37 protein-coding genes are annotated in these 48,447 nt (G+C 35.3%); 13 read left to right on the forward strand and 24 right to left on the reverse strand.

The annotated features are described in order from the left end of the window. The first annotated feature begins 43 nt into the window (after positions 1 to 43). Positions 44 to 1,410 (forward strand): IS3 family transposase gene (locus ACTJIW_RS22750; RefSeq protein WP_440718436.1). Its coding sequence is split into 2 segments (ribosomal slippage): positions 44 to 512 and positions 512 to 1,410, totalling 1,368 coding nucleotides; the frame shifts between segments, so codons are not numbered across the junction. A 101-nt stretch (positions 1,411 to 1,511) separates the two neighbouring features. On the opposite strand, the gene ACTJIW_RS22755 is transcribed toward ACTJIW_RS22750, so the two are convergent. From ACTJIW_RS22755 to ACTJIW_RS22770, 4 genes are all read right to left on the reverse strand, one after another. Next, a complete protein-coding gene (locus ACTJIW_RS22755; protein WP_440715886.1) occupies positions 1,512 to 2,531 on the reverse strand; it encodes a M28 family peptidase in 1,020 nt (339 codons plus the stop codon). Between the two features lie 10 nt (positions 2,532 to 2,541). After that, positions 2,542 to 3,510, reverse strand: coding sequence for a DUF3667 domain-containing protein (locus ACTJIW_RS22760; RefSeq protein WP_012026625.1), 969 nt, complete (start codon positions 3,508 to 3,510; stop codon positions 2,542 to 2,544). A gap of 102 nt (positions 3,511 to 3,612) precedes the next feature. Further along, entirely contained in the window at positions 3,613 to 4,386 is a 774-nt protein-coding gene (locus ACTJIW_RS22765) for a dienelactone hydrolase family protein (RefSeq protein WP_440715885.1), read from the reverse strand. Between the two features lie 106 nt (positions 4,387 to 4,492). Further along, positions 4,493 to 4,945, reverse strand: coding sequence for an Lrp/AsnC family transcriptional regulator (locus tag ACTJIW_RS22770; RefSeq protein ID WP_012026623.1), 453 nt, complete (start codon positions 4,943 to 4,945; stop codon positions 4,493 to 4,495). A 194-nt stretch (positions 4,946 to 5,139) separates the two neighbouring features. On the opposite strand from ACTJIW_RS22770, the gene rocD reads away from it, so the two are divergent. Continuing rightward, on the forward strand, positions 5,140 to 6,393 hold the full coding sequence (gene rocD / locus ACTJIW_RS22775) for an ornithine--oxo-acid transaminase (RefSeq protein WP_149206626.1): 1,254 nt from the start codon (positions 5,140 to 5,142) through the stop codon (positions 6,391 to 6,393). Between the two features lie 180 nt (positions 6,394 to 6,573). Further along, positions 6,574 to 7,026 (forward strand): DUF1810 domain-containing protein, encoded by a 453-nt coding sequence (locus ACTJIW_RS22780; protein ID WP_433812821.1) that lies wholly within the window; start codon positions 6,574 to 6,576, stop codon positions 7,024 to 7,026. A 339-nt stretch (positions 7,027 to 7,365) separates the two neighbouring features. Here ACTJIW_RS22780 and ACTJIW_RS22785 read toward each other — a convergent pair whose 3' ends face one another. The 11 genes from ACTJIW_RS22785 to ACTJIW_RS22835 form a co-directional block, all read right to left on the reverse strand. Continuing rightward, positions 7,366 to 9,297 (reverse strand): family 2A encapsulin nanocompartment cargo protein cysteine desulfurase, encoded by a 1,932-nt coding sequence (locus ACTJIW_RS22785; protein ID WP_440715884.1) that lies wholly within the window; start codon positions 9,295 to 9,297, stop codon positions 7,366 to 7,368. Further along, positions 9,281 to 10,201 carry a family 2A encapsulin nanocompartment shell protein gene (locus ACTJIW_RS22790; RefSeq protein ID WP_012026619.1) on the reverse strand — a complete coding sequence of 307 codons (921 nt, stop codon included), beginning with the start codon at positions 10,199 to 10,201 and terminating at the stop codon, positions 9,281 to 9,283. The genes ACTJIW_RS22785 and ACTJIW_RS22790 overlap by 17 nt, the downstream gene beginning before the upstream one ends. Positions 10,202 to 10,306: 105 nt before the next feature. Continuing rightward, on the reverse strand, positions 10,307 to 11,227 hold the full coding sequence (gene cysK / locus ACTJIW_RS22795; protein ID WP_440715883.1) for a cysteine synthase A: 921 nt from the start codon (positions 11,225 to 11,227) through the stop codon (positions 10,307 to 10,309). A 198-nt stretch (positions 11,228 to 11,425) separates the two neighbouring features. Continuing rightward, positions 11,426 to 13,081, reverse strand: coding sequence for an arylsulfatase (locus tag ACTJIW_RS22800; RefSeq protein ID WP_440715882.1), 1,656 nt, complete (start codon positions 13,079 to 13,081; stop codon positions 11,426 to 11,428). Between the two features lie 677 nt (positions 13,082 to 13,758). Next, positions 13,759 to 15,018 (reverse strand): YeiH family protein, encoded by a 1,260-nt coding sequence (locus ACTJIW_RS22805; protein WP_440715881.1) that lies wholly within the window; start codon positions 15,016 to 15,018, stop codon positions 13,759 to 13,761. Between the two features lie 222 nt (positions 15,019 to 15,240). After that, positions 15,241 to 16,860: a sulfatase-like hydrolase/transferase gene (locus ACTJIW_RS22810; RefSeq protein ID WP_121360567.1), complete on the reverse strand. Its 1,620-nt coding sequence runs from the start codon at positions 16,858 to 16,860 to the stop codon at positions 15,241 to 15,243. A gap of 27 nt (positions 16,861 to 16,887) precedes the next feature. Next, positions 16,888 to 17,604, reverse strand: coding sequence for a thioredoxin domain-containing protein (locus ACTJIW_RS22815; RefSeq protein WP_440715880.1), 717 nt, complete (start codon positions 17,602 to 17,604; stop codon positions 16,888 to 16,890). Between the two features lie 90 nt (positions 17,605 to 17,694). Further along, positions 17,695 to 18,765: a sterol desaturase family protein gene (locus tag ACTJIW_RS22820; protein WP_440715879.1), complete on the reverse strand. Its 1,071-nt coding sequence runs from the start codon at positions 18,763 to 18,765 to the stop codon at positions 17,695 to 17,697. 323 nt (positions 18,766 to 19,088) lie between these two features. Next, positions 19,089 to 21,011, reverse strand: coding sequence for an arylsulfatase (locus ACTJIW_RS22825; RefSeq protein ID WP_440715878.1), 1,923 nt, complete (start codon positions 21,009 to 21,011; stop codon positions 19,089 to 19,091). A 31-nt stretch (positions 21,012 to 21,042) separates the two neighbouring features. Further along, entirely contained in the window at positions 21,043 to 22,515 is a 1,473-nt protein-coding gene (locus ACTJIW_RS22830) for a RagB/SusD family nutrient uptake outer membrane protein (RefSeq protein WP_440715877.1), read from the reverse strand. Positions 22,516 to 22,531: 16 nt separating this feature from the next. After that, positions 22,532 to 25,657 carry a SusC/RagA family TonB-linked outer membrane protein gene (locus tag ACTJIW_RS22835; protein WP_440715876.1) on the reverse strand — a complete coding sequence of 1,042 codons (3,126 nt, stop codon included), beginning with the start codon at positions 25,655 to 25,657 and terminating at the stop codon, positions 22,532 to 22,534. A gap of 932 nt (positions 25,658 to 26,589) precedes the next feature. On the opposite strand from ACTJIW_RS22835, the gene ACTJIW_RS22840 reads away from it, so the two are divergent. From ACTJIW_RS22840 to moaA, 9 genes are all read left to right on the forward strand, one after another. After that, entirely contained in the window at positions 26,590 to 27,762 is a 1,173-nt protein-coding gene (locus ACTJIW_RS22840; RefSeq protein ID WP_440715875.1) for a molybdopterin molybdotransferase MoeA, read from the forward strand. A gap of 131 nt (positions 27,763 to 27,893) precedes the next feature. Then, the gene (locus ACTJIW_RS22845) at positions 27,894 to 28,640 is read left to right on the forward strand and encodes a sulfite exporter TauE/SafE family protein (protein WP_440715874.1); all 747 of its coding nucleotides are present in this window, start codon (positions 27,894 to 27,896) and stop codon (positions 28,638 to 28,640) included. A 166-nt stretch (positions 28,641 to 28,806) separates the two neighbouring features. Beyond that, positions 28,807 to 29,379 carry a molybdenum cofactor guanylyltransferase gene (locus ACTJIW_RS22850; protein WP_440715873.1) on the forward strand — a complete coding sequence of 191 codons (573 nt, stop codon included), beginning with the start codon at positions 28,807 to 28,809 and terminating at the stop codon, positions 29,377 to 29,379. Between the two features lie 5 nt (positions 29,380 to 29,384). Next, on the forward strand, positions 29,385 to 30,173 hold the full coding sequence (gene cobA / locus ACTJIW_RS22855; RefSeq protein ID WP_440715872.1) for a uroporphyrinogen-III C-methyltransferase: 789 nt from the start codon (positions 29,385 to 29,387) through the stop codon (positions 30,171 to 30,173). Positions 30,174 to 30,175: 2 nt separating this feature from the next. Next, entirely contained in the window at positions 30,176 to 30,415 is a 240-nt protein-coding gene (locus ACTJIW_RS22860; RefSeq protein ID WP_073408464.1) for a MoaD/ThiS family protein, read from the forward strand. Between the two features lie 5 nt (positions 30,416 to 30,420). Beyond that, positions 30,421 to 31,488, forward strand: coding sequence for a ThiF family adenylyltransferase (locus tag ACTJIW_RS22865; protein WP_440715871.1), 1,068 nt, complete (start codon positions 30,421 to 30,423; stop codon positions 31,486 to 31,488). Positions 31,489 to 31,620: 132 nt separating this feature from the next. Beyond that, positions 31,621 to 32,052 (forward strand): molybdenum cofactor biosynthesis protein MoaE, encoded by a 432-nt coding sequence (locus ACTJIW_RS22870; protein ID WP_440715870.1) that lies wholly within the window; start codon positions 31,621 to 31,623, stop codon positions 32,050 to 32,052. Continuing rightward, positions 32,052 to 32,966 (forward strand): bifunctional molybdenum cofactor biosynthesis protein MoaC/MoaB, encoded by a 915-nt coding sequence (gene moaCB, locus ACTJIW_RS22875; protein WP_440715869.1) that lies wholly within the window; start codon positions 32,052 to 32,054, stop codon positions 32,964 to 32,966. The genes ACTJIW_RS22870 and moaCB overlap by 1 nt, the downstream gene beginning before the upstream one ends. Beyond that, the gene (gene moaA / locus ACTJIW_RS22880; protein ID WP_440715868.1) at positions 32,953 to 33,960 is read left to right on the forward strand and encodes a GTP 3',8-cyclase MoaA; all 1,008 of its coding nucleotides are present in this window, start codon (positions 32,953 to 32,955) and stop codon (positions 33,958 to 33,960) included. The genes moaCB and moaA overlap by 14 nt, the downstream gene beginning before the upstream one ends. Before the next feature lie 131 nt (positions 33,961 to 34,091). Here the strand turns inward: moaA and ACTJIW_RS22885 are convergent, their stop codons facing one another. From ACTJIW_RS22885 to ACTJIW_RS22895, 3 genes are all read right to left on the reverse strand, one after another. Beyond that, the gene (locus tag ACTJIW_RS22885; RefSeq protein ID WP_440715867.1) at positions 34,092 to 34,712 is read right to left on the reverse strand and encodes a hypothetical protein; all 621 of its coding nucleotides are present in this window, start codon (positions 34,710 to 34,712) and stop codon (positions 34,092 to 34,094) included. A gap of 357 nt (positions 34,713 to 35,069) precedes the next feature. Further along, complete coding sequence (locus tag ACTJIW_RS22890; RefSeq protein WP_440715866.1) at positions 35,070 to 36,500, reverse strand: rubredoxin; 1,431 nt, start codon at positions 36,498 to 36,500, stop codon at positions 35,070 to 35,072. A gap of 142 nt (positions 36,501 to 36,642) precedes the next feature. Continuing rightward, positions 36,643 to 40,158 (reverse strand): molybdopterin-dependent oxidoreductase, encoded by a 3,516-nt coding sequence (locus ACTJIW_RS22895; protein WP_440715865.1) that lies wholly within the window; start codon positions 40,156 to 40,158, stop codon positions 36,643 to 36,645. A gap of 180 nt (positions 40,159 to 40,338) precedes the next feature. Here ACTJIW_RS22895 and ACTJIW_RS22900 point away from each other — a divergent pair, with 180 nt between their 5' ends. Next, complete coding sequence (locus ACTJIW_RS22900) at positions 40,339 to 41,043, forward strand: Crp/Fnr family transcriptional regulator (protein ID WP_440715864.1); 705 nt, start codon at positions 40,339 to 40,341, stop codon at positions 41,041 to 41,043. A 159-nt stretch (positions 41,044 to 41,202) separates the two neighbouring features. On the opposite strand, the gene ACTJIW_RS22905 is transcribed toward ACTJIW_RS22900, so the two are convergent. From ACTJIW_RS22905 to ACTJIW_RS22930, 6 genes are all read right to left on the reverse strand, one after another. Further along, positions 41,203 to 41,826 (reverse strand): class I SAM-dependent methyltransferase, encoded by a 624-nt coding sequence (locus ACTJIW_RS22905; protein WP_440715863.1) that lies wholly within the window; start codon positions 41,824 to 41,826, stop codon positions 41,203 to 41,205. Positions 41,827 to 41,947: 121 nt separating this feature from the next. Next, positions 41,948 to 43,207: an alginate export family protein gene (locus ACTJIW_RS22910; protein ID WP_440715862.1), complete on the reverse strand. Its 1,260-nt coding sequence runs from the start codon at positions 43,205 to 43,207 to the stop codon at positions 41,948 to 41,950. A 95-nt stretch (positions 43,208 to 43,302) separates the two neighbouring features. Further along, complete coding sequence (locus ACTJIW_RS22915) at positions 43,303 to 44,787, reverse strand: MFS transporter (protein WP_440715861.1); 1,485 nt, start codon at positions 44,785 to 44,787, stop codon at positions 43,303 to 43,305. Positions 44,788 to 44,884: 97 nt separating this feature from the next. Further along, on the reverse strand, positions 44,885 to 45,544 hold the full coding sequence (locus ACTJIW_RS22920; RefSeq protein ID WP_440715860.1) for a response regulator: 660 nt from the start codon (positions 45,542 to 45,544) through the stop codon (positions 44,885 to 44,887). A 403-nt stretch (positions 45,545 to 45,947) separates the two neighbouring features. Beyond that, entirely contained in the window at positions 45,948 to 47,759 is a 1,812-nt protein-coding gene (locus ACTJIW_RS22925) for an ATP-binding protein (protein ID WP_440715859.1), read from the reverse strand. Between the two features lie 7 nt (positions 47,760 to 47,766). After that, positions 47,767 to 48,351 (reverse strand): DUF4202 domain-containing protein, encoded by a 585-nt coding sequence (locus ACTJIW_RS22930; protein ID WP_440715858.1) that lies wholly within the window; start codon positions 48,349 to 48,351, stop codon positions 47,767 to 47,769. Positions 48,352 to 48,447: the final 96 nt, after the last annotated feature.

The following is a 48,447-nucleotide window of genomic DNA, read 5'->3' on the forward strand; positions in this document are numbered from 1 at the left end:
TGAACTGCCCCCAAAAAGTTAGACACTATTTGGGGGCATTTTTATGGAAAGAAAAGTCAAGTACAATTGTGAATTTAAACTTCGTTGTGTAGAAGAAGTTATGAAAAGGCATAACTCGGTTAAAGGCACAGCTAGAGCAAACAAGATAGCTGAAAGCAACCTTACATGCTGGATTAGCCGCTATAATGAATTTGGAATTGAAGGTCTTTTACCAAGGCAGAAAAATAAAGTTTATACTGCAGACTTTAAATTAAAAGTAATACAAACCATTGAAAATAAGTCTTTATCTTTGGATGAAGCCTGCTTGATTTTCAAAATTCCAGCGCAGTCAACCATAATTAGCTGGCAAAGAAAATATGCAAAAGATGATTTGGCAGGCTTAGAACTTAAATCACGTGGCAGACCAGCAGTTATGAATTTTAAGAGAAAGCAACGAAAAACAGACAAACCTTTAACCAGGGAAGAGGAACTCTTAAAGGAGTTAGAGTACCTGCGCGCTGAGAACGAAATTCTAAAAAAGTTCAACGCCTTAGTTCAAGCCGAGCAAGCCAATCAAAACAAAAAGCTCAAACCATAATGGAATTAAGGCATAAGTATGATTTAGATCTTTTGCTAAATTGTATGAACATGGTTAGAAGTACGTATTATTACTATGAAAAGAAAGGTCAGGTAATCGATAAATATCAAGAGATAAAAGATTTAATTAAACAGATTTACAATTATCATAAGGGCAGGTTAGGATATAGACGTATTACTCTATTACTCAAAAAAGAGGGGATTTTAATTAATCACAAAACAGTGCTTCGATTAATGAAATTTTTAGGATTAAAAAGTCTAATCAGAATCAAGAAGTACAGATCGTATAAAGGAGAGCAGGGAAAAATAGCCCCTAATCTACTGCAGCGCAATTTTAAGGCTGATATACCTAATCAAAAATGGGCAACCGATGTGACTGAATTTAATGTTTCTGGCAATAAATTGTACTTATCGCCGATAATCGATCTGTTTAATGGAGAGATAATTAGCTATGAATTATCGCAAAGACCAGTGTTTAATCAAGTTTTAAATATGCTTGAAAAAGCATTTAAAAAAATACCCGATAATACTAATCTGACTCTGCATTCTGACCAAGGATGGCAGTATCAAATGATACAATATCAGCATTTATTAAAGAAAAAAGGAATTATGCAAAGCATGTCCAGAAAAGGCAATTGTCTTGATAATGCGATAATTGAAAACTTCTTTGGAATATTAAAATCAGAGTTGTTTTATCTAAAAAAATACACTTCCATTAATCAATTGAAACAAGAGATTATCGAGTATATAAATTATTATAATAATGACAGGATTAAACTTAATCTAAAAGGAATGAGCCCGATACAATATCGAGCTCATTATTATAAAACTTAATTATTAATTTGTCTAAACTTTTGGGTGCAGTCTATTTACTCATCCCTTTTTTTATATAGTTAAGAAAACCTTTGCCTCTTTGAAGCTTTGTCACTTTGTAACTATTTCTTATCAACTACCGGTCTATTCTCTCTATTAGCTAAATCCCACGCAAGTACAAAAGCAAGTTTTGTTCTTTTGGTTAAAGCATCGTATTCGATTTTTTGAGGTTCATCGCCTTTTCCGTGGTAATCTTCGTGAACTCCGTTAAAGAAGAAAATTGCCGGAATACCGTGTTTTGCGAAGTTATAATGGTCAGAACGCTCATAAAAATGATTTGGGTCTTTAGGATCATTAAATTTAAAATCTAAGTCCATTTTGATGTATTTCTCGTTTTGAGCCACAACCGCATTATGAAGATCAGATGATAACCTGTCGGCACCAATAACATACACATAATTATTAGTGTTTGCATGCTCAACATCACGACGTCCGATCATGTCGATATTGATATCAGCAATTGTGTTTGCAATTGGGAAAAGAGGGTTTTCTGAGTAAAAACGAGATCCGTGCAGTCCATGCTCTTCGCCAGTTACGTGCAAAAACAAAATAGAACGTTTTGGTCCGTGTCCTTGTTTTTTAGCCTTAGCAAAAGCTTTAGCCATTTCAATAACCGCTACAGTTCCAGAACCATCATCATCAGCTCCGTTGTAGACTTCGCCGTCTTTAATCCCTACGTGATCGTAGTGAGCAGAAATAACCAAAACTTCATCTGGTTTTTCAGAACCTTCGATGTAAGCCCAGATATTTTCTGAATCTGGTAAATTTTGATTACGTTTTGCATTTAAATAAGATGCCGGAATGTGCTGGTAAAAATCTGAAGCACCTTTTGGGAAAGAGATACCGCTTTTTTTGTATTGGTCAATCATATAAAGACCTGCTTTTTTTTGTCCCGCAGATCCGGTTTCACGACCTTCCATTTCATCTGAAGCCACAACATAAAGCATTGTTTTAAGGTCTTTTTCAGAGATAAGCTTGACATATTTAGAGGGATCTGAATTGACTTTGTTTGCTGCCGACTGCGTGTTTTTACATGAAAAAGCTGTTGCACCAATTAAAAATAAAATGAGTAATTTTTTCATTTCTTACTTGTTAGTGTAAATTAATAAATGTGTAAAGAATGTATAAAGTGAGTAAAAATAGAATAAAAAGAGAATTTATTATAAACAGTAAGAAACTTTTTATAAATGATACTATTCTGGACTCGCCATAAAAACGATGATGCGCCGGATAAAAGTAATAACACATCCAGACTGTTCCTGCAAAAGTCGTTAATCCGGAAACGTATGATAACGGACTGTCTTCTCCAAATAAACCTACAATCCTGTCAACTACAAACATAATGAGAAAGATAAGAAGGAGGAAGGAAAAATAATGAAGCGTAAAGATCCCGTGATCAAAATAATACCATCTTTTTTTGTTGTGAAAAAGCCACAGAAAAAAAGCAAAAAACGGCATAATGATAAATAAGATTTTCGGCAGATTATGAAAGAACGATTCAACGAACTTTTCATAAATCTCTTTTTTTGTATATTTTTCAGTTACGTGTATTGCTTTTTCAGAAAACCAATACGATGAGGCGTTCAGTTTCTCATTTTCTTTTCCATATTTTTGAATCGAATCAAGTTCTTTTATCGTCTTAAAATGAAAATACCTTTTGTCTTTCTTTTTATCTATACTTTCATTAGTTTTAGAAATTTCTTTGTTCAGCGCAGTTTCACTTTTATCAATTTTTTCGTTTATGTTGGCAGGGAACAGCGAAATCATTAAAAAAGTAATAAAACTTATAAAAATATAAAGACGAACCGGAGCAAGATATGACAAACGTTTTCCGGAAAGATATTCTTTAGTAAGCGTAGAAGGCTTAAAAAGAAGATTTTTTATTGTTTTCCAGAATGCATTTTCATAATGCGTTAAATCTTCAAAAAAGTGAATAAACAAATGATGAAAAGTTTTTCTGGAATCGCTGTTTTCCTGCCCGCAGTTTGGACAAAACTTTTGTTCAACAACATGCCTGCAGTTTAAACAGGTTTTGTCTTCTCTAATTTTGTTGTGTGACATTGGTTATTTTAGTTGGTTTTGGTTTGGTTATTTTTTGCCCTCCGATTATACGGGTTAAACAAATTTGTATAATCAGCGTCATCTGCGTGCTATAAAAAAGTATTATTTCTTAAGCACTTCATTTAAAAAAAGCTGTAAATGCTCAAAAGATCTTTTAGCAGCAACCGGGTTATAAGCAGCGCCTTTAGAATTGTCATTTCCAGCCTCCGGATTTGTGAATGAGTGCACTGAATTGGCATAATAAATCATCTGCCAGTCAGCTTTAGAATCATGCATTTCCTGCTGAAATGATGTAATTTCTTCTTTTGGCACAAACGGATCATCGGCTCCGTGACAAATTAAAACTTTGGCTGTAATAGGTTCCGTTTTTCTCCCAGCATCTTTTCCTAAACCTCCGTGAAAAGAAGCAATTCCTTTTACATTTAAATGACCGCGTGCTGCTTCAAGAACTCCAGTTCCCCCAAAACAGTAACCAATAGCCACGATATTATCTGCATTTGCTCCAGATTTAACTAATTCCTGCAAGGCAGCATTAATTCGTTTTTGATACGCTTCGTAATTTGTTTTATAGAAACCAGCTTGTTTTCCAGCCTCACCAGTATTTTTTGGATAATTTCCTTCTCCGTAAATATCAGCGATAAAAACATGGTAACCCAGTTTCGATAAATCTTCGGCAATTCCTTTAGAGGCATTGTCAATTCCAAGCCATGCCGGTAACAGCAAAATTCCTGGATTATTATTGCTTTTTTTAGCCGATTTAATAAATAAACCATTCAAAGTCTGGCTTCCTTCAGAATATTTTACGGGTTTTAGTTGTGCATTCATAGTAGTTGAAAACAATATTGCAGCGAAAATAAGTGTGATCGAATTTTTCATTTTTTACAATTTTTAACAAATATCTGAAATAAAATGTTACAAAAAAACCTCTCAAGCCATTTATTGAGAGGTTTATATTCTTAAAATTGAATGAAATTGAGATTCTTTATAAAGAGACATTTCTTTTAAAAGCGCATCCCAATTCGACCATAGAATCGGTTTTGGCAATTCCTGGAATATTGTCGATTTTATCGTATAATATTTTACGCATATGTTCGTGGTTTCGAGCAGTAATTTTAAGGTAAAGCGTAAACGAACCCGTTACAAAATAGCATTCTGTAATTTCGGGAATTTCTTTTAAAGCTTCAATAATTCTTTCAGAATCAGAATCCTTATTTAATGTAATTCCGGTAAAAGAAGCCCAGTCGTACCCAATTTGTTTTTCGTTTAAAATAGGTTTGATTCCTGTAATTATGCCCTGCTCAAATAAACGGTTTATACGCTGATGCACCATTGTATTCGAAATTTTCAAATTAGAAGCAATTGTCGAATAAGCAATTCGACCGTCTTTTTCTAACTCTTTGATGATTTTTACGTCAAATTCATCTAACATATCCATGCCGTTATTTTTAATTTCTGTAAAGATAAAAAAACTCTCAATTGAATTTGAAGCCAAATTTTTTAAAATGACTTAAAAATGCTTTGAAATAAGTTATATTTATTTTTTAAAACTAAAATAAGGTTAAAAATGTTTAATTTTTGCTATTAAATAAATAATTTTTATATTTTTGTTTCAGAAAAAATAAAATTATCATGGCAAATACTCAAGAAATACTTTCGTCAAAATCAGAAGTTTTGATTGAAAAAGAGAATAAATACGGAGCACATAACTATCATCCGCTTCCTGTAGTGTTAGAAAAAGGAGAAGGTGTTTATGTATGGGATGTTGACGGGAAAAGATATTATGACTTCTTATCTGCTTATTCTGCTGTAAATCAAGGACACTGCCATCCAAAAATTGTGAAAGCAATGATAGATCAGGCACAGACCTTAACGCTTACATCTCGTGCTTTTTACAATGATAAACTAGGAAACTACGAAGAATACGTTACAAAATATTTCGGTTTTGATAAAGTACTGCCAATGAATACAGGTGCAGAAGCTGTTGAAACTGCACTAAAAGTATCCAGAAAATGGGCTTATGAAGTAAAAGGAATTCCTGAAAATCAGGCGCAGATTATTGTATGTGAGAATAATTTTCACGGAAGAACAACGACAATCATTTCATTTTCTAACGACGAAACAGCCCGTAAAAACTTTGGTCCGTTTACAGATGGATTTATAAAAATTGAATACGATAATCTCGAAGCTCTTGAAAAAGCTTTAGAATCATCAAAAAATATTGCCGGATTTTTAGTTGAACCTATTCAGGGAGAAGCCGGAGTTTATGTGCCAAGTGAAGGATATTTAGCAAAAGCAAAAGCATTATGCGAAAAGCACAATGTTTTGTTTATTGCTGATGAGGTTCAAACCGGAATTGCACGTACCGGAAAATTATTAGCTGTTCACCACGAAAATGTACAGCCGGATATCCTGATTTTAGGAAAAGCTATTTCTGGCGGCGTTTATCCGGTTTCGGCAGTTTTATGTAATAATGAAATCATGAATGTTATCAAGCCGGGTCAGCATGGATCTACTTTTGGAGGAAATCCGGTTGCGGCAGCGGTTGCGATTGCAGCTCTTGAAGTGGTAAAAGACGAAAAATTAGCTGAAAATGCAGAACGCTTAGGAATTATTCTAAGAGAAGGATTAAATAAGATTGCCGAAAAGAATGACTTAATTACACTGGTTCGCGGTAAAGGACTTTTGAATGCGATTGTAATTAACAGCGGCGAAGATTCTGATTTGGCCTGGGAAATCTGCTTGAAATTTAGAGACAACGGATTACTGGCAAAACCAACACACGGAAACAAAATTAGATTTGCACCGCCATTGGTAATGACAGAAGAACAAATTAATGAATGTCTTGAAATTATCGAGAAATCTTTGAACGAGTTTAAAAACTAAATTGAGTTACAATTATAAAAGGTACAGCTGCAAAGAAATTTGCAGCTGTTTTTTTTTGCAAATTGGAATTATATAATGAAGTGTATTAATTATATAAATTTTAAATCAGGAACGTGAGTAGTTTTGAATGTCTTTAAAAAAGACCTGAAAATTTGTTTAACCTTATAAAAATTATTTCAGATGGCTTACGCAAATAATGATTTAACACGCTTTTTAGACGCACAGAACAAACTTTATCTTACGGCTTACTCCGAATTACAAAAAGGAAAAAAAGAAACACATTGGATGTGGTTTATTTTTCCGCAGATAAAAGGTTTAGGAAAAAGTACGATTGCTAAATATTATGCTCTTGCAGATTTAAAAGAGGCAGAAGATTTTCTAAATCATCCTATTTTAGCCAAACATCTAATTGAAATTTGCAAGGTTTTATTAGAATATAAAACAAAATCGATTGAAGCAATTTTGGGTGAATTAAATGCACGAAAACTTCGTTCCTCAATGACGCTTTTTTCTCAAACAGAAAATGCAGATCCTATATTTCAGGAAATATTAGATGTATTTTTCTTAGGGTTTTCAGACCCGCTTACTTTAGCAAGTATTGCAGAACCAATAGAAATTGCCATGGCATCTTAATTTTACAATTTAAGAGCGCTCTGAAGGAGTAAAATATTTTCTATAAATATTTTATCCTTCTCAGCATACAGCGCCAGCGAGGCGGTATATTTTTGCAGCCAATATATTTCGCAATTTATTTCTATAAATATTCAGCTTCTCCGAAGCCATTTTTATGGATAATAAATGCCTTCTATAAATATTCAACTTCTCCGAAGCCATATTTAAAATGGCTGTTATTTTACTTTCTTACTATTTATATATTAAAAAAGCGATTGTCCTAAAACAATCGCTTTGGTTTATAATTACTTAAAATATCAAAAAAAGTAATTATTTCGAGAGAACAAAATCTCTTTATTTTTAGAATCTCACTTTTTTAAGTTCCCAAATGGTTTTAATAAAAGTATCGACATCTTCGGTTGTATTATAAAATGCTAATGACGGACGAACAGTCGTTTCAACACCCATTCTTCTTAAAATAGGCTGTGCGCAATGATGTCCGGTTCGCACCGCAACACCTTCTTTATTTAGAGCCTGTCCAAGCTGATCGTTTGAATAACCTTGTAAATTAAAAGACAATACACTGGCTTTATCTTTGGCAGTTCCAATCAATCGTACACCCGGAATTTCTTTCAATAATTTTGTGGCATATTCTAACAAATAATGCTCATATTGACCAATAGCTTCGATTCCTAATTTGGTGACATAATCTATTGCCGCGCCAAGACCAATGGCATCGGCAATATTTCCGGTTCCGGCTTCAAAACGATTGGGTGCTTTGTGGTATTTTATTTCCTCAAAAGTCACATCCTGAATCATGTTGCCGCCAGATTGATACGGCTGCATTTCGTTTAGTAAGTCTTCTTTTCCGTACAAAGCTCCAATTCCCGTTGGACCAAATAACTTGTGTCCAGAGAAAACCAGCCAGTCCGGATTTAAATGCTGAACATCGACTTTCATGTGCGAAACCGATTGTGCACCGTCAATTAAAACTTTTGCTCCGGCAGCGTGTGCCATTTCGACTATTTTTTTTGCAGGCGTTACCGTTCCTAAAGCATTTGAAACTTGAGTAAAAGCAACCAAACGTGTTTTTGAGTTGAGCAGTTTTGCATATTCATCCAGCAGAATCTGACCATCGTCATCAACAGGAATTACTCTTAGTTTTAAGCCTTTTTTATCAGCAAGACGTTTCCACGGAACAATATTCGCATGATGCTCCAGATTACTCACAATAATTTCATCGCCGGAATTTAAATTCTGTTCGCCCCAGGTCGAAGCCACCAGATTTATTCCTTCTGTTGCGCCTCTCACAAAAACAATTTCGTTTACAGAACCAGCATTTAAAAAAGTTTTCACTTTTTCACGTGCTGCTTCATACGCATCAGAGGCACGCGCCGCTAGTTCATGTGCTGCACGATGAATATTTGAATTTTCATGTTCATAGAAATACGCAATTCTATCAATAACTGATTGCGGTTTCTGTGTTGTTGCTGCATTATCAAACCAAACTAAAGGCTTTCCGTTTACTGTTTCTCTCAAAATCGGGAAATCCTTTTTTACCAGTGAAGCATCAAAATGATGTCCTTTAAAAAGCTTGATTTCTTTATGATCGAAAGAATTTCCAACTATAAGATCTGTACTTCTTTTATCAAATGCAAAAGGATTCTGATCTAAAAAATAATACGAATTTGCTGTTTCATTTCCGTTTAAAGGAAATTCTTCACGTTTTTTAAACTGAGTATCAACAGATGCCAAAGCCGCCTGCAATTCGATCTCAAAAGAAGAATTTTCAGCTTGAAAAGGCAGATATTGATGGTTCAGTGAAAAACCCGAAAAAAGACTTTCTTCATTCAATTGAGGGGAATTCCCGTTTTTTAAATTTGAATCATAAAACCCATTATGCGGATTGTTGATATTTAAATCATGGTTTTCCTGAACTCCCGAAGACGAATTTCTGTTTTGCGGATTAAATCCTGCTCCGGCATTTGGGTATAAAGCTGATGCTCCATTTCCATAATGTATTACAGAAGGAGAAGCTCCAAAACCGCTGAATGAAGGAGGCGCCGGCGGTACACTTGACGGACTCACCACAGGAATATGACCAAACTGATCACTGTTTCCGGCATGTAAAATCGTTTCCGCAATTTTTGCCGCTCGTGGATGTTCGGCTTTATCCGGACTTAATGAAATTTCTTTTGGAAACTCATTCGGTAAAGCTTTAAACAACTCGTTTGCTAAATTTTGCAGATCGTCGATGTTTGGTAAACCGTTGTTGTTAATATTTGTACTCATGATACTTTCCTATTTCTACATCTTCTAAAACAGCAATAGCATCATCTACCAAAATAGCCAAAGAACAATACAGCGATACTAAATACGAAGCAATGGCTTTTTCATTAATTCCCATAAAACGAACCGATAATCCAGGAGATTGTTCGCCTTGTAATCCCGGCTGGATTAATCCGATAACGCCCTGACGGCTTTCGCCTGTTCTTAAAAGAATGATTTTTGATTTTCCTTTTACGATTGGCAATTTATCAGATGGAATAAGCGGAATTCCTCTCCAGGTTAAAAACTGGGATCCAAATAAAGAAGTTGTTGGAGGCGGAACACCACGACGTGTACATTCGCGTCCAAAAGCAGCAATTGCAAGCGGATGCAGTAAAAAGAATCCAGGTTCTTTCCAGACTTTTGTCAGCAATTCATCTAAATCATCCGGAGTTGGTGCTCCTGTTCTGGTTTTTATAATTTGAGACGGCGCAACGTTGCTCAATAATCCGTAATCTTTGTTGTTGATTAATTCGCTTTCCTGACGCTCTTTGATGGTTTCGATTGCCAGACGAAGCTGTTCAGAAATTTGGTTATACGGCTTGCTGTACAAATCAGAAACGCGGGTATGAACATCAACAATAGTTTGTACGGCTGCCAGATTGTATTCTCTTGGATTTTCGATATAATCTACGAAAGTGTTAGGTAAAACTCTTTCGTCGCGGGCAGAACAATCGACTTCAATATGGTTTGCATTTTTAACTTTATTTAAACGAAACACTCCTGATTCTACAGGAACCCAATGCAAAAGATGCGTTAACCAGCGCGGTGTAATAGTGCCAATTTGAGGAACGGTACGAGTTGCGATTGCTAATTGTCTTGCTGCAACATCGCCCAATGCGGTCTGTTGTTTTTGTAAATCTGCCATAGTTTTAAGGTTTTTTGGTTAATTTTTATTTTTTTAAACAATTCTAAGATTTAATTCTTAAAATTACGAGTTTTATTTTGTTGTAATGTTTTGGTATTTAGTTTTTTATGAGAAAAAATCGAATAGTTCTTCTACAGAAAGATAACGTTCTCCGGTATCATAATTAAAAGTCAGGATTACGGCATCTTCCGGAATATTTTTTATTTTTTTAGAAACCGCTGCTAATGCTGCTCCAGTAGAAATTCCTCCAAAAATGCCTTCCTCTTTTGCTATTTTTTTAGCAAATGAAAAAGCATCATTTTTTTCGATCGTTACAATTTCATCTACATATTCACGGTTAAAAACTTCAGGAATAAATCCTGCGCCAATTCCCTGTAATGGATGAGGAGCAGCAATACCGCCGCTTAAAACTGGCGAAAGGGCAGGCTCTACTGCAATTGTTTTTAGATTTGGAAAATGCTGTTTCAAAATTTTAGAAACTCCGGTAATATGTCCGCCTGTACCAACTCCTGTGATCAAATAATCAATACCGTCTGGAAAATCGGCCAGAATTTCCTGTGCCGTTGTTCTTTCGTGAACTTCAACATTGGCTCTATTGGTAAATTGAGAAGGCAGAAAAGAGTTTTTAATAGTCGATGCCAGTTCATTTGCTTTTTCAACCGCTCCCGAAGTTCCTTTTTCCCTCGGTGTCAATACATATTCGGCACCATAAGCTTCGATAATTTTTCGGCGTTCAACACTCATTGATTCCGGCATTACAATAATTACTTTATACCCTTTTACGGCTGCCACTAACGAAAGCCCAATTCCGGTATTGCCGGATGTTGGCTCAATAATAATAGAATCCGGATTTAAAAGTCCTTTTTTCTCTGCATCTTCAATCATAGCCAGAGCAATTCTGTCTTTGATACTCGATCCCGGATTTGATTTTTCTAATTTAATCCATACTTCATGGGTTTTAAAAAGCTTATTGAGCTTAATGTGCGGCGTATTGCCAATGGTTTCTAAAATGTTTTGATATTTCATGTGTTTGATATTTTTAAACTTCAATTATTGAGTAATTTAAACACATAGAAACATAGAATTTCGACAGTTAAAAAAAGACGTTTCACTTGCATTAACTTATCCCGATAGCTATCGAGACTATGTGTGATGACCTGTCATCTTTTTAATCTTTATCTCAAGAAAAAAGATCTATGTTTCTATGTGTTTAAATTAATAATTTTATTTTTTCAGTGCCGCACCGCCCGGCATTGTTTCTGGTTTTAGTTTGAATTTGCTGTATTCCACAACTCCCGTTTTGTCTGCCCATTCAAAATACGAAGCCGAAAGTTTGTTTACGATTCCCGGATTCTGCTGTGCTACATTTGTAGTTTCGCCTCGGTCTTTTTCAAGATCATACAATTCCCATTCGTAAGAAGGATAAATTGAAACCAACTTCCATTTTCCATCGCGAACAGCTCTGTTTCCAGCTCTTTCCCAAAATAATGGTGCGCCTCTGTCGACCTGTGAAACATTATTAAATAAAACAGGTAACAAACTTTTTCCAGCCAGGGCGTTTGTCGTCACACCATTATATTCTTTTGGGTATTCAATTCCGGCTAGTTCATAAAAAGTAGGAGCGAGGTCAATAATGTGTCCGGTTCCTTTATCAATTCTTCCCGCTTTGATTTTTGACGGATACCAGGCAATAAACGGCGAACTAAAACCGCCTTCGTGCATATTGTTTTTATATTGCTGCAACGGAGTATTGGATAAGTAAGCCCAGTTTTGTTCCTGATAATCAAATGAACCCGAAGTTCCAACTGGTCCATCATTTCGAACCAAACCTCTTCCCAGCGGATTATATGTATTGAATCCGCCTTGTGCGCCGTTGTCTGATATGAAAATAATCAGCGTATTTTTGTCTTTTTTCAAAGCTTTTAATTTGTCAAGAACTTTACCCACATTTTGGTCCATATTGTCGACCATTGCAGCGTAAACTTCCATTTTAGCTTTCCAGAATTGCTTTTCGTCATACGTTAGTTTATTCCATTCCGGAACTTCAGGATCTCTTGGCGATATAGTCTGGTCTGCCGGTAAAATGCCGTTTGCTTTTAGTTTCTGAATTCTTTTTTCTCTTAAAACATCCCAGCCTTCGTCAAATTTTCCTCTGTATTTGGCAATATCAATAGGTTTTGCCTGCAGCGGCCAGTGAGGTGCGGTAAAGGCTAAGTATAAAAAGAAAGGTTTATTTTCTTTGTTTTGCTCATCTAAAAAAGTCACTGCATTATTTCCAATTTCATCTGTAAAATAATATGAATCATCTTTTGGATGCAGTTCTTCGTTATTGCGGATTAATTTTACCGGATAAGGTGTTTTTCCAAATGGAAGCGGTTTGGTGTCAAAATAGTTTGAAGCGCCTTTTAAGATTCCGTAAAATTTATCAAAACCTCTTTGATTCGGCCATTGCGCCTGATCTTCAGAACCCACGTGCCATTTTCCGGATAAAAGTGTGCTGTAACCGCCAGATCGGAAAACTTCTCCAAGCGTTAAAGATTCTTTGTTTAAGTAGCCCTGATAAGCCGGTAGACCTAAATTTACATCAAAAAATCCAACTCCAGCTTTATGCTGATATTGTCCGGTTAGTAGAGAAGCCCTTGTTGGCGCACAAATCGAATTGTTGTAAAATTCGCGTAAACGTAAACCTTCTGAAGCCAGTTTATCGAGATTTGGAGTTTTAATTTCTGAACCATAATTTCCTAAATCTGAATATCCCATATCGTCAACCAAAATCAGGATAATATTGGGTTTCGTTTCGGTTTGAGCATTTGACTCGTGAGAAGTGAAAGCTCCGGTTAAAAGAATGGAAAACAGAAGTTTTGTAATTTTTGTATTCATTGTAATGTACTTTTTTGTGTGTTGTTTTTTGTTTTTGTAAGTGATAAATGTTCTTTAAATCAGGTCATTTCTGTTGCCGCAGAAATGACCTTTTGTAATCAAAAAGAATGTTAGTTTGTCGTCTCCATTTTCATTTTTGATTTAGTATAGCGTAATAACTTTTGAAGCACAGGCTTCAAATGAAATTTCAATAGAATTTGAGATAGATGCAGTTCGTCTTTAGGTGTCCCGATTTTAATTTTAAACCGATTGAAAGCGAACATAAATGGAAGAATTAACAACAGCTGCACATATAACAAGAAGCGTTATAAGTGTTTTTTTTACGAAGAATGTGAAACGTATTGTGTACTGCTGTTTTCAAAATGTAAGTTTTTAATTTTAAACTCTACTAATTCTATAGACAAAGTTATATTTAATATTGTAAAAACCAAATTATTCTTTACTTTTTTTGAATAAAAGATGTGATGTAATTAGGGTATAGGTATGTTTTTAGGTTGTAATTTGTTGTTTTTTAAAGTTTTAGTTGTCTGTAAGATACAAAGCATGTCATTGCGAGGAATGAAGCAATCTCATTTGTTTAATCAAGCTTTGCAGCTAATTGTTAATGTGACTGCTTCGTTCCTCGCAATGACTTAGCGTGCTTAGCGTAAAACTTAGCGCCCTTTGCGGTTCAACTACTACCCAAAAAGCAAAAATGCAATAATCAATGTAACAATCACATTGAATAACTGTGCAATTAAAAAAGCATATAATGGTATACGGCTGTTATTGCTCAATAAATCTTTAAAATTGGTTTCTAAACCTATGCTTGTAAAAGCCAGTGCAAACCAAATTCCCTGAAGGTTTTTTAAACTGTCTTTAACGCTGTCTCTGGTTTCTGGCGTAATTAAAAATGAAAAGAGGAGAGAAGCAGCAATAAATCCGATTACGAATTTTGGGAAACGCTCCCAGATTACTTTTAAAGTTGGTTTGGATTCGACAGCTTCCGATGTTGTATTATGCGAATACGTCCAATAAACCGAAATGGCAAAAGCAGCTAATCCGAGTAAAACGTTTTGAGAGAATTTTACAATTGTACTGATTTTTAAAGCCGTTTCGCCAACCAAAGTTCCAGAGGCCACAACAGCTCCAGATGTGTCGATACTGCCTCCCAGCCAGGCTCCGGTTACTTCTTCGGGAAAATTGAAGTATCTGGCAATAATAGGCATGAAAATCATCATGGGAATTGCGGTTACCAAAACAATTGAAATAACGTATGATAATTTTTTAGAATCGCCTTTTATCGCGCCCGATGTTGCAATTGCTGCAGAAACACCGCAGATAGAAACAGCACTAGAAATCATCATTGTGAGTTCATCGTCGACTTTTAATTTTCGGCAAAGCCAAAAGGCAAAATACCAGACAGATATAACAACAACCAATGCCTGTATTAAGCCTAATGATCCTGCCTTTAAAATATCTGAAAAAATAACACTGGTTCCCAATAAAACCAGTCCAATTTTTACAAAAACTTCTGTAGAAAGTGCAGAGTGAAACCATTCCGGAAGTTTGAAAAAGTTGCCAATGGCCAAACCAATTATCAAGCTAAAAATTACAGCTTCGAGATTGATCGATTTTACGACCGAATTTCCAGCCAGAATAAGAGCAGCTAATGTTAAGATATATACTACAGGAAAAGTAAATAGAAAATATCTTACAGGCCTTCCAATCAAAAAAGTACCCAGCGTACCAATGGAAATAAAATATATAAATTGAATTAAAAGAATTTCAAGGTTTTGAAGATCGAATACTTTTGCTTGTAAATCGGCAGTGTTTGACCAGTTAAAAACAGGAACTTCGGGAAGAAATATAAAAAGTGAAATACCGATGATTATAAATCCCAGAATTACAACGGTCCAGTCTTCGTGGATATTAAATTTTTTAGATTGAGTTGACATATTTTTGATTTGATTATTCTAAGAATTATTGATTCTAAGATTTTATTTCAATTGCCTCGAGCTTTATCTGGAGATAACCAATTTGCAAACAGAAAAGGCATTAGCCAGATAAAAAATTTGGCTAAAGCCTTCTTTACTTTTAATTTTTAAAACCTCCAGCTAAAGCTGGAGGCAATTTATTTTTGATATGAATGTTAAACCTGTCGGGTTTGTTATGTTTAATTACAAATCAACAAAGTATTTTTGTTTACCAAAGTCGAATTCATAATAAGTTAAATTAGGCCATAAAGGTTTAATTAATCCTTTTTCCCAGTTTTGTAAAGCAGTTTGTAATTCTTTTACTTTTTCAGGATTTTTTGAAGCCAGATCCGTAGTTTCAGATTTGTCTTTGGCTAAATTGTATAACCAGGTTTCATGGGTTTTACCGCTGATGATTAATTTCCAGTCACCGCTTCTAATGGCTTTTGCATCGCCGGAACGCCAGTATAAATTTTGATGTGCTTCTTTGTTGTTATTGACAACATCAACTAAATCGACTCCGTCGTAAACTCGGTCTTTTGGCAAGCCTGAATGCGTAACAGCTGCAATCGTGCTGAAAATATCCAGTGAACTTACAGGTGTTTTATAAATAGTATGCGGTTTGATTTTTCCTTTCCACGAAAGTGCAAACGGAACATTTACACCGCCTTCAAAATGAGAAAATTTGCCTCCTTTTAATGGTGCATTTGTTGTCGCATAAGTATAATCGGCACCGCCGTTGTCGCTGGCGAAGAAAATTAAGGTGTTTTCTTCCAGACCTTCTTTTTTAACTTTTGCCCTGATTCTTCCAATAGCATCATCAAGAGCGCTGATCATGGCAAAATAAACACGTTTGTTTTCGTCTTTTACATTCGGGAAACGATCGTAATATTTTTTACGAACCTGAAACGGCGTGTGCGGCGCATTAAATGGAACGTAAAGCAAAAACGGTTTGTTTTTGTTTTTATCGATAAAAGCTTCGGCTTCTTCTGCAAATTTTTCAGTCAGGTATTTCTTTTCGTCAATAATGGTGCTGTCACGGCGGATTTGTCCAGTTCCTACACGGCCATTACCCCAAATTGTTTTATCGGTAAAATCGGTATGGTGATGGTTGATAATATCCGGATTATTATCTTCCGGCGCAAAAAGCGAAAACGCCTGATAAAAGCCGTAATGATAATCGAAGCCTCGGTCTAAAGGAAAAAATCCTTTGTTGTGCCCTAAATGCCATTTTCCGATAATGGCGGTACTGTAACCTTGTTTTTTTGCTAAATCAGCAAAAGTAATTTCAGATTTTGGAAGTCCCTGAGTAGCGATTGAGGCATCGTTTGGATATTCAATTTTTGGATTTAAACGCCAGCTGTTTGTATTGAGAAGATACTTAAAAGCATAATATTCTAAGTTGTTTTTAGGATATCGGTCTCCGGGCTGATATTCATGTCCGAAACGTTCCTGATAACGCCCCGTTAACAATCCGGCGCGTGAAGGCGAACAAATAGAAGATGAAACATAGCCGTCTGTAAAAGTTACGCCAGATGCAGCAAGTGAATCAATTTGTGGCGTCGGCGTTGATTTTCCGCCATATAAAGAGATATCATATTTGCCTAAATCATCGGCAAGGAGAATGATAATGTTGGGCTTTTTTTCTGAAGCTGCAGAAGTATCTTTCTGGGATAGAAATGCAGCTTTTCCTTCGGCTAATTTTTGGTCGGGTTGTATTAACGTTCCATCGGTATTAATGGGCCAGAATAAAAATGCTGCCAGAATAAGAAGCACTATTAAAATGGATATTACAATTTTGGTTATTTTTTTATAGACTGCCATTATGGTTAGTTTAGTTTTGAATTAAGTTTATTTAGAAGCCAGAGCCACATCAACATCTTTTTTTAAATCGTTGAAACCGTCTTTTTTGAAAACAATTTTGCCATTTTGATATAATATCAGAGTTGGAAAAACTTTAATGGTTTTTAAATCGGCAATTACCTGCGGACTGGTTTCGAGGTCAATTTCTACGATTTTTAAATTCTCTCCGTATTGTGTTTTGATCGTTTCTAAAACGGGTTTTACTTTTGTGCACGCACTGCAGTATTTCGATCCAATGTCGACCAAAACAGTTTTGTTGTCAGCAACGATTTTATTGTATTCTGTAAGGGTTAATTTGCTTTTGGAACTGGCATAAAAAGGTTTCCCGTTTCCAATCCAGTTGGCAATACCGCCTTCCAGACTATAGGCTTCTTTAAAACCGTTTTTTAATAATTCATCGGCGAGCCAAACGCTTCTTCCTGCTCCAATGGAGTAGGTGAAAACAGGTTTTGATTTGTCTAGTTTTGCAACTTGTTCGGCATAATTTTTTGATTCTAAATTGAAGTTTACTGCGCCGTTAATATGGTTTAACGCAAATTCTTCGGGACCTCGCGCATCAATTATCTGCGGCTTTTTTTCTGCCTGAATTTTGCTGTAGAAAATATCAAGCGAAACGGTATTGGAGCTTTTATTCTGCGAAAATGCTGTGATTGCAAAAAGCAAAATCAAGGCTGTAATGCTGTTTTTGATTTTATTATTTTTCATAATGAAAAGGTTTTGATAAAAGCGGGCAGCGTATTCAAGGTTAATTTTGAATACACTGCCGTACTTTATGTTTACTTAATTTTTTGAAGATTATGCCTGCTCTAAAACCGGCGTTTGTTCGACTGGCTGCTCAACAGCATTTTCGACTGGTTTGGCTTTTAACGGAAATGACAATACACCTTCGGCAAGAGAACTTCCTTCTTTTTTAGATTTGAATATCGGCCATAAAAATTGTGCGTACCATTCTTCTTGTTTGTATGATTTTGTTCCGTAAGATTCCGGGAATTTACGAGTGATTAATCCGGTTCCGAAAATCATGTCCCAAATGAAAAACATGTTTCCGAAGTTTCCTTTAAAATGACCAACACCGTCTCCGCTTGTATCGGCGTGATGTGCGTGGTGTGTTGCCGGAGTAGAAATCAATCTTTCTAAAACCCATGCAATTGGATGTAAAACTTTGTATTTATAAAATGGTTTGTCCCAGGCAATACTTGAATGCGCACCTAATGTGATAAAACTTTTAATTACCAAAACAAATAAAGCCGGTAATCCTAAACCTAAATAGGTTAATGTTGCAGTTAAATAAATCTGCGAAAAGAAAATTGTATAAATAAAGTTTTGTCTGGATGCCATTGCCATTCCCATGTACGGAGCAGAATGGTGCGTTCTGTGAAAACGCCATAAAAACGGAACCTGATGGTGTAATCTGTGGTACCAGTACTGCGTTAAATCATCGGCAATTGCGATTAAGAAGAAGCCTCCCCAAAACGGAACCCATGATAATGCATTTGCTGCATCTGGCAATAAATAAGGTAAGGCTGTTAAGCTGAAAAAAGCAATTACTGGCGGTAAAAGCAATTTTGGGGCTAAGAAACAAACAATGTCTATTTTGCGTTCTTCGCCAGTCCACTCATCATCATATAAACCTGCTGCAAATTCTATAATTCCCAAAACTATCATGAAAACGGTTAATCCCCAGGTGCGGATATTTTCGAATGCAGGTTTTGCAAATTCTAAAAACGAAGGCAGTGTAATATGCGATTCGCTTACCGCTCCGCCCGTTAACTTAAAATAAAGGTAAATTGCCGCTACCGGCAGTGTATAAATAAAAAAACTGATCGTTAAATCTCTTGTTAATTTTTCTTTTTGAACTATTGCCATGATTTCTTATTTTAAAAATTGATTAATTAATACTAAACCCCCGGCTAAAATTACCAGTGGAACCAGAAATAAAATTGCTCCTACTACAATCTTCTTTCCTATAATTTCGTAGTCTACTCGTTTCATGATTTTGTAAATTTTATTTTGTTTTTATTGAAAATCAGTTGCTTGTAATTATAAATGTAAATAAAATATTCTATTTCTATAGAATTAGTAGTGTTTATAATGTGTCTTTTACCAATTTTGCAATTTATTTTATAATTCTGTTTAAAGTCAGAAATTTTTAACCCGCAGAACTTTTAATTCTGCAGGTTAAGAATATATTAATTACTGCTTCCTGAATCAGCTGGTTTGGTTACTTGTTTTACCAAATCCTGTAATGTTTTACCTTTGTCTGCCGCAGTATTGTGAATTCTTCTGTTATAGACATCCTGCCAGTCAATTAACGGATATACATTGTTTTCTTTTGCCTGTTCGTCAAATAATTTTTGAAGTTCAGCCAGTTTTTCCGGATACTTTTTAGCCAGATTGTTGCGTTCGTTAAAATCTTCGTTCAGGTTGTATAATTCCCAAACATCAGTATCAAAATTACTTGCAGCAGGTTTTTCATTTTTCCCTAATGATTGTTTTACGGCAAATGAATCTGGTAAATGTGCAGCTGCCGCTTTCCATCCGTCTTTATAAATAGCTCTGTTGCCAAAGATATAGTAGTACTGAACTTTGTGTAAAGATTCTGCTTTTGGATTATCCAATGAAGCTTTGAATGTAGATCCCTGAATAATATCTTGTTTAATATTTCGGATATATTCCGGAGCAGTAATTCCTGCAATATCTAAAGTTGTCGGCAGTAAATCGGTTACGTGGCTGTATTGATTTCTGATACCGCCTTTGTCTTTAATTCCGTTTGGATAAAATACAATCAGCGGATTGCGTGTTCCTCCTTCAGAATGTGCATCTTGTTTCCAGTTTTTGAAAGGAACGTTGGTTGCCTGCGCCCATCCCAAAGGATAGTTGGTATTAAGACCTTTTGCAGTTCCAATTTCGCCAATGTTGTTTAAGTTGCTTTGAAGGTTTTCTTCATCTGATTTTCCTTGTGAAAATAAACTCTGGTTGATTGTTCCCTGCAAAGTTCCTTCTTTACTGGCTCCATTATCTCCAATTGCCACAAAAATCAGAGTATTATCAAGCTGATTGGTTTCTTTTAAATAATTAACCACTCTTCCAATTTCATAATCAGTATAAGTCAGGAATCCGGCGTAAACTTCCATGAATCTTGCATATACTTTCTTTTGGTCAGGTGTTAGTTTTTTCCATTCTGTAATAAGCGGATTGCGTTCCGGCAATACAGCATTAGCCGGAACAGTTCCTAATTTCTTTTGATTCGCTAAAACTTTTTCGCGGTACACATCATAACCTTCGTCAAATTTACCTTTGTATGCGTCGCTCCATTTTTCAGCTACCTGATGAGGTGCGTGAACAGCTCCCGGTGCATAGTATAAAAAGAAAGGTTTTCCCGGCGCCGCTTTCTGCTGTGTTTTAATATAGCTGATGGCTTTGTCTGTAATCAATTCATTTAAATGACGTCCGTCAGGTTTAATATGAGTCTGATCTTCCACTAAATCAGGATTGTATTGGTCTGTCTGCGAACCCAGAAATCCGTAAAAATGATCGAAACCTTTCCCAGTCGGCCATCTGTCAAACGGTCCTGCGTCTGTAGCTTCTTCATCAGGAGTTACACCATATTTACCAACGGCAAAAGTGTTGTAACCGTTGTCGCGTAAGATTTCGGCAATTGTTCCTTTATCTGAAGGAATTCTTCCGTCCCAGCCAGGAAAACCTGCTGATAAAACAGTGTGAGAAAAACCGCTTACGTGAACTCTTCCAGAATTTCTTCCGGTTAACAAAGCTGCACGTGTTGGCGCGCAAATAGCTGTAGTGTGAAAGTTTGTATAACGTAAACCGTTATTCGCCAGATTATCAAAAGTAGGCGTACTGATTAAACCTCCAAAAGCGCTTGAAGCTCCAAATCCAACATCATCCAATAATATCCAGACAATGTTTGGAGCACCTTTTGGCGCTTTTACCGGATCTGGCCAGTATTCTTTAGAATCAGCCAGTGTTTTGCCAATTGTACCTTTAAATTCTTCTTTTTCTTGTGCAATTCCTAGTTGTGCAACCAGAATTGCAGTAATCAAAAGCCCTTTTTTAGAGCTTTTAATTACAGCGTTATTCATAATTTTTTTCATCTTTAATAGTTTTTTGGTTTATGGTTCAAGTTTAATATCCAGGGTTTTGCGGCAAACCTGCCGGATCAATATTTCTTTCACTTTGTGGAATAGGGTAAAGGTTGTTTCTTTCTGAAACCGAATTTTTAGCTGTTACTTTTTTCACCTCGGTAACCAGAGTTCCCCAGCGGACTAAGTCAAACCAGCGCTGTCCTTCCTGAACGAATTCTTTTTTGCGTTCTTCCTGAATGGCAGCTCTAAAACCTGCCTGATCTAATCCAGCTAAATCTACTGTTGGGTCTGGTGTTGTAATGGCTTTTCCGTAAGCTCTTCTTCGCACCTGATTCAGCAGTTCAAAAGCTTCAGGAGTTGGTGTGCCTTGTTCGTTTATGGCTTCTGCCAAAGACAATAAAATGTCGGCATAACGAATGATAGGGAAATTGATTGCTACGTTTCCAGGTGTTGCCAAATTGGTTAAATCCAGATATTTTTTAAAAATTGGTTTAGGAAAAGTATACAATGTTCCGGTTGTTGGGTTCAACAGCTGTTTCGCATAACTTACATCTCTGCGGGTATCTCCGGGAGCATAAATATCATAAAACAAAGCTACATCCGAAATAATATCTGCCGGTTCTGTTGCTGTAAACCCGGTAAAAGAAGTAGACTGAAACGTACTGCCGCTTGATCCGTTTCCGGCCTGATTCGGCTCAAACTGAACAGAGAAAATATGCTCTTTTCCGTTCTTTTTTGTTTTAGTAAAAATGTCCTGAAAGTTTTCGAATAATGCATATCCGTAACCTCCGTTAATTACTTCTCTCGATTTTAAAATTGCATTAGGCCAGTCTTTTCTTGTCAGATAAACTTTTGCTAAAATTGCTTTTGCCGCACCAGATGTTGCGCGTCCTGCATCTGCAGCAGTATATGTAGCAGGCAGTGCTTCTGCAGCTGTTAAGTCAGAAATAATCTGAGCATACACTTCGTCTACAGTTCTTCTTTTTGTTTTTAAACTTTCAAGTTCGATTGTAGTAGGCTCATGCAGAACAATCGGTACGCCTCCCCAAATACGAACAGCCTGAAAATAAAGAAGACCTCTAATAAATTTGGCTTCGTTGATTAATCTTGTTTTAACGACTTCAGATCCTGATACTTTTGGGATATTATCAATAGAAACATTGGCTCTGTTGATTCCTGCATAAATTTGTCTCCACGCTACCTGAACACGGTCGTTAGTGGCGTCATGAGTTAAACTGCTCATCGCTCTAACCTGCGGGTTTGTTGCCGAAACTCCGGCAGCAGCATAATCAGAACCCATATCAGTTAAAAAATATAGGTTTCTTCCAAATAAACTCTGCTCACCCGGATCAAGGCTTAATGAAGCATATACGGCAGTTACACTTGCAACGGCATCGTCTTGGGTTACGAAGTATTGATCTTCGGTAACAAATGAGGTTGGTGTTACCTCAAGGTCCGTGCACGATACTAATAAACCGGCACTAAAAAGGAATGTTATAATACTCTTTTTCATTTTATATTTTTTTTACTTAGAAAGTTACGTTCAGGCCCGAGATGAATGTTTTTGCGTTTGGATAAGAACCAAAATCAATTCCCGGATATAAGTTGTTTTGTTCGTATGAACTTACCTCAGGATCATAGCCTGTATATTTTGTCCAGGTCACTAAATTTTCTGCCGATACATAGAATTTAACACTTTTCGCTCCCAGTTTTTTAGAAGCGCTTTTTGGTAAAGTATACCCTAGTGTAATTAACTTTAAGCGTAAGAAAGAAGCATCTTCTACATAACGCTCAGAAACAATTCCAAGCGGTGAACTTGTCGCTCTCGGAATTTCGTTGCTTGGGTTTGTCGGTGTCCAGCGGTCTTCAAGAGTCACATTAGCATTAGTTCCAAGAGTTGAAATTTCTAACTGCTGATTTAAAGCGTTGAAGATTTTGCCGCCGTAAGATCCCTGAAAAGAGAAATTCAAATCAAAATCGTTATACGAAATCGTGTTGCTGAAACTGCCCACAAATTTTGGCTGAGACGAACCTAAATCTCCTTTATCAAGAGCCGTAATTACGCCGTCTCCATTTGTATCAACATATTTTCTGTCTCCAACTTTAGTATTAGCCAAACTGTTGATTTTTGGCTGCGTATTTACTTCTTCCTGCGTCTGGAAAATTCCGTTTGTTTTGTATCCCCAGAAAGTTCCCAACGGCAGACCTACTTTTACCGTTACAGGCTGCTGCTGTAATAATGAACCATTTGGTACAACAGGAAAGAACTGATCTACACCGTTACCAATAGAAGTAACTTTGTTTCTATTTGCAGAAAAAACAATGTTAGAATTCCATGAGAATTTTTCTGTTTTTAGGTTTTCTGTATTTAAACCAATCTCGATACCTTTATTTTCTACACCGCCAATATTTTGAAGTACAGTTGCATATCCAGAAGTTAAAGGCACTGGAACACTGATTAATAAATCATTTGTTTTTTTGTAATACACATCAAAAACAAAATTGATTTTTCGGTCTAATAATGATAAATCTAAACCAACATTATACTGATCTGTTTTTTCCCATTTTAAATCCGGATTAGCCAGTCGGGTAGGAGCAAGTCCTGTGTGTAAAGTGCCTCCAAAAGAATAATTTACAGATCCCATTTGAGCCAGTGCAAGGTAATTTCCAATTTCCTGGTTTCCTGTTGTTCCGGCTGTAATTCTAAGTTTAGCTTCGGTTACGCCTTTTATGTTATTAGCAAATTCTTCATCAGTAATATTCCAGGAGAAACCTGCAGATGGGAAATAACCCCAGCGGGATTCTGAACCAAATCTTGAAGAACCATCGGCACGTGCAGAAAGCGTAAAATTATATTTTCCTCTATATGAATAATTGACTCTTGCCAGCCATGATTTCAATACACTTTCAAAAGCATCGCTGTATGGTTTTACAGCCACACCATCCTGCAGAGCATTATAAGTATTGGCATCGTTTACAAACGTATTGGCTCCTGCTGTTACGACTTCACCTTTAGTATATTGTAATGTATAACCTCCTAAAGCAGAAAATTTATGATTTTCGCCAAAGTTGGTGTTGTAATTCAATGTGTTTTCATTTAATACAGAACTCACTAATCGGTCACCAATAGAAGCCAGACCTTTTGTTCCGGCACCATTTGAAGTATTTGACGGAGCATAATAATTTTGTTTTGTACTAATAACATCACCGCTTACCGCAACTTTTGCCGTCAGCTTTTTAGTGATTTTGTATTCGCCAAATAAGCTCGTTAAAATTCTGTTGATTTTGGTTTCATTTATTGTGTTTTCTAAATCATTAATCGGATTTGGAACAAAACCATTTACAGATGTCGCATACGGATTGTTGGTTACGTTGTAACTTCCGTCAGGGTTTCTGATAGGAACAACCGGAGCAGTTAGTAAAACACTTACTAACGGGTTTGGATTTCTTCCGCCGCTGCTGTTTGTTCCCACGCCATTTGATACAGAATTGCTGTAGTTAGCATTTACGCCAAATTTGAAATTCTGAGAATAATTTTTTTCATAATTGGCTCTAAGTGAAATTCTTTTAAAATCTGATGCTAAAACAATTCCTTCCTGATCAAAATATCCCGCAGAAATGGAGTATCTGGATCTTTCGTCGCCGCCAGAAAATGACAATTGATGGTTTTGTACCGGAGTTGCTTTTCTAAACGCCGCCGACTGCCAGTCGTAGCTTCCTGAATTTTTAAAAGCTTCGATCTGAGCATCAGTAAATGAAGGTGCCTGACCAATGCTTGCCTGAACATCGTTTCTTAAACTTGCCCATTGACTGGCATTCATTATATGAAGTTTTTTAGAAATATTCTGCACTCCAAAATATCCCTGATACGAAATATTGTCCTGACCTTTTGTTCCTTTTTTGGTAGTAATAATTACCACACCATTTGCACCGCGGGAACCGTAAATTGCCGTTGCCGAAGCATCTTTTAAAACTTCAATAGATTCAATGTCACCGGGATTTATTGTCGACATAACATTTAAACTCGCTCCTGCATTAGAAACTCCGGCAGAACTATTGTTGTTATCATTGTAAATTAAAATTCCGTCTACTACATATAAGGGTTCATTACCTGCTGTAATAGAGTTTCCGCCGCGAATACGCACGCTCGAAGATGCACCCGGACGACCAGAACTTTGTGTAACTACCACACCAGATACTGCACCGCGAAGTAAATTATCTGCAGATGAGGTTACTTGAGATAAGTTGGCTTTTGGCACCGAAGCTACAGAACCTGTAATATCTTTTCTTTTTTGAGTTCCGTAACCTACAACTACTAATTCATCTAACTCTTGTCTTTCTTCTTTTAGATGAATAATAACCGGATTTTTTTCAACTACAATTTCGAGTTTTTTATATCCAATATAACTAATGATTAAGGTGTAAGGAAATTTCTGACCCGTCTGAAAATAAAATTTTCCTTCAGTATCTGTCTGTACGCCGTGTGTTGTACCTTTAATATTTACTGATGCGCCTATAATAGGCTGATTTGTAATGTCATCGACTACAGTTCCGTCGAGTTTAGACTGAATAAGCGGTGTTGTATTTTGTGCCTGAAATTGCAGGGATGTTAACAAAATTGTAACCCATAAAATGAGGTTTATATTTTTTTTCATTTCTTTGTAATGGTTTAAATAATTAACAAGGCGCCCTGAGCGTTGAATTTTCAACCCTCTAACTGTTTCCTTGATTTAGTGATAAATGTTCTTTAAGCCCCGCCATTTCTGTTGCCGCAGAAATGGCTTTTCTTTTTATTTACAGCAGCAGCTTTGCATTGTTTTCATTTTAGTTTTTTTAGTTGGTTAATTTTTTTCTTTTTAAAACACAGATATATTCAAAATCTTTTGCTGCAGTTTAGGCATCAATTAGATATTTGTAATTCAGTAAAAAATAATCAGGTGGTGAAATTGAGATTTCGTTTTTTAGATTTTGTATCAATCTTTATAAAACGAATGGATAGTGTTGGTAATTAACAACAGAAGCACATATAACAAAAAGTGTTATAAGTATATTTTTTAGGAAGAATATAATACGATATGCTTTCGGTTGTTTTCACAATATAGTTTTTTTGGTTTCAAATATTTATTTACAAACTCTACTAATCCTATAGACAAAGTTAATTTTAATATAATAAAAACCAAAAAAATGTTTGCTTTTTTTTGAAAAGGGGAGTGTTTTAAAAGAAAAATTTAAAAGTATTTTTTGCTTTAGGCTTTTATTTATAAGGGTTTGTAAGCTGTTTTACAGTTTTTTAAAATGTTAAAAAAAATTACAACCCGCTCCTTAAATTGTAGTATTTTTTACTTGTTTTTACTTGTTTAATACCGTTTTAAATATCCAGAATGAAGCTCAAAAGAGAAATAAAAAGGTATTTTTAGACTTGAAATGTAATTTATGATAAAAACAAGATTCATTTTGAAAGTTGATTTTGAATAAATTAGAGTAATTTTATACAGCATAAAATAAAATTTAATTTTTTTAACCAACCTACGAATAAATACTTATATTTGTAATAAGTATTTATACTTAGTTTTTTCACTCGAATAAAATGATAGAAGTTAGTAAAGCCATAGAATTAGTTGAAGCGAATAGCACTAAAATGTCCACAAAGCAGATTTCAATACATAAAGCTTTAGGATATGTTCTGGCAGAGAAAGTAATTTCGCCAATTAATATGCCTCCATTTCGCCAGTCAGCTATGGATGGATACGCTTTTACACATAGTATTCGACACCAATACGATATAATTGGAACATCTCAGGCAGGAGATCACAATAATATAAAAATAAAAAATAACGAAGCAATCCGAATTTTTACCGGTGCTTTTGTTCCGGATGATGCAGATACAGTTGTAATGCAGGAAAACGTAATGGCAAACAAAAATTCAATTTTGATTGCTGCAATGCCGGAAAAATTTTCAAACATTCGCCCAAAAGGAGAACAAATTGCAAAAAATGATGTTGTTTTTGAAGCAGGAATACTGCTAACTCCCGCCGCAATAGGATTTTTGGCTGGATTAGGAATTACAGAAGTTGAGGTTTATAAAAAACCTAAAGTCACCATTTTGGTAACAGGAAACGAATTAGTACAACCGGGAAAAAAACTAAAAAAAGGAAAGATTTTCGAAAGTAATTCAATTATGCTCGAAGCAGCGCTTCAGACTATTGGAATTCAAAAAACGAAAGTTTATCACGTAAAGGATAATCTAAAAGCGACAAAAAAAGCTTTAAAAAGCATTTTAAAAAAATACGATATTGTTCTTATTTCCGGCGGTATTTCTGTTGGAGATTATGATTTTGTAAAAGAAGCTTTATTACAAAACGAAGTAAAAGAACTTTTTTATAAAATCAATCAAAAACCGGGAAAACCAATGTTCTTTGGTGCAAAAGATGAAACTTTGGTTTTTGCCCTTCCGGGAAATCCGGCTTCATCGCTGACTAATTTTTACATTTATGTACTGCCGGCTATAAAAAACAGAATAGGATTTTCTGAAATTCATAAAACAAAATTAGTTCGAAAGTTAAATTCAGATATTAAAAATGATACTGGTAAAACATTATTTCTAAAAGCAAAATACGACGAAACTAATGTAATTGTCTTAGGCAGTCAAAGCTCAGCTATGCTGAATACATTTGCAGCAGCCAATAGTTTATTAATAGTTCCTCAAAATATAGAAGAATACAAAAAAGGACAATTAGTGACTTTACTGCCAATTGATTAGATTTTAAGAAAATAGAGTCAGGAATAAAGAGAATAGATTTTTGAGAAAGATGATGAAAAACGGTATATAAATAAAAACATATAGCAAGAAAACGATTAAACAGTTAACCAAATAAACGATTAAACAAAAAAATGAGTCTCCTAAGTTCCGAAAATATATTTTTATTCAGTTTTGCCTTAATCATAATTGCATTTTTATATTCAAGTGTTGGGCACGGCGGAGCTTCGGGATATTTGGCTTTGATGAGCATATTTGCATTTCCGGTTTCGATCATGAAACCATCGGCTTTATTATTGAATTTGTTCGTTTCGAGTATTTCGTTCTTATTTTATTATCGTAAAAATTATTTTAAGCCCAAGCTCTTTTATCCGTTTGCGATAGCGTCAATTCCGGCGGCATTTATAGGAGGTTTTATAACACTGGATAATGCAATTTATAAAATCGTATTAGGAATTGTATTAGTCTTTGCAGCACTAAGATTATTTGGCGTATTTAATTTTAAAGAAAAAGAAGAAGTAAAAATAAACCTGCCGTTTGCTTTAGCCATAGGTTTTGCAATTGGATTATTATCAGGAATGCTGGGAATTGGCGGCGGTATTATTCTAAGTCCAATTTTATTATTTCTGGGATGGGCATCTGTCAAAGAATCGGCGGCGATTTCAAGTCTGTTCATTTTTGTGAATTCGACAGCAGGAATGCTGGGTTTCTTTTTGGGAGGAAAAACAATCCCAATAGAAAGTTTTTATCTTGTTCCAATTGCTGTTATAGGAGGAATGCTTGGCGGATTTTACGGAAGCGGCTCTTTCTCAAACAGAACATTAAAAATGGTTTTAGGAACTGTGATTTTGATGGCAAGCATCAAATTGATTTTTCCTTGAAATTAAAAAGAATTTAAACACATAGAAACATAGATTTTATATTAAAAAAAGATTGAAAAAGATAACTCGTTATCACACATAGTCTATGTTTGTTTATACAAGTGAAACGCCTTTAAACACAAAGAAAAACTATGTTTCTATGTGTTTAAAACAAAACCTGAATGATATGGAAACACTAACAACATTTATTCTTTGCGGAGGAAAAAGCTCCAGAATGCAGTCAGAAAAAGGATTGGTTTTGTTTCAGCAAAAACCATTTATTGAACATATAATTCAGGCAATTCTGCCTATTACAAAGCAGATAAAATTAATTACAGCATCAAAAGAATACGATTATCTGCCGTATGAAAAAATACCGGATCTGGTTTTAGATAAAGGACCATTAGGCGGCATTTATACCGCATTATCCCATTCTGAAACCGAATTCAATCTGATTTTAAGCTGCGATATTCCGTTAATTTCAACCGAATTATTACAGGAATTAATATCAAAACATACCGAAGAAGCCGGTATTACTGTTTTTGCTTCAGAAAGTAAAACACATCCATTAATTGGAATTTATTCAAAAAAAATTCTTCCGATTATCAAAAGTGCAATTGAAGCTGATGAATTGAAAATGATGGATTTGTTGGCAAAAGTACCGCATCAGATTTTAAATATAGAAGAAAGCGAAAATTTTCATTTGACCAATATTAATTCAGCCGACGAATTAAATGATCTGAATATCAATTTAAGTTAAAGATTATGCAAAACTTAAAAACACCAAAATTGACAATTGTAGGTGCAGGTCCGGGCGACGTTGAGCTGATTACGATGAAAGCGATAAAAGCTTTAAAAAGTGCCGATGTAGTTTTGTATGACGCTTTAGTCAACGAAGAATTATTAGAATATGCATCAAATGCAGAAATTGTTTTTGTTGGAAAACGATTAGGATGCCATGCATACACACAAGATCAAATTAACGATTTGATTGTTTCGATGGCAAAAACTCACGGACATGTTGTGCGCTTAAAAGGAGGAGATCCGTTTGTTTTTGGAAGAGGAAGCGAAGAAATCGAGTTTGCAGAAGATTTCGGAATTGAAACCGCTATTGTTCCCGGAATTTCATCGGCTTTGGGAGTTCCTGCTTCAGTTGGAATTAGTTTAACACAGCGCAAAGTAGCCGAAAGTTTCTGGGTAATTACAGGAACAACATCCGATCATAAATTATCAAAAGATGTTCATTTGGCTTCAAAATCGGCTGCTACAGTGGTTATTTTGATGGGAATGCACAAGTTGAACGAAATCATTTCGATTTATCAGGAAAACAGAAATGACGATTTACCAATCGCCATCATTCAAAACGGAACAAAAAATTCAGAACAAAAAGTGATTGGAACTATCAATACAATCACTAAATTGGTTGCTGAAAAAAGTATATCATCGCCAGCTATTATTGTGATTGGCGAAGTAGTGAGAAATACTTCGAGCTGGATTTCCTATTTTCAGGAACATTTTGAAGACGAATTCATTTTTCAGAATTTAAATTTATAAAAATGATCGAGATTAAATATTTTGGAGCTGTTGCCGAAAAAACAAAATGCGAATTCGAAAAATTATCTTTTTCCGAAGAGTTGTCTCTGCAAAAACTATTGCAGGATTTAAACGAAAAATATGAGTTTGATTCACTTACTTTCAGCGTGGCAGTCAATCAAAAAATAATTTCAAAAAAAGCAGATTACACTTTGCAGACAAGTGATATTGTTGCTTTATTACCGCCGTTTGCAGGAGGATAAAGAGTATGGAAACATCAAATCGATATAACCGACAAATGATTCTTCCTGAAATTGGAGAAGAGGGGCAGCACAAATTAGCAAAAGCTAAAGTTTTGGTTATTGGCGCCGGAGGTTTGGGCGCAGCAATTCTGCCGTATTTAGCTGCAGCCGGAGTAGGAGAAATTGGAATTGTTGATGATGACGTTATCGAAGTTTCTAATTTACACCGTCAGGTAATTTACAAAATTTTGGCAGTTGGAAAATCTAAAGCGAAAGAAGCCAAAAAAATGATTTCTGAATTGAATCCGCTGGTAAAAGTAAAAGCCATTTCGGAGAAATTATCAGGAAAAAATGTTCTTAGTTTATTCGAAAAATATGATATAGTTGTTGATGCAACAGATACTATTTCGATAAAATATCTCATAAACGATGCTTGTTTGGTAAGGAATAAACCAATGGTTTACGGATCGATTTTTAGATTTCAGGGACAGGTTTCGGTTTTTAATTATCAAAACGGACCAACGTACAGATGTTTGTATCCAGATGAAAACTCGAATGCTTTAAATTGTGAAGATGCAGGCGTAATTGGAGTTTCAGTTGGAATTATTGGAATGTTTCAGGCCAATGAAGTTTTGAAAATGATTCTTGGAATTGGAGAAGTTTTAAGCGGTAAAGTATTAGTCTATAATATTTTGAATAACGAACAGCAAAAATATGATTTTGATAAAAGTGATTTTCAATCGATAAGCAGAGAAACATTCGAAGAAAAATACAATAAATGGGAAGTTGAAGAAGTAAGCTTTGAATCTGTTTTAGATGAAATAAACCAAGATGAGCTTCTTTTTATTGATGTTAGAAATATTGATGAATCGCCAAAAATTACTTTGAAAAATCAATTTCAGATTCCGTTAATGCATTTAGAAAAAGAAATCGAAAAACTGAATAAAAGCCAAATGATTTATATTTTCTGCCAGTCCGGAATTAGAAGTAAAATCGCAGTAGAATTGCTTCAAAAACATCAATTTAAAAATGTAAAAAGTATTGCTGGAGGTGCTTTGGCAATGAAACAATTATTACAGGAAATAAAAATATAGTTACAGATTATTATTGAGTTTGTCACCCTGAGCGGAGTCGAAGGGAGTACCAATTGGACGTGGGCTTCGACTCCGCTCAGCCTGACAAAAGAAAAAAATCCTTTTAATCTGTGGCAAAAAAAAACATAAAAAATGAGTAAAAATGTATTTGTTGAAGGGCCTATTTCTCCTGAGTTTATAGCCGAGTCGATTGCAAAGCACCAATCCAAACACACGATTGGAGCCCACAATATTTTTTTAGGACAAGTTCGTGCCGATGTAATTCATGACAATACCGTCGTGGCGATTGATTATTCAGCTTATACCGATATGGCGAACGAAGCATTACATACCATTCGTGAAAAAGCTTTTGCCAAATTCGATTTAACCTGTATGCACATTTACCACAGTCTGGGCATTGTAAAAGCAGGCGAAATCTGCTTGTTTGTTTTTGTTTCGGCTACACGCCGCAAACAAGTTTATGAAGCGACAGAAGCCATTGTAAACTGGATTAAAACCGATGTTCCTATTTTTGGGAAAGAAATGTTTGAAAACGATACATTCACTTGGAAACAAAATAGTTAATGGTAGATATTACGCATAAAATAAGCACATTAAGAAAAGCAACCGCAACGGCAATTGTAAAAGTCAGCAAACAGGAAACAATTGATGCAGTTGTAAATAATTTAGTGCCCAAAGGCAATGTACTAGAAATGGCAAAAACAGCAGGATTGTTTGCGGTAAAAAATACACATTTGTCTATTCCAGACTGCCATCCAATTCCAATAGAATTTACATCGGTTGAATATAAAATTGAAGGTTTAGAAATTCATATTATTTTTAATGTAAAAACGGTTTATAAAACCGGAGTTGAGGTTGAAGCGATGCACGGCGCATCAATCGTAGCGTTGACCATGTACGATATGTTAAAACCTATTGACAAAGAAATCGAAATTTCGACCATTAAATTGATTAATAAAGAAGGCGGAAAATCGTCTTTCAAAAATAAATTTCCTAATGTTATAAAAGCTGCAGTTTTCGTTTGTTCTGATTCGATTTTTGCAGGCGATAAAGAAGATCGTTCTGGAAAAACGATTGTAGAAAAACTGGATTCGTACGGAGTTGAAACTTCACATTATGAGATTATTCCAGACGAACTGGAAATCATTCAGGAAAAAACTAAGACTTTCGCCAAAGAACATCAGCTGGTAATTTTTACAGGCGGAACTGGTTTATCACCAAGAGATGTAACGCCCGAAGCTTTATCGCCAATTTTAGAAAGCAGAATTCCGGGAATTGAAGAAGCTATCCGCAGTTACGGACAACAGAGAATGCCGTACGCAATGCTTTCCAGAAGCGTGGCAGGAACGTTGGGTAAAAGTTTAGTTTTGGCTTTGCCAGGCTCAACCAACGGAGTAAGAGAATCGATGGACGCTGTGTTTCCGCATGTAATGCACGTTTTTCATATTTTAAAAGGTAAAAACCATGACAGCCTCTAACACAATTTTGACGGATGGTTTTGGGCGCAGACACAATTATCTGCGCATTTCCCTGCTGGAAAAATGCAATCTGCGTTGTACGTACTGCATGCCGGCTGACGGAATTGCGCTTTCTCCAAAAGCCAGCTTAATGACGGCTGACGAGATTTTTGGTATCGCCCAGACTTTCGCACAAAATGGTGTTGACAAAATACGATTAACAGGCGGAGAACCTTTGCTTAGAAAAGATTTTCCTGAAATTGTTTCTAAATTAGCAGCATTAGATGTTTCTCTTTCCGTAACGACAAACGGAATTTTAATTGACCGCTATATAGACGTTTTAAAGCAGTTTAAAATCAAAAAGATCAATTTGAGTTTAGATACGCTTATTTCGTCAAAATTTCAAGCTGTGACGCTTAGAAACCAGTTTGAGAAAGTTATTGATAATCTGCATCTGCTTTTAAATAATGATTTTCAGGTAAAAGTAAATGTTGTTTTGATAAAAGGTTTTAATGATAATGAAATTGTTGATTTTGTAAAACTGACACAGTTTCTGCCAATTTCGGTTCGTTTCATTGAATTTATGCCGTTTGCAGGAAACGAGTGGGACAGAAGTAAAATGGTTTCTCAGCATGAGATTTTATCTTTGGTTGGAAATGTTTTTCCTGAAAATGAAATTCAAAAATTAGAAGATGAAAAAAACTTCACTTCTAGAAATTATAAAATTAAAGATTTCCAAGGCGATTTCGGAATCATAAGTTCTATCACAAATCCTTTTTGTGACAGTTGCAATAGAATCCGTTTGACAGCTGACGGAAAAATAAAAAACTGCCTTTTCTCCAATTCTGAAACTGATTTGTTAACTCCTTTTAGAAATGGTGAAACCATTACAGGTTTGATTTCGGAATCTATTCAAAATAAAAAGAAAGTTCGCGCCGGAATGTCCGGCATTAATGAAATTAATGATCCTGTGCTTCATTCAGACAATCGAAGCATGATTGCGATTGGAGGATAAAAGTTAATTATGAATTGTTAATTGTTAATTGTGAATTTTCAGGGTGAGCCCTTGGTCGAAATAACAAATTAAACTACGCGGCGACACATAAATAAAAAAAGCTCAACTTTAAGTTGAGCTTTTTTTATATATTATTTTTTCTTTTTAGCTTTTGCCTTTTTTTTAGACTTTGCTTTCTTTTTTGCAATTTTTTTAGCTTTAGCTTTATCTTTTGCTTTTTTAGCTTTTTCTTTTTTCTTAGCGGCCGCTTTTAATTTTGCTTTTTTAGCTTTCTCCTTCTTTTTATCTTTTTTAGCCTTATCTTTTTTCTTTGCAGCTTTCTTTTTCTCTTTTTCCTTTTCTTTGTCTTTCACCTTTTTAGCTTTTTTATTTTTAGATTTATCTTCAGCTGTTTCTTCAGTTGAAGTATTTTTTGCTGCGTTTTCTTCTTTTATTTCAGTTATTGGTTCTATAACTGCCGGTTTAACCACAGGTGCAGTAACTTTTTTTGCAGGTGTTCTGCGTACTGCTGTTTTTACTGTTGCAGCAGGAGCAGTTGTTTTTGCTGCTGGTTTAGCAGGTGCTTTTGTTGCAGTAGATTTTGCAGCGACTGGTTTTGCAGCCGTTGTGGTTTTAGCTGGAGCTGCTTTGGCAGCAGTTGTTTTTGCTGGTGCAGCCGTCGTTGTTTTTGTCTCTTCTGCAGCAGGTTTTACATTTTCTGCAGCTGGAGAATCAGTTTTCTCAGGAGTAATTTCTTCGGGTTTGTTTTCCATATATTAAGTGCTTTAAATGAGTGTATTAATAGCAATGTGACCAAATTGTTAAATTTCGGTTAAGTAAAGATAATTATAAAACAAGCTTTCTAATGTTAAGTTTTTCGATATTTTAATGGATTAAATATCTGATTGTTAAAAAGTTAGTTTTTTGCCTAAAATTTTAAAGCTGAATTTCTTAACAATTCTACATGAAAAAATGGAAGAATTTGCTGTATAATAAGAGTTTTTGCTGATAAGTTCTTTTAAAGACTGGTGCTCTAGCCCTGATGGAAACGGTATCCTTTTATCGCGCCGCGGCGGATAAAAGATACAGCGGACAGCAGGAACAGCTCCTAATTAATATTGAAGCAGCCTTTAGTTTTTGACCAATTCTAAAATTTTAAAATTGCTTTTTGGAGCTTCGCAAAGCGAACAGCAATAGGTTTCAGGCAGATTTTCGAACAAAATGCCTTTTGGAATTCCCTGAGTTTCGTCTCCGTATTCAGAATTGTAAAGCGTTAAACATTCCTGGCATTGATAAATATCTAATTGCGGTTTTTCTTTTTTCTGCGGATTTTCATTGGTTTCAGCGCTAGAATTTCCAAGTTCTTCAAAATATTTACGGCTTAATTCAATTAAAATTGTTGGCAGTTCCAGTTTGTCAATATCTTGTGAATGCACAATATATTCGCGAGTATTTGGATCAAAATTTCTCGCAAACAATACATTATAGGTATCTCTGATTTTGATAGATTCTAAAGCAGCCGGAAGTTCATTTTTTTCGATTACAATCGAAGTAAAATAATGTCCGTCGCGGTTGTATTCTGAAATTCCGAAATTCAATCCGTAGGTACTAATATCGAATTGATCTAAAGTTCGAACTAAAAAAGTTTTAAGATTCAAAGCCCATTCCATTGCAACGGGTAAATGCCAGTTGAGTTCTAATAAAGAATGACGAACGTTAATGCCGCGTTTTCCCAGGAATTTTTCCCATTCCAGTTTTCGGTCTTTCGGAATTCCTTTTATAATAAAAGATTTCCAAGGCGTGATACAGATTTTTCCAATTTTGCATTCAAAACACAAATCGCACATTTCTTTCAGAAAATCCAAATCGTATAAATTATTCCTCCAGTACAATCCCAGCCAGTATTGATCGATTCCCATTCTGTTCATTCCTTCGTAATAAGGAAACGGATAAAACGGGATATTTAATGGTTTGTCAATTGTTCTGTTATTGGTATCTAAAACTTCGCTCACCAATACGAAAAGCGTTTCTATATCAATTGAATCTTCTTCAGAGATTTTCTCAATTTCATAATAAATCTTAGCCAAATCCCAGCTGTACAGCAGAACAGGATAAACTTCTATTTTTTCCCATTTAGGAAGACGAATATATAAATACCAATAATCTTCGTGTTCTGAAGCTATAAAATTCAAATGTCCTGTAAACAGCGGAACCAATTGCTGTTTAGGGTCGGTTATGTTGACTTTAAGTTTTGGCTGTTCTTTAAATTCTTCTAAAATATATAAAAACCGATTTCCGGTAAGCCAGTTTGTATTTCTGAAAATATCAGTAGAAACATAAGACGAAACAATATTGTTACCGCTTTTTTGATCCGGATAAACAAAATGATGTTTTCCTAAAGTGGTTTTATCTAAAGTTTTAAATCCTTTCGGAAAAATAATATCCTGTCTGGAACCAAACGAAATGGAATCCAAACCTTCTTCTAAAGCAATATTTACAACTTCTTGTAATTCTCCTGGCGAAATAACGCCTCCTTTTACTATTAATCTTGTTAGTTCCATTTTGTTTTTTGTTTCAGGTTTTGCTTTGTTTCAGGTTTCATGTTTCCTCCAAGCGTGTCAGGCTGAGCGTAGTCGAAGCCCGATTCTAATTGGAGCGCCCTTCGACTCCGCTCAGGGTGACATTGTGTTGAAACAAAACAAACTATTTATACTTCGCCAATATCTCTTTAACCTCAGTTTTACAGCTTCCGCATCCTAAACCTGCGCCTGTGTTTTTGCATAATTCGGTAAAATCATTTACGCCGCTTTTTATGGTTTCTTCGATGTTTCCGGCACCAACCTGACTGCACGAACAGACTAATTTTCCTAAAACCGGTTTTGCATTTGAACTTCCTCTTAAAAGCGTATTTCGTTTGTCTGATAATTCAATTTTGCTTTCAATCATAGTTTTAAATTCGGCAAACTCGTTTTTATCGCCCATTAAAATGGCTCCAACCAAAAGATCGTCTTTAACGATGCATTTTTTGTAATAGCGTTTTTTAAGATCAGTAAAAACAATTTCTTCGTACGAATCGTCGTTTTCCGGAATTGTCAAATCGCCAATACTGCAAAGGTTGATATCTTCTAATTTTAAAATGTTCATTAAAATAGAACCTTTATAATAACTGCTGATATCGCCCGCAAGGTAATTGGCGAGAATATCGGCTTGTTCTTCGGCAGCAGAAGTGATTCCGAATAACTTATTATTAAATTCGGCTATTTCGCCAATTGCGAAAATATCAGGATTTGAAGTCTGTAAATACTGATTTACTTTAACGCCGCGTCCGCAGGCTAAACCGCTTTCACGTGCAATTTCAATATTTGGAATTGTTCCAATTGTATATACGATTGCATTTGCCGTAATGATTTTACCGCTTTTTAAAGCAATCTCAATTTCGTTTGGATTATCGGTTTCAAAAACGGTGCTGACTTCATTATCAAAATAAATCTGAATGTCACGAAGCTGTACTTCTTCGGCCAGTAATTTGCTTGAAATTCGATCCAATTGACGCTCCATTAAACGTGAAGCTCTTTGAATTATGGTTGTTTTTACTTTTTTATGTTTTAAAGCTGCAGCCAATTCTAATCCTAATAAACCGCCACCAATAATGACTACGTGCTGTTCTTCGGGCGGAAGATTGGTGCTGTCGAGATGTTTTTTCAATCGGTCGGCATCTTCTTTTCTTCTAACGGTAAAACGCCCGGGAAGATGAAGCTGTGCATTTTCTGGGACAAAAGGACGGCTTCCGGTTGCTAAAATCAGCGAATCGAAAGTGTGAATTTCGCCCTGACTATCTAAAATTGTTTTTTTGCCGGTATCTATTTTATCAATTGAAACTCCGGCTTTCATAGTGATATTGAGTTTATTGAGAGTTTCACCGTCTTTAACTTTTAAAAGCTGTTCCCAAGTGAATTCTCCTGTCATGTATTCTGGCAGTAAAACACGATTGTAAAACGGATTTATTTCATTCGAAAAAACAATAATTTCATCAGTCGAATTGAATTCGCGGTAGTTTTGAATGAATCGGAATGAAGCTGCTCCGGCGCCGACAATTGCAATTTTTTGAAACGGTTTTACATATTTTTTAATCGAAACGGTTGTGAATTTAAAATCAGGTTCTTTTGAAACGGGATCGACAACGGTATTGGTTAAATTATTGGTTCGGTTTAAATCATTTTCCAGCTGTTTTCCCCAATTCATGGGCAGGAAAACTACTTTTTCTTTAATAGAATCTGTAACTTTTGCTTTTACGCGGACTTCTCCGTTTTTGCTTGAAATCACGACAATATCACCGTTTTTAATCTCGTTTTTAAAAGCATCAATTGGGTTTATTTCTAAAACAGGACTCGGAATATGGGTTAATAATCTTGAAACTTTACCCGTTTTGGTCATTGTATGCCATTGATCGCGGATTCTTCCTGTGGTTAAAATAAAAGGAAATTCGTCGTTTGGCTGCACCGAAGTATTTTCGATAGAAACAGGAAGATTAAAAATGGCTTTTCCTGAAGGTGTATAGAATTTTTTATCGGTAAACAATCTCGGCGTTCCAGGATGATTATAATCTGGAACAGGCCATTGAAAAGTGCCTTCAGTTTTTAAACGGTTATAGTTTAAGAATGAAATATCAATATTGGTATTTTTGGTAAGGGCGCAATGTTCTTTGTAAATTTCTTCGGCGCTGTTGAAATTGAATCCGCTGAAATTCATTTTTTTAGCAAAACGAATTAGGATTTCAATATCTGGAAGTGCTTCTCCGGGCGGATTAATTCCTTTTGGCAGATAGGAAATACGGCGTTCAGAATTGGTCATCGTTCCTTCTTTTTCCAGCCAGCCGGCTGCAGGTAAAAGTAAATCAGCAAATTTGGCTGTATCGGCATTATGAGAAATATCCTGAACGACTACGAATTTTGCATTTTGAAGTGCTTTTTCGGCTCTTCTAGAATCGGGTAAACTCACTAATGGATTGGTACAGATAATCCAAACGGCTTTCATTTTTCCTGATTCCAGCGCTTCAAACATTTCTGTCGCTGTTAAACCCGGTTTGTCTGAGATTTCGTCAACGCCCCAAAAGTCGGCAACTTCTTTGCGGTGTGCTGGATTGGCAATGTCTTTATGCGCTGCTAAAAGCGTTGCCATGCCGCCCACTTCACGTCCGCCCATAGCGTTGGGCTGTCCCGTAAGAGAAAAAGGCCCAGAACCAGGTTTTCCGACTTGTCCGGTCAATAAAGATAAATTCAATAAAGCTGTATTTTTATCAACGCCAACAGCACTTTGATTTAATCCCATCGCCCAAAGCGAAATAAATCCTTTTGCTTTCCCAATAAGATCTGCGGCAAGTTTTATGTCGTTTACAGAAATACCGCAGAGTTTAGAAGCTTTTTCCAGCGAAGTTCCTAAAACTAAGTCTTTGTATTGTTTGAAATTCTCTGCGTGGTTTTTCACAAAATCATGATCTACATATCCTTTTTCGATAATTCGTTTGGCAATAGCATGATATAAAATAATGTCTGAACCGGGAATAATCTGTAAATGCAAATCGGCAAAAGCTGCTGTATCAGTTCGTCTGGGGTCGATACAGATTATTTTTGTTTTTGGATTTTTCTCTTTGTGCTTTTCAAGCCTTCTAAATAGAATAGGGTGGCACCAGGCAGGATTTGCGCCTGTAATTAAAAAAGTGTCAGCCAGTTCGATATCATCATAAGCAATGGGAACAGAATCTTCTCCAAAAGTTTTTTTATAACCCACAACAGCAGAACTCATACAGAGTCTGGAATTGGTGTCGATATTATTGGTCTTCAAAAAACCTTTTACAAGTTTGTTTACTAGATAATATTCCTCTGTTAAACATTGCCCCGAGATATAAAAGCCAACGCTGTCTGGTCCATGTTTCTTAATAATTGAAGAAAAAACAGCTGCTGCGCGATCTAAAGCCATGTCCCAACTAACACGTTCCAGCGGATACGATTTACTTCCGCGCATTTCTGGATATAAAATCCGGTCAGAAGTATCATTAACTACGTAATGCAGATTCATTCCTTTAGAACACAGCATTCCTTTGTTTACCGGATGGTCTTTGTCGCCTTCGACCATTACACCATTTTTTGCATCATTGGTTACGATTATACCACAGCCAACGCCGCAATAGGAACAGGTAGTTTTGATCTTCGTAGTTTGCATTTGAGTTCTATTTAGAGATACTACTTTTATTTGAATGGTCTGACTTTAGAAAAGTACTTAAGCAAAAATAAGTATTTTTACGTATTTATACGTATTTTTTGAATTTATTTTTTTATTTTTGATTGAAAATAAATGAGAAACAACATCTTAATTTTTTAATATACTTAAAGTTTAAGACTCATGAAAGAAGAGCAAGCCATTTGTTATTCCTGTGTAAATGAAAATTGTTTTATAAAAAAACACTTGTATTTGGAGCAGATGAAAGCTTATATTTCTAAAAAGCAAAGCGTTATTTGTAAAAAATCAGATCGGTTTATTACAGAAGGCGCGCCTTTGCAGGGACTTTATTTTATATGTAAAGGAAAAGCCAAAACAATAAAAACGGGTATTAATGGCCGTGAGCAAATCGTTCGTTTAACTACTAATGGTGATATTATTGGTTTTCGCGGTTTTGGAACAAGCAAACGTTATTTAATTGGTGCTTATGCACTAGAAGATACTGTTTTGTGCAATTTCAGCAACGAGACTATGCTTGAAATTTTACAGCACGTTCCTGAGTTTACGTATGCTTTAATGTTGTTCTATGCCGAAGAATTGAACAAAAGTGAAAATAATATACGCAAGATTGCGCACATGAATGTTCGTGAACGTGTGGTGGATTTACTGCTTTATATTCATCGCAAATTTGGGCAGACTAATGGTTTGATTGATATTGAGCTTTCGCGAAAGGAAATTGCAGACTTTGCCGGAACGACTGAAGAACAAGCGATTCGCATAATTTCAAGTCTTAAAAAAGAAGCTTTGATAAAAACAATTGGAAAACGAATTGGGATTTTGGATGTTGAGGAATTACGTTCTGAAATTATGGAACACAAGTACTTTTAGGTTTTCTAACACATAGAAACATAGAATTTAAAATCTGTTGAAAAAGATTATTTTAAAAATCTAGATTTTACACATACCTATGTGTATTGATGAAAGTGAAACGCCTTTAAGCGAATTAGAATCTATGTTTCTATGTGTTAAAAATGAGCGTGCAAATTTTTATTTTTTTCTTCCAACAAATCGAATTACAGAACCTGTTCCGTTATGGAATAAACCTTCGCTGAGTTCGATTTCTTTTTCTTCTAATTCTATAATTTCATAATTCGGGAAATCGGCTTTGATTTCTTCGATTGAAAGAAGAGATTCAATATCTTTTGGTCCGCCTACTTTTTCATTTTTGGTTACATATTCCAAATGTTTTTTGCTGAAAGCTTCAAAAATTATGATTCCGTCTTTTTTTAGAAGTTTATCCAGCTGTGTGTGAATTTCAGATTTTATAGAAGCCGGAAAGTGCGCATAAATTAAAGCAATAGCATTAAATTGTGCTGTATGAAAATCTAAAGTTTCCAGTTCGCCAATTTGATAATCAATAGAAACGTTATTTTTTTCTGCTAAAAGAAGTGCTTTGTTTCTGCCTTCTTCACTAATATCAAAAGCATAAACTTCCCAGCCTAGTTTTGCTGCAAAAATGGCATTTCGTCCTTCACCTTCAGCAGGAAAAAGAATGGTGCCGATTTCTAGTTTTTCTATTTGTTCTTTTAAGTAATTGTTGGGTTCTTCGCCGTATGCAAATTCTTCGTTTTTGTAACGGTCGTCCCATCTTTGAGTCCAGGTATTGTTCATGATTTTAATTATAAAAATATCAATCAAATATAACGAATAACAAAACCTCAGGGGTAAAAAAAATACCCTTTCTCAAATTTGAAAAAGGGTAAAATTTTATAAAATCCGATTAATAAAATCGTTATTTTTTATAAGTAAAAATTCTAGGATTTACAGAAATCATCAGCCACGTCCAGTTGTTAGTATGACCAGCGTCACCGTTTTTGATAAATTCCATGGTTTTAGATCCAAACATTTGAGAATATCCTCCAGTAACGGTAATATCTTTTTTAAAGTTATAACCAAATGTGGCATCAATTTCAGTTCCTAAATACGAATCTAATTTTTCGTTTAATGGTGTAACTACATCTGCAGCAGATAAGAATACATGCGGAATCAAAGTAAACTGCCACTTATTTACATTGTAGTTTAATTTTATAAAAGCATCTTGTAAACCAACATTGTTTAAGTGATTTCCAACATAAAAATAATCCATGTAACCGTTAAAACCGTGGTTGGTTCCAAAAATAGGATTGAATGATTTGATTACAGTGCTTCCGTCATTTGAAGCTTTTCCAGATAAAAATTCATATCCTAAACCAGCTTTAAAGGAATCAGTTAGGCTGTAATTAAAATTAATAGCAGCATTCCATGCGCTGACTTTTAAATCTGTGCTTTTTCCGGTTTGACCGTAAAGCCAGAAATTAGTGTCGATTTTACTTGTCTTGTAAGTCAAATATGGTCCAAAAGTTTGTTTATAATCTACCAATAGTTTTGCATCAGCATTTGCATATTCATAACCGGTATTAAGCAGTAAAAAGCTTGCACCTAAACTTTCAGTAAATTGATTGTGGTACCATGCGTACTGTAATGCTTTGTAATTAGCAACAGTATATGGAGTTTGAAGAACATTTTCAGCAGTTGAATTGTATGCGCCTCCAAAATCAAGTTTTTGTTTTTCAGTTTGATATGTAAAGGTAAGCGCATCGTGGCTCTGAGCTTGCTGAGCCCAGTCCATTTCACCTAAAATACGCTGGTTATCATAAGAAAGAACCTGACGTCCCATTCTGGCGCTCCATTTTTCGGTAAAATTATATTGTGCCCAAGCTTCAAAAACAGCCACTCCGTTTTTATCTGCCGCTGCAGTTGATGGAACATCACCCCAGGTTCTGGTATTCTGCAAAGTCAGTTTTACAATTAAATTTTCTTGTTTGTAATTGAAATTTAAGCGTGAACGCTGTGAAATTTGTGATGTGCCTTTTTGACCTTCCTGAAGAAGTTGTTTGTAACCGTTTCGATATTCAAAACGTGGTCTGATTTGCAAATTGACATCTAATTCCTGAGCCTGAATTTCAAAGCTTAATCCTGCGATAAGTATTAAGATTAGTTTTAGTTTCTTCATAAAATTGGTAAATTTTTATCGAGGGTAAATTTATAAGAAAATGCCGTCGAATACTATGATTACAGTCATATTTCTAATCTTTTTTTAATCTAAGTTTAATATGCTGGTTCTAATTTTGCTTTAGTTACTTTAACTTGTTTCTCTCTAGATAGTTGTGTTATAGTATAATGCATCCAAACCAAACACACAGTTGAAAAGATTAAAATAAAAATCCATGAACTTGACCAGATTCCGCTTGCTGTTAGTAAATATCCAAATATAATTGGGCCCAAGAATCCGCCTAAACCGCCAATCATTCCAACCATGCCGCCTACAACGCCAACTTCATTAGGAAAATATTCAGGAATGTGTTTGTAAACTGCTGCTTTTCCAATTCCCCAGGAAATCCCGATTAGAATAACTAAGACCAAGAAAACCCACATATTGGCATCAAACTTAATAACCGTTACGCCTTTGGCAATTAATTCTTTTTTAGCAACACTTTGATTGTGAGCAACAACTACATCCTGCCAGCTCGAAGTAGTAGGGAAAATGGCATTTTCGGCTGTATTGGCTGTTTTTTGTGCAATTGGATATTCTTTATCGCCAACTTTTACGGTTTTGTCACTGATTTCGTTTACGACTCCTTTTTTAGCAGCCAGGATTCCCGGACCAGAAGTAGTGATTTCCATTTTTGGAATCGATAAAAATGCACTTAAAATTACCGAAGAACCCAAAACCCAATACATTACTTTTCGGGCTCCAAATTTATCTGATAAATAACCTCCAAAAGCTCTAATAACACCAGAAGGTAAACTGAACATCGTGGCAAACAAACCTCCCATGACTAAACTTGTTTGGTAAACGTTCATGAAATTTGGCAGCAGCCATTGTGAATAAGCCACAAAGCATCCGAAAACTAAGAAATAATAAGCTCCAAAACGCCAAACTCTTTGCGATTTTAAAGGTGTAAGCATTTGCGAAATTGTTTTACCGCTGCTTTCTATTTTTTTATTTTGGGTGAAAATCAAAAACGCAATACCAATTACGACTAATGAAACTGCATAAATAACAGGAAGCACTTTCCAGCCGTTTTGCGGATCATCAATAGAGAAATGGTTTAATAGAGAGGGTGCTAAAAAAGTAGTTATTGCAGCTCCAGCATTTCCCATTCCGAATATTCCGAGAGCGCGTCCCTGCCATTCTTTTGGATACCAGATTGAAGTGTAACCAATTCCAACTGCAAAACTCGTTCCGACCATTCCGAATAAAAAGCTTAGTAAAGCAAACATGGCGAAACTATCAGCGTAGGGAAGGAGGAACAGCGGAATTGAACTTAGAAGCAGTAAAAGTGAAAAAACATATTTTCCGCCAAATTTATCGGTTAAGATGCCAATTGGCAGACGCATTATTGATCCGGTTAAAATTGGAATACCCAAAAGCCATCCGACTTGGATAACATCCCAATGGAAGATTCCGTTATCGACTAAAAAAGTTACCAGAACTCCGTTTAATGTCCAGCAGGCAAAACACACTGTAAAAGCCAATGTGTTCAAAACTAAAATTTTGTGTGATTGCGATAGTGAGTTTGTATTTTTCATAGCACTTATATTTTCATGTAAAAATAAGTACTATAACTTAGTTAAAACCTGCTAAAACGCAGTTTTTGAAAAATAATTACGTATTTATACGTATTTTTTAGATTAAAGAATACTCAGCCGCTTTGTTCGAAAGTTCCATAAGGTTTTTTACTTTCAGCTTTTTCATTAGGTTAAAACGATGTACTTCGGCAGTTCTTTTACTAATTTCAAGAGCTTCGGCAATTTCTTTATTTCCTTTTCCTGATAAAAGAAGTGTCAGGATTTCTTTTTCTCTTTTGGTAATCATCATTTCTTCACCTAAAGTTTGTTTAGGTTCTAAAGATGCAGTCGAATTTGTTAATTGACTTATCAAAATAGAAGAAATATCACCGCTGAAATATTTACCGCCCGAAGAAACGGCATGAAGAGCTTTTAAAAATTCTTCTTTTGATGAGCCTTTCAGTAAATAACCGTCGGCACCGGCTTTTATAGATTTCAAAACATACTCTTCTGATTCGTGCATCGAAAGCATGATGATTTTTACGGTATTATTCTCGTTTCTAAGTTTTTCTACTACCTCGATGCCCGTTAAGTTTGGCATACGAATATCTACTATAAGTAAGTCAGGTTTTGTTGCTGTAACCACTTCCAGAGCATCTGCCCCGTCAATTGCTTCACCAACAACCTCTATGTTTGCTTCGTTTTCCAGTAAAGATTTGATTCCGTCTCTAACAAAAACATGGTCATCTGCCAATACTACACGAATGATATTACTCATAGTTTACTTAATTTTGATTCTGAATTTTTACGTATATTCATCTAAAAAGAAGATGCTAATATACGTACTTTTTTTATTTAAAATTCCAAATTTTTGAAATTCCAAACTCCAACATTAAAAAATCATTAGAAAAAAATGCAATATCAATTACAATATCAATGACAATTACAATGTCAATAGCAATTGCAAAAAACAATTTTAATATCTAAATATGAATTTAAACACTTTGTATTGTCAGGCTGAACGGAGTCGAAGCGCGTGTTAAGAAATTCCGTAATCTAAATCACCAATCTTTGTTTAGTTACTTGCTTGGACTTCTCCCGAAGCCTCGGGATCGCTCAGCCTGACAAATAGAAATTCGGCTTTTAGATAAATTATCTAATTATCTAATTCCCACATTATCTCATTTAAGAATGGAAATGTTAAAAGTAATCCTCGTTCCTTCGCCTGGAATGGAGTTCATGAAAACGCGTCCGTTAATGTATTGGATTCTTTCTTTCATAAATAAAAGTCCCATTCCGGATTCGCTGTTACGTTTTTTATCGACTGAATTGACATCAAAACCTTTTCCGTTGTCGTCAACAATAATACTGAGAAGCGTTTCGCTGTGAGAAAGCTGTACAATAATATGCGATGATTCCGCATATTTTATAGCGTTGTTAATCGCTTCTTGTGTAAGTCTGTAAATATTGATTTCTATTAAGGAATCTAAACGCTGGTCAAAATCGGTTTTGTTGTAAAACAGGATTTCTTTTCCGGTAAGTTTTGAAAGTTCCTGCGTGAGTTTTGAAAGTGACGAAACAATTCCGTGATCGCTTAATTCCGGTGGCATCAAGTTAAAAGTTGCCGTGCGGACACCTTTAATAATGTCAAGCGAAAGTTTCTTTAAATATTCAATTTTCTGTTCTGATTTTTCTCTGTCATCGAGATTAATGCTTTCTAAACTAAATTTTAAACCTGTAAGCATTTGACCAATTCCATCATGAATTTCTTTTGCAATTCGGTTTTGTTCGTTTTCTTGATTTTCAACAATTTTGCTCGAAATAATCTTTTGCTGATTGATTTTTTCGGTGGTGTTTTCAAGGTTTAAACGTTCAACTTCACGTTGTGCTTTTTTGCGTTCAGTGATGTTAAAGCACACAATCAAAAGTTCCAGTTCGTCTTTCTTGATCATTACAGGAACCATCGATAAATCCAGCCAAATAGTTTCGTTTTCTCTATTTAAAATACTGATTTCGCCCTGCCAGCCGCTGCGTTGTTTTTCAAAAATTAAGCGGTCGAAATTGGTTTGTTCTTTTTCGTCAACGGTTAAAACTTCAGAGAATTTTTTGTTCGATGAAAACTTGGTATAATTAAGCAGTTTAGCAAATTTTTCGCCAATATGAATGATCGAACCATCTGGTGCAATTCGGCAATACAATAAAGTATTTTCCATTGCATAATTAAGAGATTTCAATTCTTTTACCGAATTTTCTTTGATTTCGCTTAATATTTCTGTGTCGTATGCGAGCTTTAGAGCTTTCTTTTCTGAAGATAAAAGCTTGGCAATTAATCGCTCGATTTTCTTATTGGTTGGTTTGAAAATGAAGAAGAATTCTAAAAGAAGAACTAAAAGCGTGAAACCGAAAATCCAGTATTCTATTCGGCGTTGTTCAGTTACTTTTTCGTGCGCTTCAAGATCGTATTGGGTTACAATCTGATTCATTTTCGAAAGGAAAATCCCTTCGTTTTCTAAGATTGTATTTACGTTTTTTTGGTTTTCAGCAGTTGTTTTTTTCTGCTTTACATTCAATAAAAAAGCTTCTGTAGTTTGTGCAATTTTATTGAAAATCGGATTGATTTCGAGATATAATTTAGAAAGTGTTTCTGATTTTTCTTTTGGAAAAGCCAGACTATCACTGCCATTTTCGAGTGCATTTTGGTTTTTCTTCCAAAGTGCTAAAACTTCATTTAAATGTGAAATTTGTTTGTCTGAAGCGGTATCAGAAACATAATGCAAAATCAGAACTTCTTTGACAATTTTCTGGCTCAGCATTCGTTGTTTTCCCGAAAAATTGATAATCTTAGAATCGCTTAACTGCTGATTCAGATTGTATTGCACTAAAAACTGACTGATAATTATAGTTAAGGCAATAGTAAGAAGCGCAAAAAAATACAGACGACGTAAATTTTTGAATGTGATTTTTTCTGCAGCTTCCTGATTGCTTTTCTTCATATCTTTTTTACAATCCTAAAGAAGCTTTTATCAAGTTTAAGTTTTCTTCAGAATAGTTGATTTTTAAGGCTTCCTGATGTCCTTTCTCCGACATTTTATCCCAGGTTTTTTTGATGATGTTTTTTAGTTTTTCTTCATCGTGTTTGTGAACAAAAGGTTCTAAGTAATATTCTAAGAACACCAAACAAATTACATCTTCTAATAATTGAGTTTCGGCATCTTTTTTAAGAAGTTTTTTTTCAATTAAAAAAGAAACACGATCGATAAAAGTTTGATCGTAACCTGCTTTTGCTAGAATTTCGGCAGTAGTTTTTGCGTGAAATTTTTTCAGTTCTTCTCTCCATTTCAAATAACCAACACGATCCATTGGGTATGATTCGCGGGCAACTTTCCATCGGCAGATGTGTTGTGCTTTTGAAGCGATTTGGATTTCTTCTGACGCATTAGGTTCAAATTGCATCAGTCTTTCGTACATCCTGTTTGAATATAATAATTCTTTTGGATATTCTTTGTTTTGGTCTAATTCAATATTTGGGTCTTGTGCATTTTCAGCATCAATCCATTCGCTTGCTTTTTGAAAAGGTGTAGTCATTTTTTGGTTTGATAATAGAATTTCAAAGATACGGAATTAAGTTTTTTTTCGCCACGAATTTCACGAATTAGCACGAATTATTGTTTTGCTTTTTTG

Origin of the sequence: Flavobacterium sp. 22659 (genome assembly GCF_052044235.1) — a bacterium.
In the GTDB taxonomy this organism is placed as follows: domain Bacteria; phylum Bacteroidota; class Bacteroidia; order Flavobacteriales; family Flavobacteriaceae; genus Flavobacterium; species Flavobacterium johnsoniae.

Excerpts from the sequence above, each read along its gene's own strand:
- ACTJIW_RS22770 (WP_012026623.1), bottom strand. The coding sequence starts at position 4,945 with ATGGATATGTTAGATGAATTTGACGTAAAAATCATCAAAGAGTTAGAA.
- ACTJIW_RS22765 (WP_440715885.1), bottom strand. The coding sequence starts at position 4,386 with ATGAAAAATTCGATCACACTTATTTTCGCTGCAATATTGTTTTCAACT.
- ACTJIW_RS22905 (WP_440715863.1), bottom strand. The coding sequence starts at position 41,826 with ATGAACAATACCTGGACTCAAAGATGGGACGACCGTTACAAAAACGAA.
- ACTJIW_RS22900 (WP_440715864.1), top strand. The coding sequence starts at position 40,339 with ATGAAAGAAGAGCAAGCCATTTGTTATTCCTGTGTAAATGAAAATTGT.
- ACTJIW_RS22925 (WP_440715859.1), bottom strand. The coding sequence starts at position 47,759 with ATGAAGAAAAGCAATCAGGAAGCTGCAGAAAAAATCACATTCAAAAAT.
- ACTJIW_RS22845 (WP_440715874.1), top strand. The coding sequence starts at position 27,894 with ATGAGTCTCCTAAGTTCCGAAAATATATTTTTATTCAGTTTTGCCTTA.
- ACTJIW_RS22840 (WP_440715875.1), top strand. The coding sequence starts at position 26,590 with ATGATAGAAGTTAGTAAAGCCATAGAATTAGTTGAAGCGAATAGCACT.
- ACTJIW_RS22885 (WP_440715867.1), bottom strand. The coding sequence starts at position 34,712 with ATGGAAAACAAACCCGAAGAAATTACTCCTGAGAAAACTGATTCTCCA.
- ACTJIW_RS22790 (WP_012026619.1), bottom strand. The coding sequence starts at position 10,201 with ATGGCAGATTTACAAAAACAACAGACCGCATTGGGCGATGTTGCAGCA.
- ACTJIW_RS22920 (WP_440715860.1), bottom strand. The coding sequence starts at position 45,544 with ATGAGTAATATCATTCGTGTAGTATTGGCAGATGACCATGTTTTTGTT.
- ACTJIW_RS22805 (WP_440715881.1), bottom strand. The coding sequence starts at position 15,018 with ATGTCAACTCAATCTAAAAAATTTAATATCCACGAAGACTGGACCGTT.
- ACTJIW_RS22815 (WP_440715880.1), bottom strand. The coding sequence starts at position 17,604 with ATGAAAAATAATAAAATCAAAAACAGCATTACAGCCTTGATTTTGCTT.
- ACTJIW_RS22785 (WP_440715884.1), bottom strand. The coding sequence starts at position 9,297 with ATGAGTACAAATATTAACAACAACGGTTTACCAAACATCGACGATCTG.
- ACTJIW_RS22910 (WP_440715862.1), bottom strand. The coding sequence starts at position 43,207 with ATGAAGAAACTAAAACTAATCTTAATACTTATCGCAGGATTAAGCTTT.
- ACTJIW_RS22760 (WP_012026625.1), bottom strand. The coding sequence starts at position 3,510 with ATGTCACACAACAAAATTAGAGAAGACAAAACCTGTTTAAACTGCAGG.
- ACTJIW_RS22865 (WP_440715871.1), top strand. The coding sequence starts at position 30,421 with ATGGAAACATCAAATCGATATAACCGACAAATGATTCTTCCTGAAATT.
- ACTJIW_RS22915 (WP_440715861.1), bottom strand. The coding sequence starts at position 44,787 with ATGAAAAATACAAACTCACTATCGCAATCACACAAAATTTTAGTTTTG.
- ACTJIW_RS22835 (WP_440715876.1), bottom strand. The coding sequence starts at position 25,657 with ATGAAAAAAAATATAAACCTCATTTTATGGGTTACAATTTTGTTAACA.
- ACTJIW_RS22810 (WP_121360567.1), bottom strand. The coding sequence starts at position 16,860 with ATGGCAGTCTATAAAAAAATAACCAAAATTGTAATATCCATTTTAATA.
- ACTJIW_RS22860 (WP_073408464.1), top strand. The coding sequence starts at position 30,176 with ATGATCGAGATTAAATATTTTGGAGCTGTTGCCGAAAAAACAAAATGC.
- moaCB (WP_440715869.1), top strand. The coding sequence starts at position 32,052 with ATGGTAGATATTACGCATAAAATAAGCACATTAAGAAAAGCAACCGCA.
- ACTJIW_RS22830 (WP_440715877.1), bottom strand. The coding sequence starts at position 22,515 with ATGAAAAAGAGTATTATAACATTCCTTTTTAGTGCCGGTTTATTAGTA.
- ACTJIW_RS22890 (WP_440715866.1), bottom strand. The coding sequence starts at position 36,500 with ATGGAACTAACAAGATTAATAGTAAAAGGAGGCGTTATTTCGCCAGGA.
- ACTJIW_RS22800 (WP_440715882.1), bottom strand. The coding sequence starts at position 13,081 with ATGAATACAAAAATTACAAAACTTCTGTTTTCCATTCTTTTAACCGGA.
- ACTJIW_RS22850 (WP_440715873.1), top strand. The coding sequence starts at position 28,807 with ATGGAAACACTAACAACATTTATTCTTTGCGGAGGAAAAAGCTCCAGA.
- ACTJIW_RS22895 (WP_440715865.1), bottom strand. The coding sequence starts at position 40,158 with ATGCAAACTACGAAGATCAAAACTACCTGTTCCTATTGCGGCGTTGGC.
- rocD (WP_149206626.1), top strand. The coding sequence starts at position 5,140 with ATGGCAAATACTCAAGAAATACTTTCGTCAAAATCAGAAGTTTTGATT.
- ACTJIW_RS22870 (WP_440715870.1), top strand. The coding sequence starts at position 31,621 with ATGAGTAAAAATGTATTTGTTGAAGGGCCTATTTCTCCTGAGTTTATA.
- ACTJIW_RS22825 (WP_440715878.1), bottom strand. The coding sequence starts at position 21,011 with ATGAAAAAAATTATGAATAACGCTGTAATTAAAAGCTCTAAAAAAGGG.
- ACTJIW_RS22755 (WP_440715886.1), bottom strand. The coding sequence starts at position 2,531 with ATGAAAAAATTACTCATTTTATTTTTAATTGGTGCAACAGCTTTTTCA.
- cysK (WP_440715883.1), bottom strand. The coding sequence starts at position 11,227 with ATGAAATATCAAAACATTTTAGAAACCATTGGCAATACGCCGCACATT.
- moaA (WP_440715868.1), top strand. The coding sequence starts at position 32,953 with ATGACAGCCTCTAACACAATTTTGACGGATGGTTTTGGGCGCAGACAC.
- cobA (WP_440715872.1), top strand. The coding sequence starts at position 29,385 with ATGCAAAACTTAAAAACACCAAAATTGACAATTGTAGGTGCAGGTCCG.
- ACTJIW_RS22820 (WP_440715879.1), bottom strand. The coding sequence starts at position 18,765 with ATGGCAATAGTTCAAAAAGAAAAATTAACAAGAGATTTAACGATCAGT.
- ACTJIW_RS22930 (WP_440715858.1), bottom strand. The coding sequence starts at position 48,351 with ATGACTACACCTTTTCAAAAAGCAAGCGAATGGATTGATGCTGAAAAT.
- ACTJIW_RS22780 (WP_433812821.1), top strand. The coding sequence starts at position 6,574 with ATGGCTTACGCAAATAATGATTTAACACGCTTTTTAGACGCACAGAAC.